The 57671-nt window shown below is 34.4% G+C and carries 47 protein-coding genes and 4 pseudogenes (1 of these 51 cut by a window edge); 14 read left to right on the top strand and 37 right to left on the bottom strand.

Annotated elements, in window-relative coordinates:
* Nucleotides 1-403: 403 nt before the first annotated feature.
* The 3 genes from NIL_RS07235 (at nucleotide 404) to NIL_RS07245 (ending at nucleotide 6631) form a co-directional block, all read left to right on the top strand.
* Entirely contained in the window at nucleotides 404-5314 is a 4911-nt protein-coding gene (locus NIL_RS07235; RefSeq protein WP_187647133.1) for an IPT/TIG domain-containing protein, read from the top strand.
* A 68-nt stretch (nucleotides 5315-5382) separates the two neighbouring features.
* The gene (locus NIL_RS07240) at nucleotides 5383-5655 is read left to right on the top strand and encodes a hypothetical protein (protein WP_187647134.1); all 273 of its coding nucleotides are present in this window, start codon (nucleotides 5383-5385) and stop codon (nucleotides 5653-5655) included.
* Between the two features lie 307 nt (nucleotides 5656-5962).
* Nucleotides 5963-6631, top strand: a complete 669-nt coding sequence (locus NIL_RS07245; protein ID WP_187647135.1) for a response regulator transcription factor — start codon at nucleotides 5963-5965, stop codon at nucleotides 6629-6631.
* Between the two features lie 113 nt (nucleotides 6632-6744).
* On the opposite strand, the gene NIL_RS07250 is transcribed toward NIL_RS07245, so the two are convergent.
* The 12 genes and pseudogenes from NIL_RS07250 to NIL_RS07300 form a co-directional block, all read right to left on the bottom strand.
* Nucleotides 6745-6873, bottom strand: coding sequence for a hypothetical protein (locus NIL_RS07250; protein WP_370686707.1), 129 nt, complete (start codon nucleotides 6871-6873; stop codon nucleotides 6745-6747).
* Nucleotides 6859-6915, bottom strand: a pseudogene (locus NIL_RS11145) (hypothetical protein); the annotation flags it as partial. The pseudogene NIL_RS11145 and the gene NIL_RS07250, both read right to left, overlap by 15 nt.
* A gap of 204 nt (nucleotides 6916-7119) precedes the next feature.
* On the bottom strand, nucleotides 7120-7449 hold the full coding sequence (locus tag NIL_RS07255; RefSeq protein ID WP_187647137.1) for a hypothetical protein: 330 nt from the start codon (nucleotides 7447-7449) through the stop codon (nucleotides 7120-7122).
* Nucleotides 7450-7963: 514 nt separating this feature from the next.
* A complete protein-coding gene (locus NIL_RS07260) occupies nucleotides 7964-8230 on the bottom strand; it encodes a hypothetical protein (RefSeq protein WP_187647138.1) in 267 nt (88 codons plus the stop codon).
* A gap of 331 nt (nucleotides 8231-8561) precedes the next feature.
* Complete coding sequence (locus NIL_RS07265) at nucleotides 8562-8951, bottom strand: hypothetical protein (protein ID WP_187647139.1); 390 nt, start codon at nucleotides 8949-8951, stop codon at nucleotides 8562-8564.
* A 75-nt stretch (nucleotides 8952-9026) separates the two neighbouring features.
* A complete protein-coding gene (locus NIL_RS07270) occupies nucleotides 9027-10820 on the bottom strand; it encodes a 7TM diverse intracellular signaling domain-containing protein (RefSeq protein WP_187647140.1) in 1794 nt (597 codons plus the stop codon).
* A 34-nt stretch (nucleotides 10821-10854) separates the two neighbouring features.
* Nucleotides 10855-12486, bottom strand: coding sequence for an inorganic phosphate transporter (locus NIL_RS07275; RefSeq protein WP_187647141.1), 1632 nt, complete (start codon nucleotides 12484-12486; stop codon nucleotides 10855-10857).
* Between the two features lie 35 nt (nucleotides 12487-12521).
* Entirely contained in the window at nucleotides 12522-13832 is a 1311-nt protein-coding gene (hisD, locus tag NIL_RS07280; protein WP_187647142.1) for a histidinol dehydrogenase, read from the bottom strand.
* A gap of 23 nt (nucleotides 13833-13855) precedes the next feature.
* Nucleotides 13856-14773: a 1-aminocyclopropane-1-carboxylate deaminase/D-cysteine desulfhydrase gene (locus NIL_RS07285; RefSeq protein WP_246434422.1), complete on the bottom strand. Its 918-nt coding sequence runs from the start codon at nucleotides 14771-14773 to the stop codon at nucleotides 13856-13858.
* A gap of 18 nt (nucleotides 14774-14791) precedes the next feature.
* Nucleotides 14792-15868, bottom strand: a complete 1077-nt coding sequence (fbaA, locus tag NIL_RS07290) for a class II fructose-bisphosphate aldolase (protein WP_187647143.1) — start codon at nucleotides 15866-15868, stop codon at nucleotides 14792-14794.
* Between the two features lie 12 nt (nucleotides 15869-15880).
* A complete protein-coding gene (locus NIL_RS07295; RefSeq protein ID WP_187647144.1) occupies nucleotides 15881-16699 on the bottom strand; it encodes a peptidylprolyl isomerase in 819 nt (272 codons plus the stop codon).
* A 44-nt stretch (nucleotides 16700-16743) separates the two neighbouring features.
* Nucleotides 16744-17457 (bottom strand): YebC/PmpR family DNA-binding transcriptional regulator, encoded by a 714-nt coding sequence (locus NIL_RS07300; protein WP_187647145.1) that lies wholly within the window; start codon nucleotides 17455-17457, stop codon nucleotides 16744-16746.
* Nucleotides 17458-17877: 420 nt separating this feature from the next.
* Between NIL_RS07300 and nth the strand changes: the two genes are divergently transcribed.
* Nucleotides 17878-18540: an endonuclease III gene (nth, locus tag NIL_RS07305; RefSeq protein WP_187647146.1), complete on the top strand. Its 663-nt coding sequence runs from the start codon at nucleotides 17878-17880 to the stop codon at nucleotides 18538-18540.
* Here the strand turns inward: nth and NIL_RS07310 are convergent.
* From NIL_RS07310 to metH, 10 genes are all read right to left on the bottom strand, one after another.
* Nucleotides 18514-18930: a hypothetical protein gene (locus NIL_RS07310; protein WP_187647147.1), complete on the bottom strand. Its 417-nt coding sequence runs from the start codon at nucleotides 18928-18930 to the stop codon at nucleotides 18514-18516. The genes nth and NIL_RS07310 overlap by 27 nt on opposite strands.
* Nucleotides 18917-20191 carry a zinc-binding metallopeptidase family protein gene (locus NIL_RS07315; RefSeq protein WP_187647148.1) on the bottom strand — a complete coding sequence of 425 codons (1275 nt, stop codon included), beginning with the start codon at nucleotides 20189-20191 and terminating at the stop codon, nucleotides 18917-18919. The genes NIL_RS07310 and NIL_RS07315 overlap by 14 nt, the downstream gene beginning before the upstream one ends.
* 104 nt (nucleotides 20192-20295) lie before the next feature.
* The gene (locus NIL_RS07320) at nucleotides 20296-20796 is read right to left on the bottom strand and encodes a host attachment protein (RefSeq protein WP_187647149.1); all 501 of its coding nucleotides are present in this window, start codon (nucleotides 20794-20796) and stop codon (nucleotides 20296-20298) included.
* Between the two features lie 85 nt (nucleotides 20797-20881).
* The gene (gene galU / locus NIL_RS07325; RefSeq protein WP_187647150.1) at nucleotides 20882-21709 is read right to left on the bottom strand and encodes a UTP--glucose-1-phosphate uridylyltransferase GalU; all 828 of its coding nucleotides are present in this window, start codon (nucleotides 21707-21709) and stop codon (nucleotides 20882-20884) included.
* Entirely contained in the window at nucleotides 21706-22269 is a 564-nt protein-coding gene (locus NIL_RS07330) for a hypothetical protein (protein ID WP_187647151.1), read from the bottom strand. The genes galU and NIL_RS07330 overlap by 4 nt, the downstream gene beginning before the upstream one ends.
* Nucleotides 22270-24168 carry a TonB-dependent receptor plug domain-containing protein gene (locus NIL_RS07335; RefSeq protein ID WP_187647152.1) on the bottom strand — a complete coding sequence of 633 codons (1899 nt, stop codon included), beginning with the start codon at nucleotides 24166-24168 and terminating at the stop codon, nucleotides 22270-22272.
* Between the two features lie 50 nt (nucleotides 24169-24218).
* Nucleotides 24219-24782, bottom strand: a complete 564-nt coding sequence (locus NIL_RS07340; RefSeq protein WP_197972063.1) for a cob(I)yrinic acid a,c-diamide adenosyltransferase — start codon at nucleotides 24780-24782, stop codon at nucleotides 24219-24221.
* A complete protein-coding gene (locus NIL_RS07345) occupies nucleotides 24758-25966 on the bottom strand; it encodes an ATP-binding protein (RefSeq protein ID WP_187647153.1) in 1209 nt (402 codons plus the stop codon). Before NIL_RS07345 ends, NIL_RS07340 begins: the two co-directional genes overlap by 25 nt.
* 407 nt (nucleotides 25967-26373) lie before the next feature.
* Nucleotides 26374-26604, bottom strand: a complete 231-nt coding sequence (relB, locus tag NIL_RS07350) for a type II toxin-antitoxin system RelB family antitoxin (RefSeq protein ID WP_187647154.1) — start codon at nucleotides 26602-26604, stop codon at nucleotides 26374-26376.
* 8 nt (nucleotides 26605-26612) lie between these two features.
* Nucleotides 26613-30071 carry a methionine synthase gene (metH, locus tag NIL_RS07355; RefSeq protein WP_187647155.1) on the bottom strand — a complete coding sequence of 1153 codons (3459 nt, stop codon included), beginning with the start codon at nucleotides 30069-30071 and terminating at the stop codon, nucleotides 26613-26615.
* Between the two features lie 67 nt (nucleotides 30072-30138).
* On the opposite strand from metH, the gene NIL_RS07360 reads away from it, so the two are divergent.
* On the top strand, nucleotides 30139-30597 hold the full coding sequence (locus tag NIL_RS07360) for a PAS domain-containing protein (RefSeq protein ID WP_187647156.1): 459 nt from the start codon (nucleotides 30139-30141) through the stop codon (nucleotides 30595-30597).
* 49 nt (nucleotides 30598-30646) lie between these two features.
* On the opposite strand, the pseudogene NIL_RS07365 reads toward NIL_RS07360, so the two are convergent.
* Nucleotides 30647-31880 (bottom strand): annotated as a pseudogene (locus tag NIL_RS07365) (IS256 family transposase).
* Between the two features lie 160 nt (nucleotides 31881-32040).
* Between NIL_RS07365 and NIL_RS07370 the strand changes: the two are divergent.
* A complete protein-coding gene (locus NIL_RS07370; protein WP_187647157.1) occupies nucleotides 32041-32298 on the top strand; it encodes a hypothetical protein in 258 nt (85 codons plus the stop codon).
* Here NIL_RS07370 and NIL_RS07375 read toward each other — a convergent pair.
* The 10 genes from NIL_RS07375 to NIL_RS07420 form a co-directional block, all read right to left on the bottom strand.
* Nucleotides 32290-32814 carry a Sua5/YciO/YrdC/YwlC family protein gene (locus tag NIL_RS07375; RefSeq protein WP_197972064.1) on the bottom strand — a complete coding sequence of 175 codons (525 nt, stop codon included), beginning with the start codon at nucleotides 32812-32814 and terminating at the stop codon, nucleotides 32290-32292. The genes NIL_RS07370 and NIL_RS07375 overlap by 9 nt on opposite strands.
* Before the next feature lie 3 nt (nucleotides 32815-32817).
* A complete protein-coding gene (gene carB / locus NIL_RS07380; RefSeq protein ID WP_187647158.1) occupies nucleotides 32818-36081 on the bottom strand; it encodes a carbamoyl-phosphate synthase large subunit in 3264 nt (1087 codons plus the stop codon).
* Nucleotides 36082-36314: 233 nt separating this feature from the next.
* Nucleotides 36315-37073 (bottom strand): rod shape-determining protein MreC, encoded by a 759-nt coding sequence (gene mreC, locus NIL_RS07385; RefSeq protein ID WP_187647159.1) that lies wholly within the window; start codon nucleotides 37071-37073, stop codon nucleotides 36315-36317.
* On the bottom strand, nucleotides 37066-38100 hold the full coding sequence (locus NIL_RS07390) for a rod shape-determining protein (RefSeq protein ID WP_187647160.1): 1035 nt from the start codon (nucleotides 38098-38100) through the stop codon (nucleotides 37066-37068). The genes mreC and NIL_RS07390 overlap by 8 nt, the downstream gene beginning before the upstream one ends.
* A gap of 9 nt (nucleotides 38101-38109) precedes the next feature.
* On the bottom strand, nucleotides 38110-39339 hold the full coding sequence (gene clpX / locus NIL_RS07395) for an ATP-dependent Clp protease ATP-binding subunit ClpX (protein ID WP_187647161.1): 1230 nt from the start codon (nucleotides 39337-39339) through the stop codon (nucleotides 38110-38112).
* Between the two features lie 409 nt (nucleotides 39340-39748).
* Entirely contained in the window at nucleotides 39749-40516 is a 768-nt protein-coding gene (gene lpxA, locus NIL_RS07400; RefSeq protein ID WP_187647162.1) for an acyl-ACP--UDP-N-acetylglucosamine O-acyltransferase, read from the bottom strand.
* A 10-nt stretch (nucleotides 40517-40526) separates the two neighbouring features.
* Nucleotides 40527-40973 (bottom strand): 3-hydroxyacyl-ACP dehydratase FabZ, encoded by a 447-nt coding sequence (fabZ, locus tag NIL_RS07405; protein WP_187647163.1) that lies wholly within the window; start codon nucleotides 40971-40973, stop codon nucleotides 40527-40529.
* 47 nt (nucleotides 40974-41020) lie between these two features.
* On the bottom strand, nucleotides 41021-42103 hold the full coding sequence (locus NIL_RS07410) for an epoxyqueuosine reductase QueH (protein WP_187647164.1): 1083 nt from the start codon (nucleotides 42101-42103) through the stop codon (nucleotides 41021-41023).
* A gap of 24 nt (nucleotides 42104-42127) precedes the next feature.
* Nucleotides 42128-44026, bottom strand: a complete 1899-nt coding sequence (locus tag NIL_RS07415; RefSeq protein WP_187647165.1) for an NAD(+) synthase — start codon at nucleotides 44024-44026, stop codon at nucleotides 42128-42130.
* Nucleotides 44027-44028: 2 nt separating this feature from the next.
* Nucleotides 44029-44544 (bottom strand): peptidylprolyl isomerase, encoded by a 516-nt coding sequence (locus tag NIL_RS07420; RefSeq protein WP_187647166.1) that lies wholly within the window; start codon nucleotides 44542-44544, stop codon nucleotides 44029-44031.
* A gap of 116 nt (nucleotides 44545-44660) precedes the next feature.
* Here NIL_RS07420 and NIL_RS07425 point away from each other — a divergent pair, with 116 nt between their 5' ends.
* The 3 genes from NIL_RS07425 to NIL_RS07435 are packed head-to-tail and all read left to right on the top strand — an operon-like array spanning nucleotide 44661 to nucleotide 48370.
* Complete coding sequence (locus NIL_RS07425) at nucleotides 44661-45914, top strand: OmpP1/FadL family transporter (RefSeq protein WP_187647167.1); 1254 nt, start codon at nucleotides 44661-44663, stop codon at nucleotides 45912-45914.
* A 1-nt stretch (nucleotide 45915) separates the two neighbouring features.
* Complete coding sequence (locus NIL_RS07430; RefSeq protein WP_187647168.1) at nucleotides 45916-47472, top strand: fatty acid--CoA ligase; 1557 nt, start codon at nucleotides 45916-45918, stop codon at nucleotides 47470-47472.
* A gap of 13 nt (nucleotides 47473-47485) precedes the next feature.
* Complete coding sequence (locus tag NIL_RS07435; protein ID WP_187647169.1) at nucleotides 47486-48370, top strand: ketopantoate reductase family protein; 885 nt, start codon at nucleotides 47486-47488, stop codon at nucleotides 48368-48370.
* 34 nt (nucleotides 48371-48404) lie between these two features.
* Here the strand turns inward: NIL_RS07435 and NIL_RS07440 are convergent, their stop codons facing one another.
* Together NIL_RS07440 and NIL_RS07445 are read right to left on the bottom strand one after the other, a co-directional pair.
* A complete protein-coding gene (locus NIL_RS07440; protein WP_187647170.1) occupies nucleotides 48405-50381 on the bottom strand; it encodes a M3 family metallopeptidase in 1977 nt (658 codons plus the stop codon).
* The gene (locus NIL_RS07445; RefSeq protein WP_187647171.1) at nucleotides 50378-50746 is read right to left on the bottom strand and encodes an HIT family protein; all 369 of its coding nucleotides are present in this window, start codon (nucleotides 50744-50746) and stop codon (nucleotides 50378-50380) included. The genes NIL_RS07440 and NIL_RS07445 overlap by 4 nt, the downstream gene beginning before the upstream one ends.
* Nucleotides 50747-50805: 59 nt before the next feature.
* Between NIL_RS07445 and NIL_RS07450 the strand changes: the two genes are divergently transcribed.
* Nucleotides 50806-51204: a thioredoxin family protein gene (locus NIL_RS07450; RefSeq protein WP_187647172.1), complete on the top strand. Its 399-nt coding sequence runs from the start codon at nucleotides 50806-50808 to the stop codon at nucleotides 51202-51204.
* Nucleotides 51205-51586: 382 nt separating this feature from the next.
* Here NIL_RS07450 and NIL_RS07455 read toward each other — a convergent pair whose 3' ends face one another.
* The gene (locus NIL_RS07455; RefSeq protein ID WP_306344629.1) at nucleotides 51587-52369 is read right to left on the bottom strand and encodes a transposase; all 783 of its coding nucleotides are present in this window, start codon (nucleotides 52367-52369) and stop codon (nucleotides 51587-51589) included.
* 312 nt (nucleotides 52370-52681) lie between these two features.
* Between NIL_RS07455 and NIL_RS07460 the strand changes: the two genes are divergently transcribed.
* The 3 genes from NIL_RS07460 to istB all read left to right on the top strand — a co-directional run bounded on the left by NIL_RS07460 (nucleotide 52682) and on the right by istB (nucleotide 56282).
* On the top strand, nucleotides 52682-54013 hold the full coding sequence (locus NIL_RS07460; RefSeq protein WP_187647174.1) for an OprD family outer membrane porin: 1332 nt from the start codon (nucleotides 52682-52684) through the stop codon (nucleotides 54011-54013).
* A 324-nt stretch (nucleotides 54014-54337) separates the two neighbouring features.
* Entirely contained in the window at nucleotides 54338-55474 is a 1137-nt protein-coding gene (gene istA, locus NIL_RS07465) for an IS21 family transposase (protein ID WP_246434482.1), read from the top strand.
* On the top strand, nucleotides 55467-56282 hold the full coding sequence (gene istB, locus NIL_RS07470; protein ID WP_246434416.1) for an IS21-like element helper ATPase IstB: 816 nt from the start codon (nucleotides 55467-55469) through the stop codon (nucleotides 56280-56282). The genes istA and istB overlap by 8 nt, the downstream gene beginning before the upstream one ends.
* A gap of 27 nt (nucleotides 56283-56309) precedes the next feature.
* Here the strand turns inward: istB and NIL_RS11000 are convergent.
* Nucleotides 56310-56914, bottom strand: a pseudogene (locus NIL_RS11000) (IS1595 family transposase); the annotation flags it as partial.
* A gap of 92 nt (nucleotides 56915-57006) precedes the next feature.
* On the opposite strand from NIL_RS11000, the pseudogene NIL_RS07485 reads away from it, so the two are divergent.
* Nucleotides 57007-57671 (top strand): annotated as a pseudogene (locus NIL_RS07485) (IS3 family transposase); it runs 508 nt beyond the window's last position.

Below are 57671 nucleotides of genomic sequence, written 5' to 3' on the forward strand. Positions count from 1 at the left end.
AAGGCTTTAAAGTAAGTAACTCTACTCTCTCTTTTTTTACCTTTATAAACTTAACTTAAAATTTTACAGAATTCATCAAATAAAGATAGATTAGTATTTCTTTGTTATTAAAGATCAAACTTTTAGCAGATTTTAGCAATTTTGCAAATATAATAACATTTACTATATTAAAATTTTAAACTTTCTTTCAAGTCTAATTACAATTTTTTCTAAAGTTTTCTCATTTTCTTTAATATTTGCCAAACAGCATAATATATAGTAGATAAATTAAATCAAACTATTGCTTTTACTTGTTTTGCTCAAAATTTAAATCAAACTAAAATTTTTATTTATTTTTAATTTAGATTTTATTTATATTAATATATAATTATAAAAGAATAATATTTTTTAAGAAAGGATTGTTATGAAAATATTTAATCTTATAGTAACAATAGCTCTTTCGTTTCTTCTGTTAGGATGTGGAGGAAGTTCTGAACAAACTTCGGATACTACTTCTACTACAATTTCTGGAAGTACTTACAAGGGAATTGTTCAGAATGCAGTTGTAAACGTTTATGATTTTTCCAATAATAGTAAGGGAAAATTAATCTCAACGAGTGTTGTAGAAGATAGTAAGTTTACCGTCAGTAATATCAATGGTTCAACTCCAATATTAATAGAAATAACTAAGAATACCGATAATACGACCTATTATATTGATGAAACTAACGGCAAAAAAGTGGGTTTTAACGATCTTGTTTTAAAAACGATTATTAATAATCCTACTGAAAAATATGAGTATTTTATTACTCCGCTTACTACTTTAGCTACAGAAATGTTGATAAACGGAAAATTTTCCGATTTTGACACTGCACAGAGTACAATTTCTAAACTTTTTGGGTTATCTTTTGATAGTTTAAGCTTAACAAAGCCAAATATTGAAGGAATCGAAACTGATTCTGAAAAAACCAAAGAAAACGAATATGCTATATCCATACTATCAATGGTGGCTTATCAAAACGAAATAAATAAAATAGTAGGCACTCAATTTACATTTAAAGATTTGCTAGAACTTATTGTTAAAGATTTGTCTGACGGAATTTTTGATGGTAAAGACGGTAATGAAAGTCTAATCATTAGTGATGGAAATTTGACGTTTGCCGTCGGTGATTTACCGAAAAAACTTTCTCAAGCAGGACAAGATAGTTTGAGCATTAAAAATCCTTTATTGTTTGAAAATATGAAGGACTACTTTTTAAGAGCAGCAACTGCGGCTAGAGTTATAGAGCCACCTATAATAGATATAAAATATAGTGAAAATATTAGATTAAACGAAAAATCTCTATTGTCCGCGGATGGAAGTTATTCATATTTTGGTTATCCTTTAACGTATGCGTGGAGTATAAAATCTTCTCCTACCAACTCTAACGCTGTTTTAAGCAACAAAAACGACGCAAATACTTTTATAACTGTTGATACTGAAGGTAACTACGTCATTTCGCTTGAAATATCTGACGGACACAATAAAGTCTCTAAAGATATAAATATTACTGCCGATTTAGATGGTGACGGACTGCTATCTTATGAAGATCTCGATGTTGACGGTGACGGGATTTTAAACGAAAACGATCTTTTTCCTAACAATCCGGCGGAATTTTTGGATGATGACGGCAACGGGATAGGAAACTTTGCTCAAGAAGACGAAGATGGAGATGGTGTAGTCGATACAGAAGATGATTATCCTTTTGATGAAAATCGTTCTATAATTACAACAATTAATGAAACAGAATTTAACGGCAACCTAAACGATGCAAACGTTTTATCCGGCTCCTTGCCGTTAAAAGTATCTGGAACAGTTTATTTTGATAGCGGTACCGACGATGATTACTTTAAGTTTGACTCCGTTGCAGGTACGATTGTATCTATGGTATTAAAAAAATCAAACACAGATTTTGAGCCTATAGTTTCAATTGTAGATAGTAGTGGTAATTCTTTAGTAGCTATAAACAATATTAATTATGCCAATAATACAGTTGTTACATTTAGAATACCTACTGATGGAACTTATGCATTTATAATAACAGATAAAAACAATTATTCTGACACAAACAATACTTATGAAGCAAAAATATTTGTAGATAGTGATATGGATGGAGTAGCTGACGATTTTGAAAGAGCTATAGGGTGTAATGAAAAATCCTCAGATAGTGATGGAGATGGAATCAAAGATTTTTATGAAATATACACAAGTTCATTTGATATAGACGGTGACGGCATTCCTAACTGGTTAGATATTGACTCTGACGGTGATACGATTTTAGATGCTAATGAAGCGTTGGTAGATTACGATAACGACGGTTTACTTAATCCTTACGATACAGATAGTGACGGTAACGGCATATCTGATGATTCAGAAATTGGGACAAATCATATCAATCCTTTAGATACAGACGGCGACGGATATGCCGATTATATGGATGTGGATGATGATAACGACGGCATCCTTGATATTAATGACAATAATAGATTAACTTCGGAAGATATAAATAGTTCAGCAACTATTTATATCGAAGGAAATATTAATTCTGTAAAAATACCAAACTTTGCTCAGACTGGTGGGGTATTAAATATAACGGGCGAAAATTTTGATCAAAACGCGATTGTACTATTGATAGAACAAAACGGAGTGCATAATCTGGTTCCAACAGAAATAAATAGTACAAATATAACGGTAACATTACCGAAAATTATAGGTCAAGCTATTGTTAGAGTTTACAATAACGACTATTTGACCGCAAGCGATAATTTAAATATAGTCGAGGCTACTAGTCCGGTACTTTATGAAGTAGTTTATCCAAATACACAGCAGTATGCACTAGATGGAGATACAGTAACTTTAAATGGCGTAAATCTATCCAATATTGCTTCTGTAAAAGTAAACGACATCGAGATTAAAACCTTTTACGCAACCAATACGAGCGTATCTTTTGACGTAAATAGTTCTATTAGTTCTGGTACGGTAAAAGTAACAACTTTAAACGGTGAAAGTAATGAATTGCCAATCTTTATAGGAAAAACAATTAACGGTAAAGTCGTACTACCTCAAGGTTCCTCTTATAACTATTCGGATTTAAAAGTAGATTTTGCCGGTATCGAATATAATATAAACGACGATGGTAATTTTACTATGGTTATTAGAAACAGAGGCTCTTCGTCGATAACTGTATTTACGCCTGAAGACGCGAGTGGAACTAGTGCTTATTATTTATCGGCTCTTGTATTTAGCGATGACAATGCTAGTATAATAGTGGATACTAACTCTACGGCTATTGATATAATGTTCTCAGCTTTTAATGCCGGTGTGGCAGATATAGATACACAGAAAAAAATTTACGATATTATTAAAAACAACATTGATGCATTTGCAAAAAATCTAGCCGAAAATTTAGGTAACAACCCTTATTATATCATGGAAGCTTCACAGGAATATATTGACGCTTTGGCAACATCTAAAAGCCTTATACAAGAGCAGTTGGAAAAAGAGTCTATTTTTACGACAATTTCTATTCAAAGCATAAAAGTTAATGAAATAGACGGTTTTAGTGTATATAAAACTGGAGATCCAATCGATGGAAAAATTCTTATAGAAAACGATACAATGGTTTTTGCCGATTTTATGATTACAGATAGTGCTACCGGTAAGATTATTAGAGATTATGTTAACGAGTTTTATAATGATGGGTTATTATCGCCTCAAGATTCAACTTTCTTTTTATATAGAGCCTATAAGGCTACTTACGATGTAAAATATAGGAGTTGTAAAGTAAATATAAAAACTCCAAAATTTGAAGGCATGACTCTATCAAATTTCAACAAATTACCTGAATATAAACTTGCTATTAGAACTTTGATAAGTCAAGGTATATTTCCAATTATTAGTACAGCTATTGGTATAAATATAGATAATAAAGCTCAATCTGTATTATTAGATTATGTAATTATTCCGGCCTTAAACGGAAACGCTATTGATTATTGGCAAGAAGGAAAGGTTGGGGATGGTTTTAGTAAATTTGTTGAAGATATTATAAAAATTATTGCTAAAGATGACGACGTACAAAAAGCTTTAATAAAAGTTTTAGGTTGGGATAAAAAGTTTTTCGGAAAAATAGCTACAAAACTTATTGCTAAAACTGCTACAAAAGGATTTCAAGTTGCAGCTACTGCAGTCGATTTGGGATTAACCGTTTTAGATTTTGCCACTATAAAAGACGAGATAGAGTTTATAGTAAACTTTCCTATAGAAATAACTGATATTTATCCTACTTCAGTTAAAAAAGACGGTTTTTCTAAAACTATATATCTGGAAGGAAGAGGGCTGGATAACTACTGCTCCGAATATGAAAAAGAGTGGATATCTTATCTTCCTCCTAGATACATTAATGTTTGTAAAACATGGCATTATCCTACTGTTACTATCAAATCTGGTAACGATATAATAGATTTGGATCTACATAAAGAGGATGAAAGCTTATACTATTTTGAAATACCTAGTGACTTTTTAGAAAATGCAACAGAAGATATAAATGTTACAGTTACGCATGTTCACAATGATGAGCAATGGATAGATGAACTTATAAATATTACTGTTGCGGCACCTAAAACAATCTCTATAGTTGATAAACTTTCTATAAGCAAGATTACACCAGATAGTGGAGGTTCTGGAACTATAGTAGTTATAAGTGGCGCTGGATTTTCTACAAATCTGTTAGATAATAAGGTCTATTTTACTACTAACGATGGAACAACTCTTGCAACAGTTATAGATGCGACTGAGTCTGAACTAACTGTTCAGGTACCAAAAGGAGTTGTAACAGGAGACGTTTGGGTAAGTGTGGATAATGAAGAGAGTAACAGACTAACTTTTACGGTATCAACTACTAAAGTAACTATAGAGTTTGGCGATAACGGTAGCTTAACTGATGATACTTTTTCTTTAGATTTCGATAATGGAAAAGTTATAAAAACAATGCCTTATCCTATGGTTACTGACAGCGTAACGGTAGAAATGGAACCCGATGTCATATATACTGTTAAGCTTATTGGTATTACTGCACCGGATGCTATAGGGACTTATTATATAAGTTTTCCGTCCGAAGTTGAAGTTCTGCCAAATAGTGATGAGTTAAGTGGATATGACCTGACTGCTGGCGTCGTTAAAACCTTTTATATAAGATTAAACTCTGCTACAAGTACCGTAAATATAGTCAATACGTTTAACCAAAGCATTAATTACGTTCCACTAAAACAAATAATAATTCAGCCAGAAACTAGATAAGCAATTTCTAGAGTAAGGTTTTCTTACTCTAGAAATTTAGTAACAATGTAAGTTAATAAAGAATATAAATGAAAAAAATAAACTGGATTGCTTTAATCGTTGGTGTTATAATATGTATGACATCATTAAATTCATTTATCGGCAAACTTAATGACAATACCGTTGGATTTAGAGGTTTTTTCTCCATAGGAGAATGGGGTTATATTTTATTGCCTATTTTATTTATTATTGGAATATCCATTGTAAGCTATGCTTTAAATCTACCTTTCAAAATATCCAAAATAGGTAATATACTTTATAATGCTGTAGTTGATGCTTTTAAAAGTAAATTAAAAAAATAATTCTTAATAATTCTCAAATGATAATATTCAGTTAACCCTTTTTAGGACAAAAATGATTATCTAATATTTTATGATGAAAAATATCTCTTTTTTTTATAAATAGGATTGTGTCCACTATTTTTAATATCTGGAAAAATTTTAGAAATCGTGTCCCATTTCAAAATAGTTAATTATCGTGACATTTTTTTTCGGTATATGAAAAACATTTCTTAAAATCAAATATATTTAATATATTTTGCTAAAATTTTAAAGAAAAAATTAAAATAGATTAGTTCCAAATTTAATGCTAAATAAAGTTAACCACGATATGAAAAAAATCAAAATCTTAATAGTTGAAGATGAAAGTTTGGTGGCTCTAGACATCGCTGAGATTGTGAAAACGGGACTTAGTGCCGAAGTAAAGATTGCAAACTCTTTTAAAAGTGCATTAGATATTTTTGAAAAGTTTGATCCAGATATTTTATTTTTAGACATAAAAATAGAAGGAGAACTAGACGGTATCGATATAGCTAAGGAAATAAAACGCAAAAAAGAGCTTCCGGTGATTTTTATAACCGCTTACAATGATGATAAAACCTTGCAAAGAGCTTTTGAAACCTTCCCGAAAAACTTCATAGTCAAACCTTTCAAAGAAGAGGATATTCTAACGTCTGCAAAACTTGCCCTAAACTCTATCGAAAAAGAGCAGATCATAGCTTTTGACGAAATATTTTCTTTCAATCTAAAAACAAAAGAACTCTATAAAAAAGGCAAAACTATTAAACTTACAAAAAAAGAGAGTCAGCTTCTGTATCTTCTAGTAAAGAGTAAAAACTCTATAGTTACATTTGATACGATAGATTATGAAATCTGGCCCGAAGATCTCGTTAACAATAATACAAGAAGAACTCTTATCTATAGGCTTAGAAAAAAACTCGACAACTGTTTTTTGGAAACAGTTTTCGGTATAGGATGCAAGTTAAATATAAAAGAATAGTTTTTATATTTTTATCTAGTGCGTTAAAGTTTGACCCCTGTATCGTTTGGCAGAGTGAAACGAACTTCACTCCGCGCTAAAATTTACCCTCTAACACAGGCATTCAAATAGCATCACTCAAAAAGAGATAGATCTATAACTACCAAACCGCTACCACCATCCGCCACATAGGCTTTTGTGCCGTCACTTGAGAGGGTAACGCCATAAGCCCAACCTGCCGTATCGTAGGAGCCAAGCAGGATTGGATTAGCTGAATCAGAGATATCTATAATAGCCAAACCGTTACTATAATCTGTTGCATGTACTTTTGAACTCTACTAGAAAAGACACTATAAATTGTGATACTTTTTCTCATCTTTTGAAATTTTCTTTTTTTCTCTTATCATTTTAGCATATTTATAAATCCTCCTATGCTCTGGCTGTATAAATTTTTGGATCACTATACTTCAATAGCATAGCATCGGCTAATTCTGGAATTTTCATAGTTCTTAGTTCTTATAACCTTTATACGTTCCATAGTATCCTTCCGTATTACTCCAAGTGCCACTAACTTCACCTGTAATAGTATTTATATTTCCGCTAAAAGTTACACCATATGAGGCATCTCCCATAACCATTGTTCCATTAGTTCCATCTGTAATATTTCCTGATAAAGAAATATTTCCATATAAATCAGAATATGCTACTCCTTGAATATTTCCATTTGAATCAATACTAAATTCCCATATACCACTATCGTCTCCAGAATATGTACCACTATAATTTCCAATATATGAAGTTATTTGACTATTTGACGAGTCTTCAGAAATTAATTCCATAGTAATAATTTCTATGCTTCCATCACTATTATCATAAACATTAATTTCATAACTTGTTGCTGTTTTTTCTATAACACTAATTTCCCATTTTCCGTATCCGAAATTAATTTCATATAAATACTTAAATAAAAGTGTAAAATCCTCTTTTGATAATGGTTCTGATATGTTAAGGTTAGATATGTCATAAGATATATTTCCTATATATGTTGTACTACAATCATAATGCCAATCTTCACCAATATATGTGAGAGTTTTTATAATTCCATTTTCACTTGTAAAATTATAAGTTCCAGTAGCATAATTTGAACAATAATCATATTTTCCAGTAGAGGACCAAGTACTGGAAAGTATGGAAGTATTATCTGATGGAATATTAGGATCTTGTTAAAAATAATAACGATATAATACACCATTACTAAGATCATTTATTATAATAGTATGTAATCCATCAAAATAAACAGTTAATTCTCCATCTATACCATCATTTGATAGATTTTTGATAGAATCAATGTATTTAATATCGTAAGGATTTTTTACATCTAAAATAATTTTCTTGATTTATACTGTGATTTACTGCTATTACCAATACTCCATTTTTTAAGTCCATATCAAAAATATTTAAACTACCTGTTCCATACCATGTAAAGCCAAATTTAGAAGGAATATCAATATCTTCAACTTTCCTAGGAATACCATTACTATCTATTGTATAAATGTTAAGAGATGTTTCTCTTAGAATATAAAGATAATCATTATATATACCGATTAGTCCTGCTTGCAAAGTATATGTTACTTCAAAACTTGAACTATTTATAATATATATATCCTCTAAAGCTCCATTTTGGGCAATAATAAAATCTTTTATTTTTCCACCTCTTGAACCATGATAATATTGTGTATATCTACTTCTTATACCTTCAATTTGGCTTATTTTTTTTTAAAACTGGTGAAGTAGGAAAAGATACGTCTATAACTGCAGCAAAATCATTTGAAATAAAATATAGGTCGTTGTTTTCTTTATATATATAAATAGACTTATGTATCCCATTATATTCATAAGGTAGACATCCATCTATTGGGAAATTAGTAATATTTTCGTAACTTGTTCCCGACTATTTTGATATCAATAAGTTACAGCCTGTATTAGTATCATTTTCATATTTATATAAACCGTCAAATAAGGTGTAAGATACAGGATTGAAAGCAATAGTAGAGATAATATCAAATGTATTTTGATCTATAATTTTAGTTTCCCTATTCAAAGTATTATAATCCAAAATTGCTATATAATTTCCTGCTTGAACGATACCTCTAGAATAAAGTTTAGGATAATTGACAATAAATGAATCAGTTGTATCTTTTAAAAAAGTTACAAAACCATTTCTGCTTGCAAGAAGTGAAGTGTTGCTGTTTATACTATCACTATCGCCACTACTACTACCAGCACCACAACCGACTAATGTTAAAATCAGGGATAAAAAGAACACTAATCTTAAATACATTTTATCTCCTCCTTTACATAAAACTTAAAAAATATTAACAAACAAACATCACAAATTTGTTTCAATTTTTTGAATTTAAAAAATTATTTTAAAAAGGCTTTTTCCGTTTTTAGAGTCGATAAAAAAATCGCCTTTTAGCTGCATTGAAGAGAGAGTTTTTACAAGAAGAAGCCCTATGGAGTCACTTTTTTTGGAAGGATCAAAACCTTTTCCGTTATCTTCTACTAAAAGTATATATTTTTCATTCTCTTTATATAAAGATATTTCTATTTTTCCGCCGTTTTTGCCAAAAGCGTGTTTTATAGAATTTGTTACAAGTTCGTTTACTATAAGCCCGCAGTAAATGGCTTTTGCCATATTAAGATCTGCATTTATATCAAAAACTATTTCGATATTTTTACTGTTTGTAGTACTTTTTAATATTTCGTTTACAATACTGACAAAGTAGTTTTTGGTATCAATTTTGCTAACTTCGTTTTTCTTATATAGAAGTTCATGAAGTTTGCTGATGGAGCTTATTCTATTTTGAGCCGTTTTTAAAATATCTTTAGCGTTTTCGTCAACAATTTTGTTACTTTGTAATCTTAAAAGAGATATTATCATCTGCATATTATTTTTGACTCTATGGTTGAGCTCCTTAAATAAAACGTCTTTTTCATCCAAAGCTTTCAACAGCTGCTGCGTCCTTTCTTTTACCATCTTTTCTAGTCTGTTTTTCTCCTCTTTTTGCAGTTTTATCAAAAGTGCATCAGCTGCAGCTTTTTCCGCCTTGAGCCTGTTGATACGATCTGCCAAACCGATGGAAAATATTAAAGCTTCAGCGGCGATTCCCGCTTGAACAAGATATGGAAAGTTAGACAAAAATTCCAAATGCCCAAGATTGTATAGCCCCATCAAAGCCATAGAAGTTACTACACAAAGCCATCCAAAAGCAAAATACCTAGCCTGTGTGACGTTTTTTTTAAGCGCTAAAAAGATAATAGCCATAAATACAAAAGAAAGAGGTATCAAAAGAGCAATCATTATATTTGCATCCGGAACAAATGATGAAAAAGCTATATAAAAAGGCATGATTTTTAGTATTTTATCCGCCTTAGGCATATACTTTTTGGTCTCCAAAAAAGTTCTAGTAAAGGGAGGGATAAAGATCAAAGTAGCAGCTATTATAAAATGTATATAAATTCTATGTTCTATAGGTTTTTGCAATATAAAAAATTCCAAAAACCCAGTGTAGTAAGCTTGATGGAGCAATACGCCCAAAAGATAGGCACAATACCACAAATAAGTTTTGTCTTTCGTAAAGAAATATATAAAAAAGTTATAAATCAAAAGTGCAAGTAGAGCCCCAAAAAATAAAGCGTATACAGTAAATCTTACTATTTCATACCTATCAAAAGCACCATATTCCCAAAGAATGGGCTTAATAATTAGTGAAGACACGGGTGAGCTTGTATAGATATAAAACTCTTTCTCTTCTTTTGGAGCAAAATGTAACTCAAACCTTGGAGTAAAGTTAAAGTGATTTTTACCTAGCAGTAAAGTGCCTTGCTTTGAGATATAATCTCCAAATAAAGTCGCATATCCAATATGCGGCCAATCAAGCTCCAAAATCTTTTTTTGATACAATTGAGAATCGTTTTTATAGATGCATTTTAGCCATACTTCAAGTTCCGGTCGAAAACTAAAATTAATAAAAGATTTTGAAGTAGTTTTCCAGTTATCGTCTGACAACTTTTTAATTTCTTCTATAGATAAATTTTTATCGTAGTTTTCTAGATACCGACATAGAGAAAATATCTCGATTCTCTCAGCAGCCAATAAATGAATATTTAATAAAAATAAAAGAAAATAAAAAATTGACTTTTTCATTTTTCACTCATTTTTGGCGCAAAAAGCGCCAAGTTTAAGGTAGCAGTATACCCCTTATCATAAAGTAGATCATAGCTGCCAAAACAGCTGCTGCGGGAACGGTAATAAGCCAAGCTGCTACTATCATTTTAAGAGCGCTTCTTTGAACTAGTTCATATTTTTTAACGGCTTTTAAAGCCTTTTTCTCAATTTTGGTAAGTTTTATCTCACCGTCTACTAGTTTTGCGATAACCGCTTTTTCACGGTTTATCTTTTCTATCAAAGCTTTTACTACAAAAGGATCGGCTTTTTTAGGATCTCCTAAAGATTCAAGAGCTCTTTCATACTCTCGTAACTTTTCCATCTCTTTTTCTAAATGAGCCTCTTTAAACTCTTCCATCAACTCCTCTTCGCTCTTTTTCTCCCTCTCTTCTAGTTTCATCAAATATTCTCTTAAAAATCCAACCCCAAAAACCCCACCAACGGCTATATGGGTAGAGCTTACCGGAAGTCCAAGAGCAGAAGCAACTATAACTGTAATCGCGGCCGCTAAAGCTATACAAAAAGCTCTTATTTGATCAAGTTCGGTTATCTCGCTTCCAACCTTTTTTATAAGCTTAGGACCATAAAGGGCTAGTCCTATAGAGATACCAAGAGCTCCCACAAGCATAACCCAAAGTGGAATTGGTGCTTTTTTACCGAACTCTCCACTCATTATGGCATCATTTATCCCAGCAAGCGGCCCCACCGCATTTGCTACGTCGTTAGCTCCGTGAGCGAAACTAAGCAGTGCGGCGCTAAATATCAAAGGTATGGTAAATAGAGTATTTATCGATTCTCTATCGTTTGCAAGTTCGTTTGCTTTTTTGGCTATTAGAGGTTTTACGAAAAGATATATTATAGCGGCTATGATAAAACCGATTGATATTGCAAGAGGTAGAGGCACCTTTATGATATGTTTTATCCCTTTTACTATCAAATAGCTAGAAAACGCCCAGCTCATAATAGCTATATAGATAGGAACCCACTTTTTTGCCGCTTCGATTTTATTCTCTTTAAAAATCACGTTTCTCTTTATCAGATACAAAAATCCTGCGGCTATCATACCTCCAAGAACTGGAGATATTATCCAAGAAGCGGCTATTTTTCCCATTGTCCCCCAGGAGACTATGCTAAATCCCGCCGCTGCAATCCCAGCGCCCATCACTCCTCCAACTATAGAGTGAGTAGTAGAGACGGGAGCGCCGATTGCCGTAGCTAGATTTAGCCAGATAGCTGCCGCTAAAAGAGCTGCAAGCATCAACCAGATAAAGGTTTGAGTATTTGCTATCAAGTTTGGATCTATTATACCTTTTTTAATAGTTCCAACAACATCGCCACCGGCTATTAACGCCCCTGCAGCCTCAAAAATCGCGGCTATTATAATGGCTCCCATCAAACTTATAGCACCGCTACCAACCGCAGGTCCTACATTGTTGGCCACATCATTAGCACCTATATTCATAGCCATATATCCGCCGAAAATTGCCGCGATAATAAGCAGAGTTCTATTTTCTATACCAGAAGAGTAGATAGATACATATATCATAACACCTAAGATAAAAAGTAAAGCGATAAAAATCCTTCCCGCATCTTTAATATCAAATTTTCTAGCTCTTTTAACATCCGGATAATGCTTCAGCTCCAACTTTACTCCTTTTGATTGATAAACTTTATTTAAAACTAAAAACTGTTTTTACCTTTAGACTCTAGCCTAATTTCTACTGATTTTGCATGGGCTTCCAAGCCCTCAACATGCGCTAAAATTGCCGCTGCTTCGCCGATATCATGCATAGCTTGGCAACTAAAAGAGATGATTGAACTTTTTTTCATAAAATGTTCCACATTTAAAGGAGAATAGAACTTAGCAGTACTTCCGGTAGGAAGAGTGTGGTTTGGGCCTGCTATATAGTCTCCAATTGGTTCAGGAGTATTTTCTCCTAGAAAAATAGCTCCTGCATGTTTTATTTTAGGTAAAAGTTCAAAAGGGTTTTTGGTAATAACTTCTAAATGTTCCGGTGCAATTTGATTCATAAGAACAATAGCCTCTTTCATACAACTAGTAACTATAATAGCTCCTCTTTCATCTATAGACTTTTGTGCTATCTCTCTTCTTTTTAAAATTTTAAGAAACTCATTTATCTCAAAGTCCACACTTTTTGCCAAATCTTCGGAAGTGGTTATCAAGATGGAACTTGCCATCTCATCATGTTCGGCCTGACTTAAAAGATCAATAGCAACATATTTCGCATTTGCACTTTCATCAGCAAGTATTCCTATCTCGCTAGGACCCGCTATCATATCGATATTTACTTCTCCAAAAACAAGTTTTTTAGCTGTTGCGACAAAGATATTTCCCGGTCCCGTTATAACATCTACTTTAGGTATGCTCTGGGTCCCATAAGCCATAGCGGCTATAGCGCTGGCTCCACCAACTTTATAAACTTTTTCTATACCGCACAAATGGCAAGCGGCTAACAATAAAAAGTTTGGCTCGTTGTTAGGAGTCGGAGTCGTTACTACAATCTCTTTTACTCCGGCAACTATAGCTGGAATAGCGTTCATCAAAAGAGAGCTTGGATACGCCGCTTTTCCTCCGGGGATGTAGAGTCCGGCACTATCTACAGGAGTAACTTTTTGACCCAAAATAGTTCCGTTATTTTCAAAGTCAATCCAGCTTTTTGGAAGCTGCTTTTCGTGATAAGTTTTGATTCTCTCATACGCTAGATGTAAAGCGGCTTTTAATTTTTCGTCTAGTTCATCATAAGCCTTTTTCATCAAAGCCGGATCTATCATAAGTTCATTACCGTTTTTAGGTTCCCATCCGTCAAATTTTGCGATATGTCTAAAAAGCGCTTTGTCCCCTTCGCTCTTTATCTCAGCTATTATATTTTGTACGAGGGGAGTAACACTCTCTATATCCATATCAGATCTGTTTAAGATCTTCTCAAACTCTTTTTTAAAATTTTGACTCTTTGTATATAGTATCTTCATCTACTATCCTTGATATGTTATTATCAGATTTTACCAAACTTTGTTTTATATCTAGCTATCATGCTCTCATTTCCTTTTAGACCACCTTGGTGGATGTATAAAAGGGGATTTGGAATTAGGAATTGGGAATTGGTTAAAATAGTTTTAAAGGCTATAGGATCATATAACAGATCAAATTCTATACCTGTTTCTTTTTTTAAATCTAACCAGATCTCGTACAGTTCTTTGTAAAGTTTTCCAAATCTGTACTTTTTTGGAGGATTTAAAATAGTAGGATGAAATTTTTCATTTGGTTCAAGAGAAAAAAACTGTTTTTTAAGATAGGTACCCTCAGCAACGCAAGGAACAGTATAAACTTGTAAGTGGGAATTAGGAATTGGGAATTGGGACAAATTTTTTTGTAAAAATAGAGCAGTTGTGCCTGTTCCTGAAGGCAAAAAGAGATTTAATTTTTTAAAATTTTTCTCTTTTGCCCACTCAATAATCTCAGTGGCCAATATTTTTATACCTTCTTCGGCCTCTTTACACCTTCCCCCTTCTGGAATGATTAAAGTATCTCCAACTATTTTTATTTCACTCAATAGATTTAAATCACCAATGTCCAATGTCCAATGTCCAATATCCATTAACTTCATTCCATTTTCAAGTGCCGCTTTTAAATTGCCGTTAGGATTTTTCAAAACCTTTTCATTGATTCTTGAAAAATATTCAAACTCCCAGCCTTTTAATTTTGCTAAAACTGATAGTGAATACATTGCATTTGACTGCATTGATCCAAATAAAACTACCCTCTTTATATCTGGAAATTCATTAATCAAAAAGTAGTAAAATTTTCTAGCTTTGTTACCGCTAAAATCTAAATGCAGTAGATCATCGCGTTTTATGTAGAAGCTTTTGTTTTTGAAGGTTATCTTTTGGACAGGTGAGTTTTTTAAAATCAAAAGGCAACAGCCTTTTGATTAGTTAACATTAAGGCTTCTAAGATCTTCATAAGCCTTAATGACTCTTTGTTTCATAGATTTTTCACCCTCTCTGAGCCACTTTCTAGGATCATAATACTTCTTGTTTGGTTTGTCTTCCCCTTCAGGATTTCCTATTTGTCCCTGTAAATAGTCATGATATTTTTCAACATAGTTTTTTACGCCTTCCCAAAAAGCCCACTGCGTGTCTGTATCGATATTCATCTTAACAACACCGTAATCTATAGCTTCGTGAATTTTTTCAAGTTCGCTTCCGCTTCCCCCGTGGAAAACAAAACTTACGGGTTTATTTTTATCTACTCCAAGTTTTTCTTTTATATACTCTTGAGAGTTTTTCAAAATAACAGGCTCTAATTTTACATGTCCGGGTTTATAAACTCCGTGAACGTTTCCAAAAGATGCGGCAATTGTAAAGAAAGGACTTATTTTAGAAAGTCTCTCATACGCTTCGGCTACCTCTTCTGGCTGAGTATAGAGTTTTGAGTTTTCAATACCTGTATTATCAACGCCATCCTCTTCGCCTCCGGTAACGCCAAGCTCTATCTCAAGACTCATCCCAAGCGAAGCCATCTTTTTTAGATACTCTTCGCAAGTTGATAGGTTTTCTTCCAAAGGTTCTTCGGAGAGATCAAGCATATGTGAACTAAATAGAGGCTTTCCATGAGTTTTGAAATACTCCTCGCCGGCGGCCAAAAGTCCATCTATCCAAGGTAGAAGTTTTCTTGCTGCATGGTCTGTGTGCAAAACGACGGCAACTCCGTAATGCTCAGCCAAGATATGTACATGTTTCGCAGCCGATATTGCACCTAAAACGGCCGCTTTTTCTCCTTCATTATCAAGCCCTTTTCCAGCCCAAAAATGCGCACCTCCATTGCTTAACTGAATAATAATAGGGGAATTGGCTTCGCGTGCAGCCTCCATAACGGCATTAATAGAGTTCGTACCTACAACGTTTATAGCCGGAAGTGCAAAACTATGCTCTTTTGCATATTCATATAGCTTTAAAAGATCTTCACCCCAAACTACTCCAGGTTTTAGAAAGCTCATCACTCCCATTTCTTCTCCTGATTATATTTTCTTCTCTATTTTAGCGCCTTTTTTGAGCTCTGCGGCTTTTTTAGAGACAACTTCTTGAAATTTATCCATTTTAAGCTGCTGTTTTATTTTATCTTTTACCTCTTCGAAAGTTACAGTTTTGGCGGGTTTTTTATCTTCTACATATATCACGTGATATCCAAACTGAGTTCTGACAGGAGTTTTAGTAAACTCCCCCACATCTAATTTAAATGCAGCGTCACTGAAAGGTTTTACCATCTGTTTAGGCCCAAAATATCCCAAATCTCCGCCGTTAGCTCCGCTAGGTCCAACGGATTTACTTTTTGCAAGTTCTATAAACTTATCTTTTAGTTTATCTTTTGAAGTATTTTTAAGCTCTTCAATAATCTTTTTGGCTTCCTCTTCGCTTTTTACTAAAATATGTCTAGCATGAACTGTTTGGGGTCTTTTAAATTTATCTATATTTTTGTTATAAAACTCTTTCGCCTCTTTATCGCTAACTTTAATAGAATCAAACTGTTTTTTCATCCATACTTCTAAAGCTAAATCTTGCTTGATCTTTTCAAGAGTCTCTTTAAACTCCTTAGACTTATCAATCCCGGATTTTGCCGCATACTCTTTTAAAAGCTGTCTCTCAATAGCTTGATCAACTACTTTCTGTTTTAATTCAGGATTTAACTGATCATACATAACTCCGGCCGCTTTTAAAATGGTATTTACCTCCTGCTTTGTTATAGGTTTGCCATTTACAGTAGCTAAAACTTCTGAAGCCATCATAGCTGTTGCAGCTAAAGAGATAGCAACTACTCCACTTACCAATACTTTCTTCATTAATTTTCCTTTAAAGTGATTTTAATACCTCATTATATCTAAAATTATTTCATATTGTAATAAACATTTTGAACATCATCGTTCTCTTCGAGTATCTCTATAAGTTTTTCCACCTTTTCGGCTGTTGCATCATCTACTTCTATCTCATTATTTGCAACAAGTCCAACGTTGCTTTCCAATATATTAGTTCCGGTTGATTCTACGGCTTGCAAAAGAGTATTAAAATCAGCTGGATCGCTCTCTATCACCAAAACCTCTTCAAATTCTAAAATATCATTTGCTCCGTTTTCGAGTGCCGCTTCCATAACCTCATCATCTTTATCACTTCTTTCAACTGTTATCACACCCTTCTTATCAAACATCCACGAAACACTTCCACTTGTTCCCAAACTACCGCCCATCTTATTAAAAGCGTGTCTAACTGCAGCTACAGTTCTGTTTTTATTGTCAGTTAGAGTCTCTACAATCAAAGCAACACCGCCTGGACCATAGCCTTCATAAGTTATCTCTTCATATTTTACTCCAGGAAGATTACCGCTAGCTTTATCTATAGCCCTTTTTATATTATCGCTAGGCATCGAAACTGCTTTTGCTCTCTCAATAGCCAACCTCAAAGCCGCATTCGTATCCGGATTTGGACCTCCGTCCCTAACGGCTGTCATGATGTCTCTTACGGCTTTTGTAAAGAGTTTTCCTTTTTTAGCATCCTCTTTGGCCTTGATATGTTTAACTTTAGACCATTTATTGTGTCCCGCCATCAAATCTCCTAATTTTTTTTTGATAGAATTATATCAAATATAATGGATATTGGATATTGGTAATTAGGAATTGGGAATTTGGAATTGGGGATTTGGAATTTAGTTGAGTAGTTGAGTGAGCGAGAGTAAAGCAAAGCTTTAGGACAATTGCTTGTTGTCCGTGCCTGAAGCGAAAGCAACGAACATATGAGTTGCTGGTGTACCGAAAAGCAAATCAAGTGAGTAAAGCGAGCGAAGATTTGTGGTTAATGTTAGTTGAATAGTTGGGTGAAAAGTGAAGAGTGATGAGTAATCAGTAATCGGGGAAAAGTGGTAAGGGATAACTTAATACTTATTTCTTATCACTTCACTCTTAGCACTAAAAACTCACACCCACACCCACACTCACACTCACTAACACTAAAACTTAAGGACTTTATTATGGTTTTGAGAAAAAAAGAGGAAATAGCAGAAATTAAAAAAAGATTATTAGCTCATTACCCATCGGCTAAAACCGAACTAATATATAATAATCTTTACGAACTAGTAGTAGATGTAATCCTTTCGGCTCAATGCACGGATAAAAGAGTAAACATAATAACTCCCGCTCTATTTAAAAAGTATCCAAATATCGAAGCTTTAGCAAAAGCGAACGTAGAAGATGTAAAAGAGCTTATAAAAACCTGCTCTTTTTTTAATAACAAAGCAAAAAATTTAGTAGCGATGGCTAAAACCGTAGTAGAAAAATATGACGGAAAGATACCGGAAGACGAAAAAGAGCTTATAAAACTCCCTGGAATAGGTAGAAAAACGGCAAACGTAATAATGATAGAGTATTTCAAAAAAAATCTAATGGCCGTTGATACTCATGTTTTTAGAGTAGCGCATAGACTAGGTTTAAGTGACGCAAAAACAAGAGATGCAACGGAAAAAGATCTTGTAGAAGCTTTTAAAACAGACTTACACAGCATCCATCAAGCAATGGTTTTATTTGGACGATATATATGTAAAGCTAAAAATCCAAAATGTGAAGAGTGTTTTTTATATGAACTATGCAATAGTGAAGATAAAAAGATTTTAAATAGAGATAACCCTGTATCCTAAATTTGTCTTTTTAATCTTTACGATATCTATTCTAGTTTTGATATCTCCTTTTTTGAAACCCGGGAACTTTCTTCCTAAAAGTAATATACTCCCAATATCATAAATAGCTAAAGATGATTTTGGATGCTTTTTTATATAATCGGCAAGTTCTTTGTAATCCTCTTTAAAATAGAGCGTATATCTAACCTTAACCAAAAACTCATTTTTTGATACTCTCTTCTTACTTAAAATCTCTATAGAGCGTACTTTAAAAATCTCTATATTCGTATATGGGGTCAAATAGTTAATTATAGCTTTTTTTATTTTGTTATCTTCATACTCTTTTTTTGAGCACGAAGTAAAAGAAAATACGATAAAAAATGAAAGAATAAAAGTTTTAAGAAATCTCATCTAATATCTCTTCTACAATTTTTACAAAAACCTCTATAGAATTTATCTCAACTCTTTCATGTATAGAATGAGGATTTTGGATATTTGGACCAATAGATACAATCTCTAAATGTGGAAACTTTTTAGATAAAATAGCGCTCTCTAAACCTGCATGGATGGCTTTAAATATAACATTTTTAAAATGTTTTTTGTATATATCAAAAACTTTTTTCGAAAAACCGCCAATTTTAGGCTTCCAAGCAGGATATTTTCCTTTGCTTTCTACAATGAAATCTAGTGATTCTAACAGATCTTTTGTCTCCTTTTCAATCTTTGTTAGTTTTTCGTTATCCATACTCCTTGCCGATAATGATATATCTATCTCTTTAATGTTTAATTTCACAATTGCAAGGTTTATGCTGGTTTTTGGAATTTTAAGATCAAAATCGCACTCTCTAACACCATGCGCAAAACCGGATAAAAATTTTACAACTTTTTCTCCATCTTTTATTGCAAATTGTTGTTTTGAATCTTTACTCTTTATTGTTATAAAATCATTTTTAGGAGGATATTTGTCTAAAGCTATCAATGCAGTTGCAAATGATGAAATTGAGTTTATCCTCTCTCCTCCTTCAAATAGTATCAATTGATAATCATCAATATCTGATAAATAACTTGCTAGAACTTTTATAGCATTGGGTATATCTTTATCTATATCTACTCCGGAGTGTCCTCCTGGAAAAGGGATAGTTTTTATCTCATAAACTCCTTTTTTACTTATCTTTTCGTTTTCACTTCTCTTTGAAGCAAATATATCTACTCCGCCAGCACAGCCTATAAATATTGAGCCTATCTCTTCACTATCTAGATTTAACATATATTTTGCTTTTAACTCTAACTCTAGTTCGTTTGCGCCAATGAGTCCAATCTCCTCATCATTTGTAAAAAGATACTCGGCTTCTATATCCTTACTTATAAAATAGAGCATTAAAGCTACACCTATACCGTTATCTGCACCAAGCGAAGAGTCCTTTGCCCTCAAATAGCCATCTTTTTCAAAAACTTCTATATCTGGTGCTTTTCCAACACACACCATATCATAGTGCGATTGCAGGCAAACTTTTCTTCTGTTTTTGTAACAGAGAATATTCCCGGCACTATCGATTTCAACTACAAAATCGTAATTTTTTGCAAAATTAACTATAAATTCTTGTAGTTTTTTTGTATCTTTTGAGCAGTGAGGAATCGAAGTAATCTTTTTAAATATATCCAAAATTTGCATATAAATCCTTGTTATTGGCCTATTGGTATATTAGTTAAATTTTAATCAATAGCTAATATACCAATAGCTAATATACCAATAGCTAATATACCAATAACTACTAACTAAAAATGTTTCCCTTTTTCTTTAAAAATATCAGGAAGTCTATTTTTATCCGTTTTTGTCAAATCTTCTTCTATATATCTAAAAAGTTTTTGGGTTGCTTCAGGGTATTTGGAACTTAAAGATTGTATATAACTCCATACCCTTTTAAAAATACTCTGAGGTAGTGCTAAAAAATATTTAGGAGGATTGTTCTCTTCAACTATTTTTACGATATCTTCAGCAATAGCTTTGATTACATCCTCTTCCATCTTCTTTTCAAGCTCATGTTTTTCTCCTGTGTCTGCTCCCATTCTACCAGAATCAGCTTTAAATCTCCCTGCATTATCTGTTACAATATCTTGAATCCTCCAGTGAGACTCCACATAATCGATAGAGTTGATAAGATCTAGTTTTATATTTTGTGGTTTTAAACCAGCTTCTGCCTCTAAATCTCTCGGATTTGCTTTGTAAACTTTCATTTCTCCTAAATTAGATACTATTACGATATCTCCTACTTTCATTTTATTTCCTTTTAATATAAGTGTTAGTGTTAGATTGGTATTTAAATTTTTAGATTATTTCCTTCTAACATTAATTATTATTTTATCAGTTATTTCCTAAAAATTTGTTGTAAAAATAGTTTGTTGCTTCAACAAAACCTTCCACACTTCCACAATCAAACCTTTTTCCTTTAAACTTATAAGCCAAAACCATTGAGTTTTGAGCCTGAGTTTTTAAAGCGTCCGTTAACTGAATCTCTCCTCCAGCTCCAGGTTTTGTCTCTTTTAAAATCTCAAATATATCAGGAGTTAATATATATCTACCGATAACTGCTAAATTACTTGGGGCTTCTTCAGATTTAGGTTTTTCTATCATGTTTGATACTATATACACATCATCTTCTAAGTTTTTTGTTTCAACGACTCCATATTTGTGTATATGCTCTTTTTCCACTTCCATAACCGCAACTATAGAACATCTATATTTTTTATAAAGCTCTATCATCTGTTTTAACACACCTTCATTTTCCCCTTCGCAAAGATCATCTGCCAAAATAACGGCAAAAGGCTCATTTCCTATAAGAACTTCCCCCGTTAGCACCGCATGCCCTAAACCTTTCATCTCTTTTTGTCTGGTATAGGTAAAAGTACAACTGTTTATAAGAGAGCGTATCTCCTCTAAAAGATACTCTTTTGATGTACCTTTTATCTGGTGTTCAAGCTCATAGCTTATATCGAAATGATCTTCTATAGCCCTTTTGCCTCTTCCGGTTATGATAGCCATAGTGTCAATTCCTGCTTCTATAGCTTCTTCTACTCCATATTGGATAAGAGGCTTATTGACTATAGGCAACATCTCTTTAGGTATCGCTTTGGTTGCCGGTAAAAACCTGGTACCGTATCCGGCTGCTGGGAAAAGACACTTTTTAATCATTTTTCACCTTTAAACGATTTTATAAAAAGAAATATTATGATAATTTCTATTATAAAAAGCAAAAAGTGAAGATAATAGACTTGCTCTTTTTTATCTGTAATAGTTAAATACTCTAAAAATTTATAAAAGATATACGATATTCCCATCCCAGCTAAGTATCCATACTGTTTACTAACATCTACTAATGTTAGAAGAGTTTTTTTACGAACTATCAACGTCTCAGCCCTAACAAGATAGGCTCCAAACATAAAAGTTAACTGATACCCCGCATAAACTATTAGGGCTGTCATATAGTCATAAGGTTCTATTAAAAAAACAGTAACAAGACTCAGCATTATAATCTCGACAAAAAGAGCGATTAAATAATACTTTTTTATATTTAAAAGAACTTCGTAAAACTTAGCGATTATAAGCATACCTACGGCCAACAAAATACCCCCTAAAGAAAACAAAGAGGGCTCAAGCGGCTCGTATATTACAAATATTGAGCCGACCGAAAGCCCCGTAAATAAAGAGTTAAAAAGTTTATATCTAACATAAATTTTTGGAATAAGTCTCAATTAAAAACTTCCCTCTATTCCTACATAAAAGCTTCTACCAGGCGTGCCGTAACCATTAATCTCTTGATAAAATCTATCAAAAATATTCACAATCTTTACTACACCTGTAAAATGCGGCGCGAAATTGTGTCTAAGAGTTATATTTGTTACGTTATATTTTCCGGTTTGATACCCGTTAAAATCATATCTTTCACCAACGTAATAACCATCTAAGCTAACACTATGTTTATCAGTTGGATACCACAAAACTTCATAGCCGAGTTTCCAGTTTGGCCTGTTAGCTAAAGATTGACCCTCTGAATCTTTTGTTATAAATCTCGTATAACTTATGTTAGAAAAAAGATTTTCTAACATATCTTTAGAAATTTTAGCTTCCACACCTTTAAAAATCGTCTCTCCTATCATATTGTAATAGTAATCGTTTGGAGTTAGCCAATTGTTATCTGGGTCAATCCACTGTATAAGATCTTTTACTTTTGTTTTAAAATATGTAATTTTCAAAATATCGTTTCCCAAAGATATATCGTATCCTACAGATTTCTCCGGATTTAGATTTTGCGTTGCATTATAATTTAGTTGAAAGATTAATGGAACCTGATATCCACTTCCGTAATTAGCACTTAAATAATAATCCTTAAAAATATACTGTTTAACTCCAAGTTTGTAAGTGATTTTATCATCAAAACTGTCATAATTGTCGCTTCTTAAAGTTTGCGAAAATATCGTTTTTCCACCTAAAAACTTATTGTAGTTCGTCACATAGAAGTATCTATTGTGATAATCCTCGTTTAAATCTGTTCCTGCGGAAAGCCCCTGATAAAATCTCTGATATCCTACTCCAGCTTGCAAAAACGAGTTTTTATTGTAATCAAATCTATCTTTTATCTCATACTCTTTTACACTGCCGCTATATCCTCCATACTGACTTCTTTTAAATTTTGAATATTTGAAATTTGCCTCTATTTGGTGTTTTTGAAGATTTTTTAAATATTTGATATTGTAAAGTTTATCTCTTATATCATTATAGTTATATGCAGTAGTTCCCCATAGTGTTGTTTCTATATCATTACCGTCAATCCCGGCACCTGTATCATAATGAACATTTGCTTCTATGGAAGTAAAAGAGGCTTCTAGGCGATCATTTTGAGTGATATCATAGCCTAGTTTAATGTTTAACGTACTATTTTGATACCCATCATCTTCCCAATCAAGTTCGTCTCCTCTTTGACCATATAAAGTCGAGTCCTGTCCTGGCTCAGCAACAGAAAAACCTTTGGTATCAAATCTGTCAAATCCCAAAGAGATATCAAAGTTTTCGCTTTTTTTTGCAAAGAATATTGAAAAAATCTTAGTATCAAAACTTCCGCCTTCTACTTTCATATTAAAGACGGCTTTTTGCTCTTTTGTAGCTTTTTTTGTTACGATATTTATAACGCCAGCTATAGCGTCGGCTCCCCATATCCCGCTTTGAGGCCCTTTTATGATCTCAATTCTCTCTACATTGTTAAGATTAATAAGTTCAAAAGCAGCACCGTTAAGATTTGAAGGATCGTTAAATCTCACTCCATCAATCAAGACTACCGTTCTTTTAGGATCAAGTCCTCTTAGATAAACCCCCGTCGTCTGGCCAAAACCGCCGTTTGAAGTAAAAGCTACACCGCTTACTTCGCCAAGTGCTTCCTTTAGCGTTCTATAACCTTTCTCTTCAATCTCTTCTGAAGTAATTACCGTAACATCGTCACTAACATCGCTCTCTTCTTGCAAAGTTTTACTAGCGCTTACCACAACCTTTTCAATAGTAGCGACTGTAGCAGCTTTAGCATTTAAAGATACCATTGAAACAGTTGCAGCAATAGCCGCTAAAGAGAAGTATCTTTTTTTAAACCCTTTTGCTATCACCTTTTCTCCTTTTAAAGATTTTAAAAACCAAATTCTATCACAACTATCCCCTAAAACTCTATCCCTTCTCTTGCTTTAATTCCCCTGTCAAAATAGTGTTTAATCTTTTTCATTTCAGTTACTAAGTCGGCCTTTTGTATCATCTTTTGAGTAGCCCCTCTTCCCGTTAAAACAAGTTCAAACTCTTTCGGTTTTTTACTCATAAGTTTTAATATATCATCCTCTTTTAAAAGTCCAAAATGTAAAGTTACAACTATCTCATCGAGTATCAAAAGATCAAAATTTCTTTTATAAACTTCAAAAACCTTTTTATACTGATCTCTTACCATAAATATCTGCTCTTTTGATGGTTCTTTTATTATAAACTCTCCGTTCCACTCTCTATCAACATTAACACCGAGATTTTTTAGTATTTCAATTTCATATGATTTCCAAGACTTCATAAACTCAAATATAAAAACCTTTTTACCTGCCCCTATGGCCCTTAGCGCTAGACCCATAGCCGCCGTTGTTTTACCTTTACTATCTCCCGTGTAGATTTGGATCATTACTATCTCCAAAATCTTTATGATGATTTCATCTCCATGCTTTAATACAAAAACCCAAACAACCATAAAGGAATAACATTTTTACTTCCAATTTCAATATCGTCTTTTACGATAAAAGCGTTTTCAATATTTTTAATCTGTTTTTTTGTTTTATTTTTACCGCCAATTTCAAAAGTATATCCATTTACTGTAAAATCACCTTTTTTAGCAACCTGAAGTTTATAATTTTCAAGCATTGATGCAAAGAAAACTTCTCTAACAGTTCCTATTTCTCGTGTAGAACAATAAGCATAATGTAGATTAGTATTATTTAAGTATATTTTTTCTGGTTTAGTTAAAATATCATTTCCTCTATACTTGCTCCAAAGAAGTCTTAAAATTTTAGATTTTTGCAAATAATAAAAATAGTTATACAATCTTTTGTAATCATTTTTGCTCATTTGCATTTTAGCCAAAAACTCTTGCATATTGAGGGTAAAAGGATAGCTCTCGCATATTAATCTGACAATCTTTTTTAATTTGGTAACTGTTTCATACTCAATGGGAAAAACAGACGGGATATCCACTTCAATAGAGGTATTTACAACTTCATTTAGTTTTTTAAGATAATTTTCCTTGTCATCAAAATAAAAAGGATAATACCCTTTTTGAATATACTCTTTAAACTTCGGTTTTAATAAAAATTTATCCAATAGTTCATAAGCAATATCAGTATGATTTTTTAAAATATCTTCAAGTGAAAAAGTAGGCAGAGTTTTTTTCAAATCCATCTCTAAAAACTCTCTAAAAGAAAGTCCCCTAACCTCAAATATAACGGCCCTTCTACTTAAGTCTGCTTTTGCATTATCAAGCTTTATTGCACTACTTCCGCTAAAAAAAACTTTTATATTTAAAATATCATAAATTTTTTTTAGTTCTATCTCAAAATTAGAATATTTGTGAATCTCATCTATTACAACAACCTCACCCCCCTCTTTTACAAAAGCTTTCACAATTTCAAACAATGAATCTATCATAATAAAATCAGCACTAATATAAAGTTTCTTACTAAAAGAGGCGGGATACTCATTCAAATACTGTATTAAAGCAGTTGTTTTTCCAACACCTCGTGCCCCGATAATTCCTGTCAGTTTAGAAGAAGTATTGAAAACTTGATTAAAAAAATATCTTTTATAATTTTTATTTTTATAAGAAGAAAATATCTCTTTTTGGTAATCAAAGATTTCATTTAATATTTCATTTTCAAACATATAAAGCCTTTTATGTTTATAAACATAAAAATTATATCATGTTTTAGGTTTAAAAACATAATTTATACAATTTTTTTCTTTCTTTTTTTATCTTATGGAGTAGCATGTGGTATAACTTGTGAGACCTTTTTTCTTGAATGATATTTAAACCATGATTTTGCAATAGACTTTATCACATTACCACTTAACACCAGGTTTTTGGCAATTAAAAATTTTTTGACTTATCACTTGTAGAAAAAGCTCAAAATTTTTAAAAAGCCTTTAAATCTCAAGCAAAAGCGCAGTGCAACAGATTCTATTGCAAAATCCTGGATAATACTTGCTTCGCAAGGCATATTGCTTCCCTCTATCCAACTATTGCGCTAATGAAGAAGAAAAATATGTAGCTTTTTCAATCAATAGTCGGGTTAGAGGGAAAATTTTTTTTGGATAGTGTTAAATTCTCTTTTTAACTCATCCAAAGTTATAAGCTCTCTTTGCGGCTCATTAACTCTTTTTTTCGCTTCCAAAACATCTTTTATATCTTGCAAATACTCTTTTAAAGCCTCTTTTATAAAAAAGCTTTTTGGCCTTTTAGTAAGCTTTGCTATCTCTTCTAACTCTTTTTCTAGCTCTTTATCAAGTCTAACGCTTATCATAACTTCTCCTACACATTAAAATACTTCGCCTCTGGATGATGCACCACTATTGCACATGTGGATTGTTCAGGATAGATTTGGAAAGTCTCACTAAGTGTTATGCCAAACTCCTCTGGTTTTAAGAGGTTAAAAATATGCCTATTTAGCTCCAAGTCTGGACAAGCAGGATAACCCGGAGAATATCTTGCTCCCTGATAACCCACCATCTTAACATCTCTTAAATCCGGTTTTTCAACTCTTAATATTCCAAGTTCTATTCTAATCTGTTTATGAACAATTTCCGCTAAAGCTTCGGCAAGCTCAACACTAAGACCGTGAACCAAATGATATTCGTGATATTTTCCAGCTTTAAAAAGTTCGCTTTCATATTCACTAAAAGAACTTCCCGCACTCACACATGTAAAAGCACATACATCCATTCTTTCTGAATGAAAATAATCGGCTAAAGAGCGGTGAGGTTTTTTTCTCTGCCTTGGAAAAGTAAAAACTTCGATAGCATCGCCTATTATATTTTCCAAAGGCTCTTTATTTATATTATTTTCATCAATCCATCCAAAACATTCTGGAAATACAAAAAGCTTGTTATCCTCTCTTCTAACAGGCCAATATCCATAGAGAATGGTGGGTTTAAAAATATCTTTTAGTTCGCTTTTGAGTCTCTCAAAAGCTGGTATTACCTTTTCGTTAAGTTGTTTTTCGTACTCCTCTTTAGTGAGTCCTTTTGATTTATAACCCCATCTCTGTTTAAAAAGTAGTCTCTTATTTATCCATTCATATGCAAGTTCTGGCTCAATTTCTAGTGTTTTTCTTCCCCAAAAGGGTGGAATGGGAACTAGTGCCAAAGCAGGCAAAACAACATCTTTGGGATCTATTTTAATCTCAACTTTTTCTTTAACTTCAACTATCACCTCATCATCACCGTCACTTCCAAGCCGCGTATCAAGGTTGCCCTCCTCTATACGGCTCATAGCTACTATCCCGTCAAATGCATCACGGCAGTAAAATATAGCTCCATCGTATGCGGGCCTGCAAAACTCGTCCACAAACTTTTTAGTCAAAGCCGCGCCTCCGAGCAAAACGGGCACGTTGATTTTTCTTTTTTTCATCTCTTTTAAATTTTCAAGCATAACCTGAGTTGATTTGACTAAGAGTCCGCTCATTCCTATAGCATTGGCGTTATGTTCTTCATAGGCTTTTATAAAATCTTCCAATTCAACTTTTATTCCTATATTGACAACGTTAAACCCGTTGTTTGTTAGTAAAATATCTACCAAGTTTTTTCCCACGTCGTGAACGTCGCCTTTTACGGTTCCTAAAATAAGTGTAGTCTGCGAAGACTTCTCCTTTTTGGGTAAAAACTGGTTTAGATAATCCACAGCGGCTTTCATAACTTCGGCGCTTTGCAACACAAAAGGAAGCTGCATCTTTCCGCTTCCAAAAAGCTCGCCCACCTCTTTCATTGCCTCTATCAATATTTCGTTAATAATCTTTTCTGGATCGATTTTATCTTTTGCTCTTTCTAAAAGAGGCATCATCCTCTCTTTATCACCATCTATTAATAGCCTCTTTATCTGCTCTTCTAAAGGAAGTTTACTAAGTTCGTCATCGCTTTGCTGCTCTTTTTTCTCGGCTTTGCTAAAATGCTCTATAAACTTAAAAAGCGGATCTCCTTTTTCTCGTCGATTAAAGAGTAGATCTTCACAAACTTTTCTATCCTCTTTGCTTATCTTATGATAAGGTATAAGATTTTTAACATTTACTATAGCCATAGTAAGACCCGCTTCTACGCAGTGGTGCAAAAATACGCTGTTTAGATACTCCCTTGCATGTTTATCAAGACCGAATGAGATATTTGAAACACCTAATACAGCTCCTACTTCTGGATGTCTGCGTTTAAGTTCCTTTATGGCCTCAATAGTTTCTATAGCGGCCGTATGATACTCTTCATCACCGCTTCCAACTGTAAAGGTTAGAAGATCAAAGACAAGATCTTCTGGATTAAGGCCGTGTAGATTTACAGCTCTATCATACATTCTCTCGGCAACTTCCACCTTTTTCTCTTTAGTTTTTGCCATCCCCTCTTCATCTATAGCCAACAATACAAGAGCCGCTCCATATCTTTTTGCCAATTTACATATAGCGTCAAACTTCTCTATCCCATCTTCTAAGTTAGCTGAGTTTATAATAGGGCGTCCACCTATATGTTTTAAAGCAGCTTCAAGAGCTGGAACCTGTGTAGAATCCGGCATCAAAGGTAGAGGTATCTTTTCGTTGTAAAGTTTTATCACTTCTTTCATATCTTTTGTTTCATCACGACCCGCAAAACCTACTGAAACATCAAGTCCATGCGCTCCGCTTCTTACTTGCTGCTGAGCCACACTCAAAGTTCCCTCATAATCGCTATTTAAAAGAAGTTCTCTAAAAGCTTTGCTTCCAGTAGCATTACTCCTTTCGCCTATCAAAAACGGAGGTGGATTCTGTTTTAAAGCTCTTCTTTCAAAAAGACTTGACAAACTTCTCTCTATCTGTCCTGAAGGAGGAATAGGTCTTTTACCTTTTACCGCATCAGCAAGAGCCTTTATATGCTGAGGGGTAGTCCCGCAGCATCCACCCAAAAAAGTAACACCCGGATATTTTGTAAATCTTGCTTCAAGTTCTGTAAACTCTTTAGGCCCCATAGGGTAGTATGTATATCCTCCTCTGTTTTGTGGAAGGCCCGCATTGGCGTGAACGCTTATAGGTTTATCCCAAACCTCGCTTAAAATCTTTAGATGTTTTTCCACCTCATCAGGACCTGTTCCGCAGTTAAAACCCAAAGAGAGAATATCAAAAGGCTCTAAAATCACCGCTAGCGTCTCGGCATCCGTTCCTATGAGCATAGTTCCGTTCAACTCTATAGTAGCACTAACCATTATAGGGATTTCGCTAGCCACATCTTCACATGCATGGATTGCCGCTTTTATCTGAAGAGGGTCCTGACAAGTCTCAAGCAAAAAGATATCGGCGCCTCCATCTTTTGCTCCCTTAAGAGTCTCTACATATCCGTTATACATCTCATCATAATCGATATGATTAAGACTAGGCAGTTTCGTTCCGGGACCTATAGAAGCCGCACAAAATCTTGGTTTTTCAGGAGTACTAAACTCTTCGCAGGCCTCTTTTACTATTTTACATCCAAGATAGCTAAGTTCATAGGCCATATTTCCTATGCCATACTCGTCTAAAACCCATGGCATAGCACCGAAAGTGTTGGTTTTTATGATATCCGCATCGGCTTTTAAATATGCTTTGTGAATGGAGCGTATCACATCTGGAGCAGTTTTATTTAGAAGCTCGTTACAACCCTCTTTCCCCTCCCAAGCACTAGGCGGAATCTCTTTAGATTTTGCTTGGAGCTGCGTTCCCATCGCTCCATCGATGACTAAAATTTTTTCTTTAATAAGCTTTTTAATATAACTTTTTTTCATATATCCTCTTAAATTTAAGAAAATTTATTTATAATTATACATTAAAAAATATCATAAAAGGGTAAATATGGGATATAAGAAAAAAATTAAAAACTTACTTACAGGCCAAATTATAGAAAAACCAGAACCAGTCGATGAAGAGGTTCTATTTGACGGTGGCGTAATGATAACCGAAACTGATACAGCCGGTATCATTACTTACGCCAATAGAAAATTTAGAGAGATGACAGGATATACTAAAGAGGAACTTATAGGCTCGCCCCACAATATCAACCGTCATCCCGATATGCCAAGTGCCGCGTTTGAAACTATGTGGGAAACAATAAAAAGTGGCGAATATTGGGAAGGATATGTAAAAAATATGCGAAAAGACGGTCGATATTATTGGGTTATTGTTTGGATAAAACCTAAATTTGACGATAAGGGCAATATTGTAGGTTATATAGCCGGAAGAAAAGTTCCCGATCGAAATATGATAAAAAGAGTAGAAGAGAAATATAAAAAGATGAAAGAGCAAGAGAGTTAAGTTTGAGACCGTTCATAATTTTGTGTCACCGATAGTTCATAGGATTATATCATAGCTCGAGAGCTTTCTCGAGTCTTCCTTCAAAAAATATAGCCAATTGGGAGAGAGTAAGACTCCAGTTTCTAATTGGCATTGTCCACTTTTTTTGAGCATTCTGAATACCAAGATAGAGCAGCTTTAAAAGGCTGTTTTCATTGGGAAACGCTCCTTTTGTTTTAGTAAGTTTTCGAAACTGTCGATGGACAGATTCTATGATATTTGTAGTATAGACGATACGACGGATATCTTCAGGGTATTTGAAATAATAAGAGAGATTTTCCCATTTATTCCTCCACGAGTTGATAACAATGGGGTATTTTTTGCCCCATTTCTCTTCAAGCCGATCCAATTCCGTTTCGGCAGCCTCTTTGGATATTGCCTGATACACTTTTTTAAGGTCTTTCATGAACTCTTTGGAGTCTTTAGAAGCTACATATTTAAGGGAATTTCTTATTGTCCTCGGCTTCGCCTGCGGGGTTGTCGCTTCGCTCGGACGATGAATAATGCAAAGTTGCACTTCGGTCTTAGGAAATATTGCATTGATAGCCTCTGAAAACCCTTTGAGTCCATCCACTGATAATAAGTATATCTTCGACTCCTCTATTGTTTAAATCTGTTAAAATAGATAGCCAGAAATTGGCACCTTCAGACTCTGATAGATAAAGTCCCAATATCTCTTTTTTGCCTTCCAAATTTACTCCAAGGATAGTATAAACAGCTTTATTAACATATTTACCATTATCTTTGATTTTATAGTGTATTGCATCAAGCCAAATGAAAGGATATACTGCCTCTAATGGTCTTTGCTGCCACTCTTTTAACATTGGAATAATCTTATCTGTAACAGCACTAATAGTGGCTTTGGAAAATTCAATACCATAAAGTTCTTCAATATGCTGGGCTATCTGGCTATAGGAGTTTCCAAGAGCATAGAGTAATAGTATTTTCTGCTCTATTTGATCGCTCATATGAGTTTGATACTTTTTAACGATTTGAGGTTCGAATGTCCCTTTTCTATCTCTTGGAACCACTAGTTCAAACTCGCCAACTGAACTCTTCATTGTTTTTGAAGATTTGCCATTTTTGCGGTTTTTTATCTCTTTAGCTAGATGTGATTCAAGTTCTGCTTCTAAAGCAGCCTCTGTGAGTTGTTTAATAAGTGGTGCAAGTACTCCATCTTTGCCATCTATTTTTGCTCCAGCCTTGATAGCCTCAAGAGCTTCATTCAAATCGAAGTTTTCCATATTGTGTCTCTCCTTTAGATTATTTTATTCTATCGGATTGACACAAAATTTCTAACGCTCCCCCCGGAAACGTAACATGGAGTATAACTTTTATAATAATAGGTCTTTCAATAGGTCTATATACTGTATGGAGATTCTATTTTTATAAAAAATGATCTATTTGTTACTTTTTATCTACGGAATTTTAATATCTTTTATATACTTTTTTCATTTAAAAAAAGAGATAGAGTCTGTATCTTTAAAAAAAAGAAAAATTATTTACACACTTTTTTTCAGACTAGCGATTTTAGCCATCCTTTTTGGAATACTATTTGTTATATACAAAGATAAAGCTATTATCTCATTGATAAGTTTTTTAATCTCAAGATGGCTATATCTAAAATATAAACTATCAAAACAACCAAAACAGCTATCTTAATTTTTTTACTCTATTTTTACCTAGCTTTATCAACTTTGAAGGTTTTCCTTCAAAAAACTCTCTATTATCTTCTACGATAACTTCAGCGTTTTTGTATGCAAATAGATAATCAAATCTTTTCCCCGACTCATTTGCGCTAGTAGAAAACATCCAGCCAAATTTTTTTAAAAATCTAAGATGATTTTCATCTTTTATAACTCTGAGGGCTTTTCTATTTGGATAGACAAAAGTGGTCTTTTGGGCTCTTCTAACCATCTTTTTATACTTTTTTGGAACTCTTGCAAAACGTTTTAACGTTTTAAAACTATCAACTGAAATTAAAAAAGGTTTGTTTGGATCTCTTTTTTTAACTTTTGCCAACTTTTTAGCGTTTTGAGACAAAAAACCTACGGTAGTTTCAGTTTGAACAAGATATATTTTGTCAGGTTGAAGGTTGAAGGTTGAAGGTTGAAGGACTCTTTTTTCTCTCTTCTTATTTCTTACTTCTTCATTCCTACTTCTCCCTTCTCCCTTCAACCTCTACTCCTTAAGATAATCCTGAAGTGCCTTTGGCTCTAACTTTGCCTCTTTAAGCTTTTTGATAGCATCTGCAGCCACTCTCGCTGCTGCAAGAGTCGTAAAGTAAGGTATATCAAACCTCAAAACCGCTTCTCTAATCTTTTTTGCATCATCTTTGCTTGACTTGTTGTCACTTGTATTTATAGCCATCGCTATCTCGCCGTTTTTTATCATATCTTCGATATTTGGGCGACCTTCACTGATTTTTAAAACTCTCTGAGACTCAACTCCGGCCTCTTTTAAAACTTTGTGGGTTCCGCTTGTAGCTACTATTTTAAAACCTAAATCTTGATAGAGTCTAGCAATTTCCGCTGCATACGGTTTATCATAATCTGTCAAAGACAAAAAGAGATTACCTTCTAGCGTAAGTCTATTGCCGGCGGCTATTTGAGATTTTGCGAAACTTATACCAAAACTATCGCTTATACCCATAACTTCACCGGTAGACTTCATCTCAGGACCTAGTATAAGATCAGCACCTATAAGTTTATTGAAAGGAAAAACGGCCTCTTTTACGGATATATGAGATTTTAGTCTAGGTTTTAATATACCATCTTCTTCGTAAACTATGCCGTATTTGTCGTAATAACTTAAAGCCTCTTTAAGATCTCCTTTAAGCATAACTCTTGTCGCCACTTTTGCCAACGGCAATCCGGTAGCTTTAGAAACAAAAGGAACTGTTCTGGAAGCTCTAGGATTGACTTCTATCAGATAGACTCTATCTTTGTAGATTGCATACTGGATATTTAAAAGCCCTTTTACCCCTAGTCCCAATGCTATAGTTTTAGTCTGCTCTTGAATCGTTTTTAAAATCTCCTCTTTTATGGATACGGCCGGTAAAGAACAGGCACTATCTCCCGAGTGAATCCCGGCTTCTTCTATATGCTGCATTATACCGCCTATATATACATCTTTTCCGTCACTTATAGCGTCTACATCAACTTCTACGGCATGATCTAAAAATTTATCTATAAGAACCGGAGACTCGTGACTTACGCTCACAGCCTCATCCATATACTCTTTTAGTTCCTTTTCGTTATAGACTATCCTCATGGCTCTACCGCCAAGAACGTAGCTAGGTCGAACTAAAACGGGATAACCAATGTTTTCCGCTATCTTTAAAGCTTCCTCTTTTGTGGTAGCAGTACCGTTTTGGGGTTGCAAAAGTCCGTTTTTGGAAACAAATTCACTAAACTTTTCCCTATCTTCGGCTAGATCGATAACTTTCGCGCTAGTTCCTATTATTTTCGCCCCTATAGTAGTTAACGGTTTTGCTAGTTTAAGAGGTGTTTGTCCTCCAAAATGAACGATTACGCCGTCTGGTTTTTCTACCTCTATAACGTTTCTTACTCTTTCAAAATCTATCGGCTCAAAATAGAGTATATCACTGGTATCATAATCTGTAGAAACAGTTTCTGGGTTGCAGTTATACATTATCGTTTCACAACCCATGTCTTCTAAAGCAAAAGCTGCGTGGACACAACAGTAATCAAACTCTATCCCTTGCCCTATTCTATTTGGACCGCCGCCTATTATCAAAACTTTTTGTTTACCACTTCTTTTTTCTTGAGCCTCAATTTTTGGAAGTTTTGTTATATTTGTAGTTGAGTAAAGATAAGGCGTCAAAGCTCTAAATTCTGCAGCACAAGTATCTACCTCGTTATACTCTAACTCTATTTGAAGATTTTTCCTTGCATTGTAGATATCATTTTCACTAAATTCGGTATTTTCTTTCTCGTTTATTATCTTGGCTATCATTTTATCGCTAAAGCCGATAGTTTTAGCTTCTCTTAAAAGCTCTTCGTTTTGTAAAATATCAAGGTCTATCTTCTCCTCAAACTTCACAATTTCCTCTATTTGATACAAAAACCATCTATCTATCTTACACAACTCGTAAATATCTTCAACGCTTAGCCCTTCTCTAAAGCCTTGGGCTATATACAAAAGTCTTTTTTCATTCGGTCTTCTAATCTCTCTTTTTATAGTTTCGATATCCGCATCTATCTTATCAAAACCGCTAAGACCAGTTTCGAGTGAGCAAAGCCCTTTTTGAACCGACTCTTTGAAAGTTCTGCCTATCGCCATAACTTCACCCACACTCTTCATAGATGTTGTCAGTGTGGAGTCTGCATGAGGAAACTTTTCGAAAGTAAATCTCGGTATTTTTGTAACAATATAGTCTATTACAGGCTCAAAACTTGCGGGAGTCCCGGTTATATCGTTTTTAATCTCATCAAGTGTATATCCTACGGCTAAAAGAGTGGCGACTTTGGCTATAGGGTAACCGGTAGCTTTACTAGCAAGAGCGGAGCTTCTACTAACTCTTGGATTCATCTCTATAACTGTCATTCTACCGGTCTGGGGATGTACAGCAAACTGAACGTTACTGCCACCGGTATCAACACCAATCTCTCTTAAAATCGCAAAAGAGGCGTCTCTCATCCTTTGATACTCTTTATCCGTCAGCGTTAAAGCCGGAGCTACGGTTATGGAATCTCCAGTATGAACGCCCATTGGATCTAAATTTTCGATAGAACAGACAATTATACAGTTATCCTCTTTATCTCTGATAACCTCCATCTCATACTCTTTCCAGCCAAGTAAACTCTCTTCTATCAGTATCTCATTTATTGGGCTAGCTTCTAAACCTTTAGCGGCCAATGTTTTAAACTCGTCTATATTGTATGCAACCCCACTTCCACCACCGGCTAATGTGTAGCTAGCTCTAATGATAAGAGGAAAACCTATCTCCTTTGCAGCATCAACAGCCTCATCCAAAGAGTAGGCATAGCGGCTTTTTGGAAGATCCATACCGATTTTTAGCATTGCTTCTTTAAAGGCTTGTCTATCTTCACCTTTTTTAATAGCTCCCGGGTTAGCGCCTAAAAATTTAACACCTTCTAACATGCCTTTTTCATACATACTCATAGCTACATTTAAAGCCGTCTGTCCGCCCATTGTAGGTAAAATTGCATCTACTTTTTCTTTTTCGATGATTTGAGCCACTATATCTTCAGTTATCGGTTCAATATAGGTTCTATCGGCAAATTCTGGATCGGTCATAATGGTAGCTGGATTTGAGTTTATAAGTACTACTCTATATCCGAGCTCTTTTAGAGTTTTGGTGGCTTGAGTTCCGGAGTAGTCAAATTCGCAGGCTTGCCCTATAACAATAGGACCTGAACCTATAAGTAGTATAGTTTTTATATCTTCTCTTTTTGGCATAGTTTTTTACCCTTTTGTGGTTGTATCTATATAAAAATTTACTAATTTTACAAAAATGTTAATAAAAACGATATTAGAATAAAACTTTGGTCCTTAGTCATTGGCAACAATAAATATTGATAAACGATGTATTGGTTATTTGAATCTCAAAATATATGTTTTTTTAATTTTTCATCAACTATCTTAATCTACACATCAATACAAACAATCAACCATTAACAAATAACTTATAACTAATGGCTATTTAAAACAACCCAAAAATACCTCGAATTTGCCAAATCGGCGTACGGTTTAACGAGAGCAACTTTATAACTCCCCATTGACTCCACTTTGATAACCTTTCCTACTTTTATCCCGTAAAAAAAGATATTGTCCATCCCGCTTGTAACTACTTCATCTCCAATTTTTATATTTTTATACATAGGAATAAATTTTACTACCATAGTTCCGTTTCTTTTTCCCATAGCTATCCCGGGAGCTTTTGAACGACCTATCTCAACCGCATAAGCACACTTTTCGTTGCTGTTTAATAAAGCAATAGGTTTGCCATTTTTGTTTGCTACTATCCCGGCGGCAAAATCATCTTTTATAAGACCGTAAATCTTTGTTTGGTTAAAATCCTCCATCTCAACCCACATAGAGGAAAAATCACCAAGTTTGGTATATGATATAGCTCTTGTTAGTTTTACGTCTAGATAAAATTTCGTATTTAAGTTGCACTCTTTTTTTAGACTCTCTAACTCTTTTTTAATAGCGTTTAGCTCAAGATAATACTTTTTTAATTTTTTATTTTCCAATAAAAGTGAAGATATAGTCTCCTCTTGTTTCAAATATTTTATGATAATATTTTGTAAATAGGAACTAAAATCATGATAGGTGATTTTAATAGACTCAGTTAAAAAAAGAAACCCTTTTTGGTAGGCATCAGAAAATTTCAATCCTCCCAAAAAGAGCAGAAGTAGTAAAAAAAAAGAGATATATTTTTTACTCATTTGATAACTGTTGCAATATCTCTATCTCTTCTAGTGCTCTGCCCGTCCCTTTAGCGACGGCTAAAAGAGGTTCATCGCTCACATATACAGGGAGTTTTACAAGTTCCGAAAAGTATCTATCTATATTTCGTATCAGTGCACCGCCTCCTGTCATTACTATTCCATTTTCAACTATATCACCCGCTAGTTCCGGCGGCATTTTTTCCAAAACCTCTTTTAAAGCATCTGCAATCTCTTTTAAAGGTACTCTCATCGCTTCATGAACATCATCACTTGTAACTTCTATGGAAGATAGCATTCCAGAGAGTTGATCTCGACCGTTAACTATCATCTTTAAAGGCTCTTTCAAAGGTAAGGCAGTTCCTATATTGATCTTAACCTCTTCGGCTACTCTATCGCCTATCAAAAGATTATACTTTTTCTTGATATAATCAGCTATAGCTTTATCTATCTTATCTCCAGCCGTTCTAACAGATTTGCAAATAACTAGACCACCAAGACTAATAACGCCTATCTCAGTCGTACCGCCTCCGATATCTACAACTAAATTTCCTTGAGGCTCTTTAACGGGCAATCCCGCACCAATAGCCGCCGCCATAGGTTCTTCTATCAAAAATACCTCTCTTGCCCCTGCACTAAGGGCCGACTCTCTGACCGCCTTTCTCTCAACCTGAGTTAAACCGTATGGAACACAAATAATAACTCTTGGTCTTAAAAAAGCCTTTCTACTATGAGCCTTCTCTATAAAATATCTAATCATCTTCTCAGTCATATCAAAATCGGCAATAACCCCGTCTTTCATTGGCCTTACGGCTTTTATATCTCCCGGAGTTTTACCAACCATCTCTTTGGCTTCCCTGCCTACGGCTAAAATCTTTTCTCTACCGTATTTATCCTTTTGTACGGCAACAACTGATGGCTCATTTATAATGACCCCTTGTCCTTTTACTAATACCAAAGTATTCGCTGTTCCAAGGTCAATCCCCATATCGTTAGAGAAAAAACCCACGATTTTGTCAAATATCATCTTTTTCCCTTATGCACTCTTTTTTCCGCTCTTTTTAATAAATATAGGCTTCTCTCTTTTCACTATAACATCTTTTGTTATTATAATCTCATATCCCCTATATTCAGGTAAATCAAACATTATATCTACCATTATCTCTTCCATGATAGCTCTAAGTCCCCTAGCTCCCGTTTTTCTCTTAATGGCAAGTTCGGCTATACCCTCTAGCGCCTCTTTTTCAAAAATAAGCTCTACATCGTCTATGGCAAAAAGTTTTTTATACTGTTTAACAAGGGCATTTTTGGGCTCTGTTAATATTCTTACAAAATCCTCTTTTGTAAGCTGATTAAGCGTTGCAATCATATGCAAACGTCCTATAAGCTCTGGAATTAACCCATAATGTACTAGATCGTCTGGTTCTACATAATTTAGGAGTTCCTCATCTTCCATTTTGCCTCTTTTTTCTTGTCCAAATCCTAAAACGTTTCCACCAATCCTTCTTTTAATGATTTCTGTTAATCCGTCAAACGCACCGCCACAAATAAAAAGAATATTTGAAGTATCTATCTGAACAAATTCTTGATTTGGATGTTTTCTTCCCCCTTTTGGAGGAATATTAACTAAGCTACCTTCGATGATTTTTAAAAGTGCTTGCTGAACACCTTCTCCCGAAACATCTCTAGTAATGGATCTATTTTCGCTAAGCCTTGAGATTTTGTCGATTTCGTCTATAAAAACAATCCCTCTCTCGGCCTTTTTAACGTCTCCGTCTGCGGCTTGCAAAAGTCTTGTAAGGATATTTTCAACATCTTCACCCACATATCCGGCCTCAGTCAAACTAGTAGCATCGGCGATAGCTAAAGGAACATCCAAAAATCTTGCCATTGTCTGAGCCATTAACGTCTTTCCACTACCGGTAGGACCTATGAGTAAAATATTGGATTTTGCGATTTCCGTGTCATCATCATCGATTTTATGCTGCTTAAAAATTCTTTTATAGTGATTATATACAGCTACCGCAAAAATCTTTTTAGCTCTATCTTGTCCTATAACATACTCATCCAATACCGCTTTTAACTCTTTGGGAGTCAAAAGTTCTTTATCAAAACTCTCTTCATTTCTCTCTTCATCATCTTCTTCGCCAAAGAGTATATTATAAGCTGATATGACGCAATTTTTACAGATATATACACCGCTTCCGGCTATCAAAGGGTTGTCGTCGCTCTCATAAGCTCCACAAAAACTACATTTTCTAAGCATTAATTATATTCCTTTCTTTTTTGTATATTAGTTATTGGTTTATTGGTATAATTTAATATTTATCCAACTATAATTTACTAATACACCAATATACAAATACACCAATAACAATATTATAGCCACTCCTATGCTCGCTCACGAAACTCCTTGAGTTTCGGACTCGCATATACTACAAGCTTTCGCAAAGGCACGCAAGCAAAGCAGTTTGCTTGCTAAAACCCTTACGGTTTTTGCAAACCTAAAATCTAACTCGCTGCGCTCCTTACGATTTTATCTAAAGTAACCCAGCTTGTAGTATGCTCGCTCACGAAACTCCTTGAGTTTCGGACTCGCATATACTACAAGCTTTCGCAAAGGCACGCAAGCAAAGCAGTTTGCTTGCTAAAACCCTTACGGTTTTTGCCTTTGCTCATCTAAAAGGGATTCCTCTTTTGGTATCTAAAACAAATTTTGCTAGATTCTTTACGTACTCATTATCGCTTTCTTCATACAGCCTCAAAGCGGTTTCTTGTAAAGGCTTACCACTTAAAAAAAGCTCTTTATACGCCTTTTTTAAAACATCTACCGCTTCACGTCCTAGCTTTCTTCTAAGTCCAACTAGATTTAAACCCTTTAAAACCGCTCTATTTCCCTCTGCAAGGCAATAAGGAGGTATATCTTGAGACACGGCGCTAGCTCCAGCAATCATAGCATAATCACCGATTTTTACAAACTGATGTATAGGAGTCATTCCGCCTATCACTACGTTATCGCCTAGTTCAACGTGACCGGCAAGAGTTGCCGCGTTGGCTAAGATGCAGTTATTACCTATCTTGCAATCGTGAGCTATATGAACATATCCCATAAAAAAGTTATTATCACCTATAACAGTTTTTCCACCTCCCCCCTTGGTTCCAGGATTAAATAAACAAAACTCTCTTATAACGTTTCCATCGCCTATAATTAACTCTACACCTTCGCCGGCATATTTTAGATCTTGAGGTTGAGAACCTACAACTGCATAGGAAAAAATTTTGCAATTTTTCCCCAGTTTTATTTTTCCGTATACACAAGCGCCTTGCAAAATCTCGCAGTTATCACCTATTTCGGCATCTTTTGATATAAAAACATTCGCTTCTATCTTCACATTTCGACCGATTTTAGCTCCATCTTCTATTATCGCTCTATCAGAAATCATTTAATATTCCTCATTTATCTACTACCATAGCTTTAAGTTCGGCTTCCGCAACCAACTTATCATCAACGTAAGCTTTTCCTTCTAATACCCAGATAGCCCCTTTATGTTTTATAACGTTTATCTTATAAACGAGCCTGTCTCCAGGTCTTACCGGATTTCTGAATTTGGCTTTATCTATACTCATAAAGTATACAACTTTATCTTGGGCGCTCTCTTGTTCCTCTTTACTCATACTCTTAAAAGCCAAAACGCCGCCTGCCTGCGCTATTCCTTCGATAATCATTACACCTGGATATATTGGGTGATCCGGAAAATGACCTTGGAAAACTTGTTCGGCAATAGTTACGTTTTTATATCCTTCTATATACTGATTTACTTTTATATCAGTAACTCTATCTATAAGTAAAAAGGGGAATCTATGAGGGAGTATATTTTGAATCTCTACAACGTCCAACATCATATTCCTTTATATAAAGTTTTGGCCAATTTAAATTTGGAATAATTTTATCTTAAAGTTACTAAATTTTCTCTAACGTCATTATATAGTTCGCTTTTTAAATATACTTCCACTCTTTTTTGAGGTATTTGTTCTACTACTATGATAGGAGAGGTATCACAGTCCCCTAAAGAGAGCAATTTTCTAACATCTATCTCTTTTTGTATCTCAATAGGAGAAAAAATCATCTCTTTTAAACTTTTAAGACTATAACCACTTAGTTTATTAAAAAGTTCAAGCTCTATAAATCTTACCTCTTCCCTGTTTAAATAGTAAACATCCTTTAATGAAAACTCTATTTTACCTTTTGTATACTCTCTTTTCAAAGTAGAATAAAAAAGAAAATATGATGGAATAACTCTTTTATCCACTTTGACAAAAGCCCTTAAAATCCTATAATTTAAAAATTTCTGCCTAATTATTCTATATTTTTTACCCTCATTTTCAAGTTCTATCCTCTCACTGTATAATTTTAGCCTCTCTTCGATAGAAGCGGGTAAAATCTGATTGTTTATAGGAGACAATAGCTCATCTAAAAATATGTTTTGCTCCTCCCTTTGCTTTTTAAGCCCAAACATACATCCACAATAATCTTGTCTGTAAAGTTGTTCCTCTTTCGTGACTCTTGCTTGATCTTGAGTTCCACCCTTTGCTCTATAATCTACAAAAACAAACTCTAATCCCAACTCTTTATCAACTCTTCTAGCAGATTCTTTTAACTGCTCTTGAGACTTTTTAGGGCTTACCAATAAAGTTGTAGTATATCTTTTTTCACCAAGTTCTTTTGCCTTTTTTGCAGCCACTTCCAAACGTCTATCAAAGCAGACCATACATCTAGCACCCTTTTCGGGCTCATTCTCTAATCCTCTAACCGCTGCAAGCCAATTTTCAAAATCGTACTCGCCCTCTATAAGCTCTACTCCCAATCTTTTACAACTTCTTTTTACGTCTAAAAATCTTAGTTTATATTCACTGTATGGATGAATATTTGGATCATAAAAAAAGGCTATCAGCTTTTCGTTCGGAAAATCTTTTTTAAGTTTTTCTATAAAAAAGTGGCTATCTACGCTACAACAAATATGAACTAACATTTTCCTCCATTAACTATGCTTTAACTAATCAAGCTCTTTGATCCAATCTTCAGCAACGGCGTCACTAGGCATTCTCCAATCACCTCTGGGACTTAAAGATATGGTACCTACTTTCGGTCCATCCGGCATACAACTTCTTTTAAACTGATTTGCAAAAAATCTTTTAATAAAGACTTTTAGCCATCTTTTAATAGTCTCTTCTTCATACTTTTGTCCAAACGCGATCTTTGCTAGATATCCTATCTTTTTAGGTTCAGCTCCATACTTAAAAAAATGGTAAAGAAAAAAATCGTGAAGCTCATAAGGACCTATAATCTCTTCCGTTTTTTGCTCAATCTTTTCGTTTTTGCTAGGAAGTAGTTCAGGTGATACTGGAGTGGAGCTTATATCTTTTAAAATATTTGCCACCTTATCATCCATCTTTGAAGCCACCCACTCTATCACATATCTAACCAAAGTTTTAGGAACAGAAGCATTAACGTTATACATAGAGATATGATCCGCGTTATATGTAGAAAAGCCTAGCGCTATCTCGCTTAAATCTCCAGTTCCAACAACTATACCGCCCTCTTTATTGGCTATATCCATAAGGATCTGAGTTCTCTCTCTTGCTTGAGCATTTTCGTAAGTTACGTCGTGTAACTTAGGATCGTGCCCAATCTCTTTAAAGTGCTCTAAAACAGCATCTTTTATATCAATCTCTCTAAAATCGACTCCCAAATATCTACATAAAGCTTTCGCATTTTTATAAGTTCTACTAGTTGTTCCAAATCCTGGCATAGTAATGGCTATGACATTTTTGGTATCCATTTCCAATAGTTCCATTGTCTTTACGCAGACTAAAAGCGCCAAAGTAGAATCAAGACCTCCAGAAATTCCTATGATGAGTTTTGGGTTTCCTATATGCTCTACCCTCTTTGCCAAACCGGCCGTTTGTATATTAAAAATCTCTTCACATCTACTGTCTCTCAAAGCCGGATTTGACGGAACGAAAGGGTGTGGGTCGATAAATCTTTTTATATCCGTTAGCTTGTTAGTATCGTAAGTTTTAACAAATCTAAACTCTTCTATATCTTCATCTTTAAAAGATGTTTCGCTAACTCTAGTATATTTTAACTTTTCTACGTCTATATCGGCGTAAACTATCTGGTTCTCTCTTTGAAACCTTTCATTTTCGCTCAATACAGTACCGTTTTCGGCTATTATAAGATGCCCCCCATAAACAAGATCTGTTGTTGACTCATACACCCCGCTAGAAGCGTAAACATAAGCGGCTATACATCTTGCACTCTGAGTCTTTACTAATTCTCGTCTATACTCGTATTTGCCTACATACTCGTTACTTGCGGATAGATTAAAGATTATCTGCGCTCCGGCAATAGATTGATATAAAGATGGAGGAGTCACCGCCCATAGATCTTCGCATATCTCAACACCAAAAATTGTCTCTTCTGTCTCAAACAAAATATCTAAACCAAAAGGTACAACTTTATCTAAGACTTTTAAAGACTCATTTTTTATATCTTTTCCGCTAACAAACCACCTCCTTTCATAAAACTCTCTATATGTGGGAAGATACTTTTTGGGTACCACTCCCAAAACTTCGCCTTTTTGACATACAAAAGCGCTGTTGTACATCCTACTTTTAAATAATACCGGCGCTCCGATTATAAAGATGATATTTAACTCTTTGGTTTTTTCTAATATATATCTTAGTCCCTTTTGAACCTCGCTATTTATTACCTTTTGAAAAAAAAGATCGCTAGCACTATAGCTTGTTAGAGAAAGCTCTGGAAAAACTAAAATTGATATACTCTTTTTTTCCGCTTCAAAAACCAACCGTACAATCTCTTTAACGTTTTTCTCTACGCTGCCTACCCAAACTTTCGGTGAAGCAGCGGCAACTCTTAAAAATCCGTACATCTTTACTCTCTGTTTTCAAAAATCTCAATTTTCTCTATGATATCTCCTTGATCTATCATATCGAGCGTCATAAAAGAAGTTGCATCATTCTCCTCTATCTGCCCAAAAACAGTATGTACCCCGTCAAGATGAGGACAATCTACAAAACAGATAAAAAATTGACTTCCACCGGTATCTCTTCCGGCGTGAGCCATAGAGATAGCTCCTCTTTTATGTTTATGTATATTTTTATCACATTCGCAAGGAATCGCCCAGCCAGGACCCCCCGTACCTGTTCCGCTAGGACATCCTCCTTGTGCCATAAAACCTTTTATGACTCTATGAAAGTTTAATCCCTCATAAAAACCCTCTTTTGCTAAATGAGCAAAATTGGCTACCGTGTTTGGAACCTCTTTGGGAAATAGTTTTATCCAAATATCCCCTTTATTTTTTATCACAATTTTAGCCCACTGAAGTTTTTGTAACTCATCTTTAGAAAGATTGTAAGTTTTAAGTTTTTTACCAAATCTTGAAAACATCCTTTTCCTTTTTATACAAATTTAAACTATTTTTAATTATACCAAATAATTTCACCTAATTTTTCGTTTCATTTTGATAAAATATCCGAAATAATTCCAAATCAAAAGGACTAAATATGAAAAAAATTACTTCCATCTTGCTATCAACAGCAGCGGCATCAACACTCTTTGCAGCAGCATACAAAATCCCGGAGCAATCAGTCAAATCGGTGGCCCTAGGAGCTGCTTACGTTGCAGGAGCGGACGAAGCGGACGCGAGTTACTTTAACCCAGCGAATATGAGTTTTATGGATGATGGACAAAAGTTTGAACTATCTCTAACTGCAATCTATCTTCCAAAAGTAAAATATGAAGGAGAGCAGATAGTTTCAATTTCTCCTCTTACGACAATTGGTGCCGATAATAAAACTAAGTCAGAGTCTTTTCTTATACCTCATTTACATTTTGTTTCAAAACCTTACGGAAAGTTTAGATACGGTTTCTCGCTTACAACTCCAGCTGGACTTTCAAAAAGATGGGAAAACACGCCCCAAACTTGGTTTGCTAAAGAATTTACACTAAGAGTGGCCGAGTTTAACCCAACCTTTTCTTATTTGGTAAATGAAAACTTCTCTATTGGTGGGGGATTAAGAGCAATATTTACGGACGGAAAGATAAAGTTCACGCCGCCAGTTAATTCGACTACATCACTAGATTACGATCTTGATGGAGATATAAGAACCTCTTACGGTTATAACCTTGCTTTAAGTTATAGATTTGATGACAGTTTGATAGTTTCTGCAACATATAGATCAAAAGTTAATCTCAAAGAAAAAGGAGACGCCACAATTACAACTTTAGTAAACGGTGCCGTTGCCGGAAGCGTAACTACAATAGGAAGAGTCACGGTCCCTCTTCCGGCAACATATACTTTGGCAACTGCATTAAAAATTAACGAAAAAGCCAAATTTGAATTAGTTTACGAAAGAACTTTATGGAGCAGTTACGAAAGTTTGGATATAACTTTCGATAACGCTTCAGTATACGATGTCCATAAAGAAAAGAGCTGGGAAGACACAAACACTTTTAGAATGGGACTTACCTACAAGAATAGCGACAAACTCACGACAATGTACGGCTTTGCCTACGATCAAACACCGATTCCTAGTAGAACTTTAGGTTACGAACTACCAGACAGTGACGCTTTGATCTTTTCGCTAGGCGCTCTTTACAAAGCAACCGAAGATATCAAAATCGGCATAGCATATCTGTATGATTATAAACTAGAAAGAACTATTGAACTTTCAGACCAAAATATCAACGGTATTGTTGGAACTTTTTCCGACGGCGGTGCCCATCTATTAAATCTATCTTTAAACTATAGGTTCTAAAATGCTCGAATACAGATTCAACAGCTTTTATGAAATTCTCTCGCTTCACGCTCAAAAAAGGCCAAAACATACGGCCCTTTTTGACGGAGATAGAAAGATCTCATATAAAAGATTGAAACTTAAAGTAGATACTTTTGCTAGGTTTTTAGAATTTATCGGGATAAAAGAGAACGACAAAATAGGCATATTAGTAGTAAATTCGCCAGAATTCATAGTTTCATTTCTAGCTGCCGGCAAATTAGGGGCAATCCCAGTACCCATAAATACCTTTTTAAAAGAGGAAGAGATAGCCTATATCCTAAACGACTCTAACGCAAAGATTCTAATCTCATCGGCAAAGTTCTCAAAAGAGACCAAAAATCTTTTCGATAAAACCTCTATCCAAAAGATTATATGGGAGGGCGATTTTGAGGAGCTTGACGAGAGAAATATAAGCTTTAAAGAGATTTTGTCAAATCTAGAATCCCACGAAAAAATACTCTTCAATGCCGATATAGATCATATTGCTACTATCATATATACTTCAGGTACTACCGGTAAACCAAAAGGCGCTATACTTACTTATAGAAACATATTTTCAAACATATTGGGAGTGGAAAAACTCTTAACTATCACGCCCAAAGATAGATTTATAGTCTATTTGCCTATGTTTCACTCATTTACTCTAACGGTAACTGTACTTCTTCCGCTATATTTTGCAAGTCCCATCGTTATAGTTAGATCCATAATGCCTTTTTCAAATATAATCAAACAGGTTCTTTTAAAAAGAGTTACTATTTTTACCGGAGTTCCCGATGTTTACAAAGCTTTGTCAAAAGCAAAACTTCCTTGGTATTTTCACTGGTTTAACAAAGTTAAATTTTACATTAGTGGAGCTGCGGCACTTCCTGAAGATACTTTAAAAAGATTTAGCCAAAAATTTAAAAAAGGAAAGCTCCTAGAGGGCTACGGACTTAGCGAATGCTCTCCGGTGGTTGCGGTAAATCTTCCCAAAAAACAAAAACCAAAATCGGTGGGTCCGGCAATCCCAGGAGTTGAAGTCAAAATAGTAGATGAAGATATGGTAGAACTTCCATTAGGAGAGATAGGAGAGATTATAGTAAAAGGCGACAATGTAATGCAAGGCTACCTAAATCGCCCTGAAGCCACGTCGGAAACTATAGTAAACGGATGGCTAAGAACCGGAGATTTGGGATATATAGACGAAGATGGTTTTATTTATATAGTAGATAGAAAAAAAGATCTTATTATCTCAAAAGGTATCAACATCTACCCAAGAGAGATAGAAGAGATATTGATGAACAATCCTTACATCAAAGCCGCAGCCGTAATAGGCCAAAAGGATGAAAAAAGTGGAGAAGTACCTATAGCTTACGTTGAAATTGAGGAGGATGCTAAAATCAGCGAAAATGAGATAAAAAAATACCTAAAAGAGCACTTAGCCAATTTTAAAATACCAAAGTCAGTATTTATAGTGGATGAACTTCCAAAAAACGCCACCGGAAAAGTTTTAAAAAGAGTTCTGAAAGAGAAGCTTGGCAAAGCCGATAGGTCTTAAAAACAAGGAAAAAATGAAAATAGCAATAGTTGGCGTCGGAGGAGTAGGAGGATATATAGGTGCAAAATTGTCCAAAGTGACTAAAGTAGATCTTATTACGCAAAATCCTCAAAATCTTAAAGATGGTATCGTGTTGATAGAAGATGGCAAAAAGAGTTTTTATAAAAACTTTAGCACCTATCAAACTCCTCCAAAAGATATAGTTTACGACTGCGTTATTTTTGCCGTCAAAAGTTATGTTTTAAAAGAAGCCGTAAAAAATATAGAAAATAACGTATCAAAACATACTATCATCTTGCCTCTTTTAAACGGTATAGAACCTTATGAGATCTTAAAAAATAGTTTTAAAGACTCAAACGTAGCTAAAGGGGCTATATATATTATCTCAAACAAAACAGGTAAAAACGAGATAACCTTAAAAGGAAAAGGTGCATATATAGTTTTTGGAAAAGATTATGAAGTTAATTCTCTTTTATGGTTAAAAGATCTTTTTGAAAAATCTGACATAAAAACCAAACTTACAAAACAGATAGATAAAGAGATCTGGAAAAAGTATCTATTCATCGCGGCAACCTCGGCACTGACAAGCTACTATAAAGCCACATTCGGCGAGATAGGGAAAAATCATTTAAAAGAGTATGAGACTCTGCTTGATGAGATTATCCAGATAGCAAACGAAAAAGGCGTCTCCTTAGAACAAGATGACAAAAAAAGAGCAATAGAGCTTCTTTTAAAATCTCCCCCAAACTCAAAAACATCTATGCAGCTTGATTTTGAAAATAAAACTAAAACAGAAATAGACAACATATTAGGTTATTTAGTCAAACTACATATAAACGAAAAAAACTCTAAAATCAAAAAAATATATACCGAATTGAAACCCCAAAATCAAATCTGATTTATTCCCCTGGCCTTAAGGTTGGAGATTTTGATTAAAACTGAGATATTCCGCACAATTTTAACAAAGCTTCGCTTTTAGGTTCACGCCCTGCAAATGCTTTGAAACTCTCCATTGCCGGTCTACTTCCACCTTTACATAAAATCTCTTTCAAATAACTCTCACTAATCTCATCATTATATATTCCGTTATCTACAAACATAAAATAAGCATCCGCACTGAGTACTTCAGCCCATTTGTAACTATAATACCCAGCAGCATATCCTCCAGCAAAAATATGAGAGAATCCCCACTGGAATTTGTTATATTTTGGAGGTTTTACCACAGAGACTTCTTCTCTTACCTCATCCAATATCTTTTGAACCTCTTTTGAGCTCTTTGTCCCCATATGAACTAGCATATCAAAAAGTCCAAATTCTAACTGCCTTACCATAGCCATAGCCGATTGAAAATTTTTAGACTCAACAAGCCTCTTTATCATATCTTCACTTAAAGGCTCATTTGTTTCGTAATGGTAAGCAAACTCTTTTAAAACCTCTTTTTCGTATGCAAAATTTTCCAAAAACTGACTTGGAAACTCTACAGCATCCCACTCAACACCTGCTATACCACTAACCGCCGGCTCTTTTACTGTGCTCAGTAGATGATGCAACGCGTGTCCCATCTCGTGAAAGAGAGTCTCCACATCGCTAGGTCTAAGCAAAGATGGAGCATCTTTTGTAGACTCAGCAAAATTTGCTACAATGTAAGCTATCGGCAATACCTCTTTCCCATTTTCATCAATATGATGTGTGATCCACTCATCCATCCACGCTCCGCCTCTTTTGCCCTCTCTGCTTTCCAAATCCATATAGAGTCTACCTATTTTTTTTCCAAATCTACTTAATTCGTAGCAGCTCACACTCTCATGCCATACAGGAGTATCAACTTTTTCAAAATCCAATTTAAAAAGTTTTTTTAAAAATCTAAATAACCCCTCAATGGTTCTGTTTTTTTCAAAAAACGGCCTGTATAAGTCTTCATCTATGTTAAATTTCTCTTTTTTTAGTTTTTCGCTAAAGTAAGCCAGATCATAAGCTTGAAGCTCTTTGTCAAACCCTTTCTCTTTTGCAAATTTTTTAAGTTCTTCATACTCTTTTTGAGCTTGCGCCTTACTTTTTCTAGCCAACTCTTTCAAAAACTCTACTACGATTTTAGGATCCGCGGCCATTTTAGTCTTTAAACTAAACTCGGCATAATTGTTAAATCCCAAAAGCTTTGCCTTTTCATCTCTTAACTCTAAAATTTTCTCTATTAACTCCTCATTTTGCGGAGCTCTAGTTACGTATGCGCGATACAGCTCTTCTCTTTTTCCTCTATTGCTTCCATATGTCATATATGCAACATAGCTTGGCTGCTTTAATGTAAATCTATAAAAAACTTTTCCCTCTTTTTCTATCTTAGCGGCCTCTAGATCCCTTTTTGGAAGCTCTTTTACATCCTCATAATCTTCTATCAACATCTCATAGCTATCGGTAGCTTTTAAAAGGTTTTGAGCAAACTTGGAAGTTAGTTCGCTAAGTTCAATATTTATCTCTTTTAATCTATCTTTCTTGCTCTTTTGTAATCCTACTCCGCTCAGCTCAAACTCTAAAAGTAGATCTTTTAAAACTTTCTTTTCCTCTTCGTTTAAATTATCTCTCTCTTTGTCCATAATCTCTTTTAAATAAGCATATATATCTTCATTTTGTCCAAGCTCGGTATGATAACGGCTTATTTCCGGTAAAAGAAGATTATATACCTCTTCAGTCTTAGGAGAGTTTTTAACATAGTTCAAATGAGAAATAGGGCTAAAATAAAAGCCAAGTTTTTCCTCCATCAGCTGCAAAAGTCTTACAAAATTTTTATAGTTTTTTTCATCTTGCTTTAAAAGCTCTTCGACTCTTTTTCTATTTTCTTCTATAGTTTTTAAAACCAACTCTTTTTGATTGTCTAAATTATCTTCGGTCACTCTGAATTCGACAAAATTCATAAATTCTCCTCCAAAATTTTTTCCATATTTTTACAAAATTTTTCAAAGTCGGGCAAATTCAACACTGCTTCTCTTTGTTTTTTACCCCACATAGGTTCTGGAAAATAGTTATCTTCTTTAAACCTAGACATTATATGCCAATGCACTTGGGGAACATAGTTTCCAAATGAGGCTATGTTTATTTTATAGGGTTTGAAATATTTTATCATCTCTTTTTCAATTAACTCCAACGCTTTAAAAATATGCCTTTTAGTCTCTTCATCACACTCGCTCATCTCTTTGCATTTTTTCTTAGCAAAGATCTTCAACCAAGGAATCTCACTTTCGTGTACTTCTACGATTATAAAGTCGTTTTCGTATATCACTTAGTCCCTTTCACTGTTTTTGTAGTAAAATATCATATAAAATTCGTTTAGGAGTGTTTATGAAACACCTTTTACTTTTCGCATTAATTATATCATCATTATTTTCCGATATTAAGTGGGAAAAAGATTTTAATACAGCTCAAAAAAAGGCTATAGAAGAGAATAAACCAATTTTAGTATTTATGGAAAGATTAAATCCTCCTTGTCGATGGTGCGAAAAGATGAAAAACACCACTTTAAAAGATAAAATCATCGAAGAAATCATCAATAGCAATTTTATTGCAGTAAAAGTTGCAAGAGAAAAAAAAGAGTATCCTTCCTCTTTAAAAGCAAAATACGTCCCTACCACTTTTTTCTTGACAAAAGATGGAAAATTGATAGGAAAATCTGTAGGATATTGGGATGTTAAAGACTTTAAAACGGATCTTTTATATGTTCTAAAAAGAAGCAAACATTAATTTTAACTTTCTCAAAATTCGCTTCTTTTTTACACACTCTCATAACTTTTATAACCATTTTAAATAGTATTAATATTTTTTAATAGCGTAAGTTTATACAATTATACTAATTAAAATAATAAATTTTTTTGAAGGAGTCAACTATAAACAACACCTCCAAAAAATAAAATAGAAAGCTTAAAAGTTCTGTTTCAGATAGAAACAGAGCAAGTGGCTAAATTATCAATAAATTTGGTTCTGTTCTTTAACATAGCATAAATTGTTCTTAAAAGTTTATTGGCAGTGGCAATAACGGCTTGCTTGAAGGGTTTGCCTTCATCTCTTTTTTTGTTGAAGTAGGCTCTAAAAGTATGGGAGTTGCGAATAACACTAAAGCCATAAGTCAAAGGGTTCTTCGAAGATATCTATTGCCTCTTTTGGTAATCTTGCCAAAGGAGTGCAAAGAGGAGCCACTTTGATAAATAGCTAGGTCGGTACCAATAAAGGCACAAAACTTTTTATAGGAGCAAAACTTGTTAATAGAGCCAAGTTCACCTAAAAAAGAGATAGCCGCTGTTTTGCCAATGCCAGAGATAGAGGAGAGAATAGTAATGTCATCATCAAGGTCTTGGTCTATCTCCTCTTCAACTCTTTTTACAAGAAGAGTAATCTCTTCTTGTAAAGTAAGAAGGTGTCTTATTTTTGATTGTAAGATGGCTTCTAAAGAGGAGGATGAGATACCAATAGATTTTTTGGCAAGTTCCTTGATAGTTTTTGCAGATAGTTTGGTTTTGCCTTCAGAAGCTTGGTCTAATATTCTTTGAATCATTTGCTCTTTCAAGTTCCTTACTCTTTTTCGTGAAGGGGCTTGCAAGAGCAAATGAAGAATGCTCTTAGTAAAAATGTTGTAGTTCTTTGATAGTTCATAAAAGAGCTGATCGACCAAGGCTTTTATCTCTCTCTTTAGCTTTGCCACTTCTTGTGAAAGAGCCACTCTTTCTCGAAGAAGAGGCTTTATTGAGCGAAAAAGCTCACTTGTGGCTAAAGAGAGATTATTGCAGTGATAAAAGCCAAAGAGTGCAATATACTTTGCATCTATTGTGTCGGTCTTGCTCTTTCGTAAAGTAGAGGATTGGATATTTACTCTTTTTCCTTTTTCAAAAGCTTTTGATTGGTATCTATCAATGCTATATCAAAGCTATCCTTTGCAATATCGATACCTAAAAAATTGGTATTGCATATCCAATCCTCCTTGATGATAGTTTATGAGTCTAAACAGATGAGCAAGTTTTATCTTGCTTTTGTCCTATCTCCACTGTGACACAGGCTCTAATCCTAATCAACCTATTGGGACTAAAAGTAAGGTGATAGACTCCTTTGAGGTTTATCTCAAACTACTCTTTTAGCTTAAGTTTGAGACAGTGACCTAGAAGCTATGTAGTCATCCTTGCTCATCTCTTTAGGCTTTATTGTACAAAATTTATTAGTAGGAGAAAAAATGAGGAAATTTTCCTTTTCTATTTTAACAGCTTCACTTTTGCTAACATCTGGTTTTGCGGCGGACAGTTTAGACGAAGCTTTTAAAAACGGAACTTTAAATGGTCACGTAAGAGCTTTTTATATCGATAGAAACTGGCAAGGAGCCCTTGAATCGGCTAAAACTGACTACAGTGCTTTTGCAGTTGGAGTAGATTTACACTACCAAACTGCAGATTACAAAGGCTTTAGTGCCGGAATAGGTCTCTATAGTGACAATGATTTCGGTCTTAATAGCTCAGACCCGGCTAAAGTCCATACATCAATACTTGGTGACAATGGTGATAGCTACTCTTTTGTAGGTGAAGCATATATTCAGTACAAAAATGGCAATACTTCAATAAAAGCAGGACGCCAAAAACTCAATACCCCTCTTGCAGCAGCTGATGATGCAAGAATGATACCAACTCTTTTTGAAGCTTATGTCTTAACAAATACAGACCTTCCGGATACAACTTTGGTTGCGGCTCATGTTACAAAAGTTGCTCCCGGAACATTCTTTAACCAATACAGAGGCTCTACCGCTTTAGCCCTAACGGCAGGTTACGGTGCAAACCCAAATGCCAGTATAGGAAGATTCGAAGATATGGGATGGTACGCCATAGGAACGGAAACAGACGGGGTTACTGCGGGCGCTATAATCTACAAAGGTATTAAAAACCTTACTTTACAAGCTTGGGATTACTATGCTTATGATATACTAAACGCAATCTACCTTCAAGCCGATTTTAAATGGAACTCTCTATTAAGTGAAGATATAAAACCTTTTGCAGCTTTACAATATATTAATGAAAGTGATGTAGGCGACAGTTATGCCGGAAAGGTAGACTCAAGTTATATAGGCTTTAAAGTAGGCGGTAGTTATAACAACTTAACCGTTTACGGAGCTTACTCAACAACAGACTCTAATACTAATGCAGCAGTAAATGGAGGTATTATAACCCCTTGGGGAGGTATGCCTGCTTTCACTCAAGGTATGGTTACTAGACATCAGTTCTTTGCCGATACGGACGCATGGAAAGTAGCCGGTACTTATAAATGGAACTCTTTTGGTATAAATCTTAAAACTACCCTCTATTATACCTCATTTGACGTAGGTAGTAATAACGCATACTCTCCTAATCACTCGTGGACAGCAACGGAAGCAGGTTTTGACTTTATCTACTATCCTAAAAACGTCAAAAACCTACAACTAAGATTTAGAGGCAACTTCCCTAGAAACTTCTACGAAAACTCCAGCGGCAACGACCTAGGCTGGAACGAATATAGACTTATCGCCAACTATAACTTCTAAGGAACAATAATCGTTTGGCTTTTGCCAAACGATTATATTACTAAAATAGAAGAAATTAGGTATCAATTACAACTTGCACAAGATATTATCACTCAACTTCCAATATTTCTAAAAACCCCAAAAACTAAAATTCTTAATAAATTTAGGGTCAAGACCCGTTTAGAGGTTCTTTTCTAAAGTTTTTTATAAGAATTTTAATAAATGTCATCGGCAATGCTAAAATACACCATAACGGCAAAGTGAAAATGTACCACCTGCGAAGTTAAAAAATAGAAGATTTTGTAAAATCTTCTTCTTTAGTTTTAAAGAGGGAGATTGGATGAAATGATAAGCTATGAGGAGTTTGTAATGATACACACTTTAAAAAAGCAGGGGTACAGCATAAGGGGGATATCGAGAATTACCGGTTTAGATAGAAGAACAATTTCAAAAAGACTCAAGGAAGAGAGTTTGAAACCAAGGAAAAAAGTTGTTTACAAATCGAAGCTCGATACTTTTAAATCGTATATTGAAAAAAGAGTAAAAGAGGCTTTGCCAGATAAAATCCCTTCCACTGTTATTTACAGGGAGATTTTGGATATGGGATATGAAGGAAAAGGAAGAGTTGTTCAAAGCTTTGTAAGTGATTTATATAAAAAGTTTATGCCTTTAAAAGAGGAGAGTATTGTAAGATTTGAGACTTTGCCTGGTGAGCAAGCTCAAGTTGACTGGACAGTTATAAAAGGCGGCAAAAATCCAATATATGCATTTATAATGATACTTGGATACAGCAGATATACATACGTCTGTTTTACGGACAATATGAGATATGAGACATTTGAAGATTGCCATAAAAAAGCATATTCTTACTTTGGCGGAATACCTAAAAATATACTTTATGATAACCTAAAAAGTGTTGTAATAAAAAGAAACGCATATGGAGCAGGAAAACACAAATTTAATGAAAAGTTTCTTGATTTTTCACGAGACTACGGTTTCAATCCACTTCTATGCAAACCATATAGAGCTAAAACGAAAGGGAAAGTTGAAAGATATATAGGATATTTGAAAAGAAACTTCTATATACCCTTAAAAGCAAAGCTGAAAAATTCTTCTCTTGTCATCGATTGTAAGCTTTTAAATTCACAAATATTTAGCTGGCTTGAGATTACAAGTAATAGAGTACATTCTACACTGAAGCAAAAACCGAGAGAACTGTTTGAAATAGAAAAGAAGGCTCTGCTGCCACTTGTAAAAACAGCAGAGCCGAGGAGTTCATTAATGATACATACGAAAAGTAATTCTACAAACAAAAAGGTTTTTGTGTCAATAGATAAAAACAACAACTTTTTTAGAAAAACCGAATATTCAAAAGAGGATAATAAACTTTATTTAAAAATATTGGATGATAAAGTAAAAATAGAACCACAAACCTCTTTGAAAGATTATGAGGATTTGTTACAGGAGGCTGTAAATGAGTAGCAATAAATCAATACAAAAAAAGAGCATATCATATGAAGCAGCCTCTATAGATGAAAGAATAAAAGAGTATGCCCTAATTTTCAGATTACCGGCAATACAAGAGAGCTACTCATATATCGCAGAACAGTCTATGAAAGAGAATCTCTCATATACCCGGTTTTTATTGAAACTATTTGAGTATGAGTATGAAAAAAAGATTCAAAGGTCCAAAGAAACCACTCTTAGATTGGCGGGATTTCCAAAGGTTAAAACTTTAGAGATGTTTGACTTTAAAAGCTCATCTGTAGATAAAAATATGATAAATGAACTATCTACTCTAAGGTTTATAGATAATGCCGAAAATATCCTGCTTATTGGTCCAAGCGGTGTAGGAAAAACCCATCTTGCCATAGCCTTGGGATATATAGCAACACAAAATAGAATAAAGACCAGGTTTATTACCGCTGCAGATCTGCTATTGCAGCTTGAAATAGCCCAGCAGGCAGGCAGATTGAACGACTATTTTAAAAAAGTGATAAATATCCCAAAACTCTTGATAATAGATGAATTTGGATATATAAAACTAAATGAAAATCAGGCCAACCTCTTTTTCCAGGTAATCAACAAAAGATACGAGAGCGGCTCGATCATAATCACATCCAATCTTAACTTTACCAAATTCAAGGAGGTACTTAACAATGATGAAGCATTGACTACTGCAATACTTGATAGACTTATTCATCACAGTCATATCTTAAACATTCAGGGTGAAAGCTATAGGCTTAAGCAAAAAAGAAAAGCAGGTATTTTTACAGGGTTAAACAGTTAGTTTCTCAATGTAACAGGTGGTGCATTTTTACATTGCCGAAGTGGTACATTTTTGGGTTGCTGTTGACAATAAATCATTATGACGATTATTAAATCTAAACTCACACTCTTTTAAGTGTAAATTGAATTTGTCTTTAGAGAGTCTTCTAAATTTATATAATCTCATTTTAGCATAACTCCAAAATGATTCTATGTCATTAATGTGATTCTTTCCATTTGCAAATTCATTGTCACCATGATTTACTCTAAAATGCTTGTCATAACCAATATCAAAAGTTAGTTATAACCTCTCAATTTGTCAGAATAAATTACACTCTCTATCGAAATTTTCCCTCTAATTATTGCCTGTAATGTGTCTTTTTGAACATCTGAAACTATCTCTGTATAAACTTTACCATTTCTTTTTAAAATACCAAATACGATAGTTTTTCCTTTTGCTCCTCTGCCTCTTTTACCTTTTACTCTTTTTGCTCCAAAATAACTCTCATTAACTTCAATTTCTCCCTGAAATGGAGAATCAATTTGACAAAGTCTCACTATTCTCTCTCTGAATTTATTAAAATATCTATTGATTGTATTTCGATTAATTTTTGTTATTTCAGATGTCTGTTTTGCTGTTAAATCTAAGCAAAAACTCTAATGCCCCTAAAATTTTAGACAACAAAATCTAATAAGGAGCTTCAAATTAGCTAAAATGATAAGAGGGAAAAAGAAAGGGGCTAAAGATGAGCAAAAAGAAAAAAAGCTATAGCGCAGAGTTTAAGACCAAAGTAGTATTGGAGCTATGAAAAGATGAGGAGCCTGCTGCAAAGATAGCAAGTAAATATGGTATCAGCGTTCAAACACTCAACCAATGGAAGAAGAAGTTTTTAGAAAACGCTTCTTTGGCATTCGATATCGCAGAGGCTACAAAAGAGTATAGAGAAAAGATAAAAGAGCTAGAAATTGAGAATGAAGTTTTAGCGAAAACTTTAGGAAAGACCACAATAGAAAGAGACTGGGCAGTGGGAAAACTAAAAAGCTTGGACTTATCAAGTAAGAAAAGTCTCGTCGAGTCCAAGCTTAAAACCATCTCTTTGACGAGACAATGTGAACTTTTGGGTCTCAATCGCTCCACACTTTACTATAAACCAAAAGGAATAAGCGAATACGATTTGAAGATTATGCGCCGTATCGATGAGATATATACCGATGTTGCAACCTATGGCTATCGTAGAATCCACGCTAGGCTCAAAGAGGAAGGTTGGCATATAGGTCATAATAAAGTACATAGATTGATGCAACTTTTAGGAATTGCTGCAATTTATCCTAAAAGAAAGAAACAAACCAGCACCAAAGCCAAAGAGCACACAATCTATCCTTACTCTTTGAAAGCCTTTAAAACGATAAA

The sequence above is a fragment of the Nitrosophilus labii genome (assembly GCF_014466985.1).
Lineage (GTDB): Bacteria > Campylobacterota > Campylobacteria > Campylobacterales > Nitratiruptoraceae > Nitrosophilus_A > Nitrosophilus_A labii.

What these genes read in the sequence shown, in the direction of transcription:
- NIL_RS07235 (WP_187647133.1), top strand. Translation starts at nt 404, where the DNA reads ATGAAAATATTTAATCTTATAGTAACAATAGCTCTTTCGTTTCTTCTG.
- NIL_RS07240 (WP_187647134.1), top strand. Translation starts at nt 5,383, where the DNA reads ATGAAAAAAATAAACTGGATTGCTTTAATCGTTGGTGTTATAATATGT.
- NIL_RS07245 (WP_187647135.1), top strand. Translation starts at nt 5,963, where the DNA reads ATGAAAAAAATCAAAATCTTAATAGTTGAAGATGAAAGTTTGGTGGCT.
- NIL_RS07255 (WP_187647137.1), bottom strand. Translation starts at nt 7,449, where the DNA reads ATGGAATTAATTTCTGAAGACTCGTCAAATAGTCAAATAACTTCATAT.
- NIL_RS07265 (WP_187647139.1), bottom strand. Translation starts at nt 8,951, where the DNA reads ATGTATTTAAGATTAGTGTTCTTTTTATCCCTGATTTTAACATTAGTC.
- NIL_RS07270 (WP_187647140.1), bottom strand. Translation starts at nt 10,820, where the DNA reads ATGAAAAAGTCAATTTTTTATTTTCTTTTATTTTTATTAAATATTCAT.
- hisD (WP_187647142.1), bottom strand. Translation starts at nt 13,832, where the DNA reads ATGAAGATACTATATACAAAGAGTCAAAATTTTAAAAAAGAGTTTGAG.
- fbaA (WP_187647143.1), bottom strand. Translation starts at nt 15,868, where the DNA reads ATGGGAGTGATGAGCTTTCTAAAACCTGGAGTAGTTTGGGGTGAAGAT.
- NIL_RS07295 (WP_187647144.1), bottom strand. Translation starts at nt 16,699, where the DNA reads ATGAAGAAAGTATTGGTAAGTGGAGTAGTTGCTATCTCTTTAGCTGCA.
- NIL_RS07300 (WP_187647145.1), bottom strand. Translation starts at nt 17,457, where the DNA reads ATGGCGGGACACAATAAATGGTCTAAAGTTAAACATATCAAGGCCAAA.
- nth (WP_187647146.1), top strand. Translation starts at nt 17,878, where the DNA reads ATGGTTTTGAGAAAAAAAGAGGAAATAGCAGAAATTAAAAAAAGATTA.
- NIL_RS07310 (WP_187647147.1), bottom strand. Translation starts at nt 18,930, where the DNA reads ATGAGATTTCTTAAAACTTTTATTCTTTCATTTTTTATCGTATTTTCT.
- NIL_RS07315 (WP_187647148.1), bottom strand. Translation starts at nt 20,191, where the DNA reads ATGCAAATTTTGGATATATTTAAAAAGATTACTTCGATTCCTCACTGC.
- NIL_RS07320 (WP_187647149.1), bottom strand. Translation starts at nt 20,796, where the DNA reads ATGAAAGTAGGAGATATCGTAATAGTATCTAATTTAGGAGAAATGAAA.
- galU (WP_187647150.1), bottom strand. Translation starts at nt 21,709, where the DNA reads ATGATTAAAAAGTGTCTTTTCCCAGCAGCCGGATACGGTACCAGGTTT.
- NIL_RS07340 (WP_197972063.1), bottom strand. Translation starts at nt 24,782, where the DNA reads ATGGTTGTTTGGGTTTTTGTATTAAAGCATGGAGATGAAATCATCATA.
- NIL_RS07345 (WP_187647153.1), bottom strand. Translation starts at nt 25,966, where the DNA reads ATGTTTGAAAATGAAATATTAAATGAAATCTTTGATTACCAAAAAGAG.
- relB (WP_187647154.1), bottom strand. Translation starts at nt 26,604, where the DNA reads ATGATAAGCGTTAGACTTGATAAAGAGCTAGAAAAAGAGTTAGAAGAG.
- metH (WP_187647155.1), bottom strand. Translation starts at nt 30,071, where the DNA reads ATGAAAAAAAGTTATATTAAAAAGCTTATTAAAGAAAAAATTTTAGTC.
- NIL_RS07360 (WP_187647156.1), top strand. Translation starts at nt 30,139, where the DNA reads ATGGGATATAAGAAAAAAATTAAAAACTTACTTACAGGCCAAATTATA.
- carB (WP_187647158.1), bottom strand. Translation starts at nt 36,081, where the DNA reads ATGCCAAAAAGAGAAGATATAAAAACTATACTACTTATAGGTTCAGGT.
- mreC (WP_187647159.1), bottom strand. Translation starts at nt 37,073, where the DNA reads ATGAGTAAAAAATATATCTCTTTTTTTTTACTACTTCTGCTCTTTTTG.
- NIL_RS07390 (WP_187647160.1), bottom strand. Translation starts at nt 38,100, where the DNA reads ATGATATTTGACAAAATCGTGGGTTTTTTCTCTAACGATATGGGGATT.
- clpX (WP_187647161.1), bottom strand. Translation starts at nt 39,339, where the DNA reads ATGCTTAGAAAATGTAGTTTTTGTGGAGCTTATGAGAGCGACGACAAC.
- lpxA (WP_187647162.1), bottom strand. Translation starts at nt 40,516, where the DNA reads ATGATTTCTGATAGAGCGATAATAGAAGATGGAGCTAAAATCGGTCGA.
- fabZ (WP_187647163.1), bottom strand. Translation starts at nt 40,973, where the DNA reads ATGTTGGACGTTGTAGAGATTCAAAATATACTCCCTCATAGATTCCCC.
- NIL_RS07410 (WP_187647164.1), bottom strand. Translation starts at nt 42,103, where the DNA reads ATGTTAGTTCATATTTGTTGTAGCGTAGATAGCCACTTTTTTATAGAA.
- NIL_RS07415 (WP_187647165.1), bottom strand. Translation starts at nt 44,026, where the DNA reads ATGTACGGATTTTTAAGAGTTGCCGCTGCTTCACCGAAAGTTTGGGTA.
- NIL_RS07420 (WP_187647166.1), bottom strand. Translation starts at nt 44,544, where the DNA reads ATGTTTTCAAGATTTGGTAAAAAACTTAAAACTTACAATCTTTCTAAA.
- NIL_RS07425 (WP_187647167.1), top strand. Translation starts at nt 44,661, where the DNA reads ATGAAAAAAATTACTTCCATCTTGCTATCAACAGCAGCGGCATCAACA.
- NIL_RS07430 (WP_187647168.1), top strand. Translation starts at nt 45,916, where the DNA reads ATGCTCGAATACAGATTCAACAGCTTTTATGAAATTCTCTCGCTTCAC.
- NIL_RS07435 (WP_187647169.1), top strand. Translation starts at nt 47,486, where the DNA reads ATGAAAATAGCAATAGTTGGCGTCGGAGGAGTAGGAGGATATATAGGT.
- NIL_RS07440 (WP_187647170.1), bottom strand. Translation starts at nt 50,381, where the DNA reads ATGAATTTTGTCGAATTCAGAGTGACCGAAGATAATTTAGACAATCAA.
- NIL_RS07450 (WP_187647172.1), top strand. Translation starts at nt 50,806, where the DNA reads ATGAAACACCTTTTACTTTTCGCATTAATTATATCATCATTATTTTCC.
- NIL_RS07460 (WP_187647174.1), top strand. Translation starts at nt 52,682, where the DNA reads ATGAGGAAATTTTCCTTTTCTATTTTAACAGCTTCACTTTTGCTAACA.
- istA (WP_246434482.1), top strand. Translation starts at nt 54,338, where the DNA reads ATGATAAGCTATGAGGAGTTTGTAATGATACACACTTTAAAAAAGCAG.
- istB (WP_246434416.1), top strand. Translation starts at nt 55,467, where the DNA reads ATGAGTAGCAATAAATCAATACAAAAAAAGAGCATATCATATGAAGCA.